Source organism: Streptomyces sp. NPDC057565, assembly GCF_042801455.1.
In the GTDB taxonomy this organism is placed as follows: domain Bacteria; phylum Actinomycetota; class Actinomycetes; order Streptomycetales; family Streptomycetaceae; genus Streptomyces; species Streptomyces yanii.
In genome coordinates, this window is the sequence record NZ_JBHVFU010000027.1 from 1 (window position 1) to 57,671 (window position 57,671).

At 68.0% G+C, this 57,671-nt stretch carries 33 protein-coding genes and 13 pseudogenes (1 of these 46 running past the window's edge); 20 read left to right on the forward strand and 26 right to left on the reverse strand.

Features of this window, described 5'->3' with window-relative positions; all coding sequences use genetic code 11:
• Positions 1 to 159: 159 nt before the first annotated feature.
• Positions 160 to 486, reverse strand: a complete 327-nt coding sequence (locus tag ACFU8W_RS32480; RefSeq protein ID WP_345511984.1) for a hypothetical protein — start codon at positions 484 to 486, stop codon at positions 160 to 162.
• 78 nt (positions 487 to 564) lie between these two features.
• Between ACFU8W_RS32480 and ACFU8W_RS32485 the strand changes: the two genes are divergently transcribed.
• Positions 565 to 1,740: an IS630 family transposase gene (locus ACFU8W_RS32485; RefSeq protein ID WP_384044789.1), complete on the forward strand. Its 1,176-nt coding sequence runs from the start codon at positions 565 to 567 to the stop codon at positions 1,738 to 1,740.
• A 388-nt stretch (positions 1,741 to 2,128) separates the two neighbouring features.
• Here the strand turns inward: ACFU8W_RS32485 and ACFU8W_RS32490 are convergent, their stop codons facing one another.
• A complete protein-coding gene (locus ACFU8W_RS32490) occupies positions 2,129 to 4,570 on the reverse strand; it encodes a DUF5703 domain-containing protein (protein ID WP_384044792.1) in 2,442 nt (813 codons plus the stop codon).
• Between the two features lie 56 nt (positions 4,571 to 4,626).
• A pseudogene (locus tag ACFU8W_RS32495) lies at positions 4,627 to 4,734 on the reverse strand (carbohydrate ABC transporter permease); the annotation flags it as partial.
• A 115-nt stretch (positions 4,735 to 4,849) separates the two neighbouring features.
• Here ACFU8W_RS32495 and ACFU8W_RS32500 point away from each other — a divergent pair.
• Entirely contained in the window at positions 4,850 to 5,008 is a 159-nt protein-coding gene (locus ACFU8W_RS32500) for a hypothetical protein (RefSeq protein ID WP_384044795.1), read from the forward strand.
• 13 nt (positions 5,009 to 5,021) lie between these two features.
• Here ACFU8W_RS32500 and ACFU8W_RS32505 read toward each other — a convergent pair whose 3' ends face one another.
• Entirely contained in the window at positions 5,022 to 9,059 is a 4,038-nt protein-coding gene (locus ACFU8W_RS32505) for an Ig-like domain-containing protein (protein WP_384044798.1), read from the reverse strand.
• A 162-nt stretch (positions 9,060 to 9,221) separates the two neighbouring features.
• On the opposite strand from ACFU8W_RS32505, the gene ACFU8W_RS32510 reads away from it, so the two are divergent.
• Positions 9,222 to 9,653, forward strand: coding sequence for a hypothetical protein (locus tag ACFU8W_RS32510; protein WP_384044801.1), 432 nt, complete (start codon positions 9,222 to 9,224; stop codon positions 9,651 to 9,653).
• A 730-nt stretch (positions 9,654 to 10,383) separates the two neighbouring features.
• A pseudogene (locus tag ACFU8W_RS32515) lies at positions 10,384 to 10,593 on the forward strand (transposase); the annotation flags it as partial.
• A gap of 642 nt (positions 10,594 to 11,235) precedes the next feature.
• Here the strand turns inward: ACFU8W_RS32515 and ACFU8W_RS32520 are convergent.
• From ACFU8W_RS32520 to ACFU8W_RS32550, 7 genes and pseudogenes are all read right to left on the reverse strand, one after another.
• A complete protein-coding gene (locus tag ACFU8W_RS32520; protein ID WP_384044804.1) occupies positions 11,236 to 11,376 on the reverse strand; it encodes a hypothetical protein in 141 nt (46 codons plus the stop codon).
• On the reverse strand, positions 11,377 to 12,222 hold the full coding sequence (locus tag ACFU8W_RS32525) for a ketose-bisphosphate aldolase (protein WP_384044807.1): 846 nt from the start codon (positions 12,220 to 12,222) through the stop codon (positions 11,377 to 11,379). It abuts the gene before it with no gap.
• Positions 12,213 to 13,154, reverse strand: a pseudogene (locus ACFU8W_RS32530) (1-phosphofructokinase family hexose kinase). The gene ACFU8W_RS32525 and the pseudogene ACFU8W_RS32530 overlap by 10 nt, the downstream one beginning before the upstream one ends.
• A 52-nt stretch (positions 13,155 to 13,206) precedes the next feature.
• On the reverse strand, positions 13,207 to 14,121 hold the full coding sequence (locus ACFU8W_RS32535) for an ROK family protein (RefSeq protein WP_384044810.1): 915 nt from the start codon (positions 14,119 to 14,121) through the stop codon (positions 13,207 to 13,209).
• A complete protein-coding gene (locus ACFU8W_RS32540) occupies positions 14,118 to 14,993 on the reverse strand; it encodes an SIS domain-containing protein (RefSeq protein ID WP_384044813.1) in 876 nt (291 codons plus the stop codon). Before ACFU8W_RS32540 ends, ACFU8W_RS32535 begins: the two co-directional genes overlap by 4 nt.
• Before the next feature lie 212 nt (positions 14,994 to 15,205).
• Positions 15,206 to 15,707 (reverse strand): annotated as a pseudogene (locus ACFU8W_RS32545) (lactate utilization protein C).
• A complete protein-coding gene (locus tag ACFU8W_RS32550) occupies positions 15,704 to 16,468 on the reverse strand; it encodes a (Fe-S)-binding protein (protein WP_384044816.1) in 765 nt (254 codons plus the stop codon). The pseudogene ACFU8W_RS32545 and the gene ACFU8W_RS32550 overlap by 4 nt, the downstream one beginning before the upstream one ends.
• A 479-nt stretch (positions 16,469 to 16,947) precedes the next feature.
• Here ACFU8W_RS32550 and ACFU8W_RS32555 point away from each other — a divergent pair, with 479 nt between their 5' ends.
• Genes ACFU8W_RS32555 through ACFU8W_RS32565 form a run of 3 tightly spaced genes read left to right on the forward strand, consistent with a single transcriptional unit; the run spans position 16,948 to position 18,676 of the window.
• Positions 16,948 to 17,799, forward strand: a complete 852-nt coding sequence (locus ACFU8W_RS32555; protein WP_384044818.1) for a fumarylacetoacetate hydrolase family protein — start codon at positions 16,948 to 16,950, stop codon at positions 17,797 to 17,799.
• An 11-nt stretch (positions 17,800 to 17,810) separates the two neighbouring features.
• Positions 17,811 to 18,506, forward strand: a complete 696-nt coding sequence (locus ACFU8W_RS32560) for an SDR family NAD(P)-dependent oxidoreductase (protein WP_384044821.1) — start codon at positions 17,811 to 17,813, stop codon at positions 18,504 to 18,506.
• On the forward strand, positions 18,506 to 18,676 hold the full coding sequence (locus ACFU8W_RS32565; protein ID WP_384044824.1) for a hypothetical protein: 171 nt from the start codon (positions 18,506 to 18,508) through the stop codon (positions 18,674 to 18,676). Before ACFU8W_RS32560 ends, ACFU8W_RS32565 begins: the two co-directional genes overlap by 1 nt.
• Positions 18,677 to 18,832: 156 nt before the next feature.
• Here ACFU8W_RS32565 and ACFU8W_RS32570 read toward each other — a convergent pair whose 3' ends face one another.
• The 9 genes and pseudogenes from ACFU8W_RS32570 to ACFU8W_RS32610 all read right to left on the reverse strand — a co-directional run bounded on the left by ACFU8W_RS32570 (position 18,833) and on the right by ACFU8W_RS32610 (position 31,179).
• Positions 18,833 to 22,795, reverse strand: a complete 3,963-nt coding sequence (locus tag ACFU8W_RS32570) for an endo-alpha-N-acetylgalactosaminidase family protein (RefSeq protein WP_384044827.1) — start codon at positions 22,793 to 22,795, stop codon at positions 18,833 to 18,835.
• A gap of 415 nt (positions 22,796 to 23,210) precedes the next feature.
• Positions 23,211 to 23,408, reverse strand: coding sequence for a hypothetical protein (locus ACFU8W_RS32575; protein ID WP_384044829.1), 198 nt, complete (start codon positions 23,406 to 23,408; stop codon positions 23,211 to 23,213).
• Between the two features lie 27 nt (positions 23,409 to 23,435).
• Positions 23,436 to 23,964: pseudogene (locus ACFU8W_RS32580) on the reverse strand (HAD domain-containing protein).
• Positions 23,961 to 24,132: pseudogene (locus ACFU8W_RS32585) on the reverse strand (IS256 family transposase); the annotation flags it as partial. The pseudogenes ACFU8W_RS32585 and ACFU8W_RS32580, both read right to left, overlap by 4 nt.
• Before the next feature lie 82 nt (positions 24,133 to 24,214).
• Positions 24,215 to 26,131, reverse strand: a complete 1,917-nt coding sequence (locus ACFU8W_RS32590) for an alpha-L-fucosidase (protein WP_384044832.1) — start codon at positions 26,129 to 26,131, stop codon at positions 24,215 to 24,217.
• 537 nt (positions 26,132 to 26,668) lie between these two features.
• The gene (locus ACFU8W_RS32595) at positions 26,669 to 29,443 is read right to left on the reverse strand and encodes a hypothetical protein (RefSeq protein ID WP_384044835.1); all 2,775 of its coding nucleotides are present in this window, start codon (positions 29,441 to 29,443) and stop codon (positions 26,669 to 26,671) included.
• A gap of 834 nt (positions 29,444 to 30,277) precedes the next feature.
• Positions 30,278 to 30,601 (reverse strand): hypothetical protein, encoded by a 324-nt coding sequence (locus tag ACFU8W_RS32600; RefSeq protein WP_384044838.1) that lies wholly within the window; start codon positions 30,599 to 30,601, stop codon positions 30,278 to 30,280.
• Between the two features lie 36 nt (positions 30,602 to 30,637).
• Positions 30,638 to 31,009 carry an IPT/TIG domain-containing protein gene (locus tag ACFU8W_RS32605; RefSeq protein WP_384044972.1) on the reverse strand — a complete coding sequence of 124 codons (372 nt, stop codon included), beginning with the start codon at positions 31,007 to 31,009 and terminating at the stop codon, positions 30,638 to 30,640.
• Entirely contained in the window at positions 30,916 to 31,179 is a 264-nt protein-coding gene (locus ACFU8W_RS32610) for an IS3 family transposase (RefSeq protein WP_384044841.1), read from the reverse strand. The genes ACFU8W_RS32605 and ACFU8W_RS32610 overlap by 94 nt, the downstream gene beginning before the upstream one ends.
• A 20-nt stretch (positions 31,180 to 31,199) precedes the next feature.
• Here ACFU8W_RS32610 and ACFU8W_RS32615 point away from each other — a divergent pair, with 20 nt between their 5' ends.
• Entirely contained in the window at positions 31,200 to 31,463 is a 264-nt protein-coding gene (locus ACFU8W_RS32615) for a hypothetical protein (protein WP_384044844.1), read from the forward strand.
• Positions 31,464 to 31,660: 197 nt separating this feature from the next.
• Positions 31,661 to 34,054 carry a family 20 glycosylhydrolase gene (locus tag ACFU8W_RS32620; protein WP_384044847.1) on the forward strand — a complete coding sequence of 798 codons (2,394 nt, stop codon included), beginning with the start codon at positions 31,661 to 31,663 and terminating at the stop codon, positions 34,052 to 34,054.
• 162 nt (positions 34,055 to 34,216) lie between these two features.
• Here ACFU8W_RS32620 and ACFU8W_RS32625 read toward each other — a convergent pair.
• A pseudogene (locus tag ACFU8W_RS32625) lies at positions 34,217 to 34,409 on the reverse strand (IS256 family transposase); the annotation flags it as partial.
• A 255-nt stretch (positions 34,410 to 34,664) separates the two neighbouring features.
• Between ACFU8W_RS32625 and ACFU8W_RS32630 the strand changes: the two are divergent.
• The 10 genes and pseudogenes from ACFU8W_RS32630 to tnpB all read left to right on the forward strand — a co-directional run.
• Positions 34,665 to 36,830 (forward strand): alpha-L-fucosidase, encoded by a 2,166-nt coding sequence (locus tag ACFU8W_RS32630; RefSeq protein ID WP_384044849.1) that lies wholly within the window; start codon positions 34,665 to 34,667, stop codon positions 36,828 to 36,830.
• Positions 36,831 to 37,614: 784 nt separating this feature from the next.
• A pseudogene (locus tag ACFU8W_RS32635) lies at positions 37,615 to 37,886 on the forward strand (sugar phosphate isomerase/epimerase family protein); the annotation flags it as partial.
• A gap of 78 nt (positions 37,887 to 37,964) precedes the next feature.
• Positions 37,965 to 39,116: an inositol-3-phosphate synthase gene (locus ACFU8W_RS32640; protein ID WP_384044852.1), complete on the forward strand. Its 1,152-nt coding sequence runs from the start codon at positions 37,965 to 37,967 to the stop codon at positions 39,114 to 39,116.
• Positions 39,113 to 40,477: pseudogene (locus ACFU8W_RS32645) on the forward strand (TIM barrel protein); the annotation flags it as partial. The gene ACFU8W_RS32640 and the pseudogene ACFU8W_RS32645, both read left to right, overlap by 4 nt.
• Positions 40,478 to 40,625: 148 nt before the next feature.
• Positions 40,626 to 40,844, forward strand: coding sequence for a TIM barrel protein (locus ACFU8W_RS32650; protein ID WP_384044975.1), 219 nt, complete (start codon positions 40,626 to 40,628; stop codon positions 40,842 to 40,844).
• A gap of 411 nt (positions 40,845 to 41,255) precedes the next feature.
• Entirely contained in the window at positions 41,256 to 47,030 is a 5,775-nt protein-coding gene (locus tag ACFU8W_RS32655; protein ID WP_384044855.1) for a ThuA domain-containing protein, read from the forward strand.
• Between the two features lie 136 nt (positions 47,031 to 47,166).
• Positions 47,167 to 47,889 (forward strand): hypothetical protein, encoded by a 723-nt coding sequence (locus ACFU8W_RS32660; protein WP_384044858.1) that lies wholly within the window; start codon positions 47,167 to 47,169, stop codon positions 47,887 to 47,889.
• Positions 47,889 to 48,476: a hypothetical protein gene (locus ACFU8W_RS32665; RefSeq protein WP_384044861.1), complete on the forward strand. Its 588-nt coding sequence runs from the start codon at positions 47,889 to 47,891 to the stop codon at positions 48,474 to 48,476. Before ACFU8W_RS32660 ends, ACFU8W_RS32665 begins: the two co-directional genes overlap by 1 nt.
• Before the next feature lie 211 nt (positions 48,477 to 48,687).
• A pseudogene (locus ACFU8W_RS32670) lies at positions 48,688 to 49,260 on the forward strand (IS607 family transposase).
• A gap of 29 nt (positions 49,261 to 49,289) precedes the next feature.
• A pseudogene (gene tnpB, locus ACFU8W_RS32675) lies at positions 49,290 to 50,549 on the forward strand (IS607 family element RNA-guided endonuclease TnpB); the annotation flags it as partial.
• 191 nt (positions 50,550 to 50,740) lie between these two features.
• On the opposite strand, the gene ACFU8W_RS32680 reads toward tnpB, so the two are convergent.
• The gene (locus ACFU8W_RS32680) at positions 50,741 to 53,803 is read right to left on the reverse strand and encodes a TIM-barrel domain-containing protein (RefSeq protein ID WP_384044865.1); all 3,063 of its coding nucleotides are present in this window, start codon (positions 53,801 to 53,803) and stop codon (positions 50,741 to 50,743) included.
• Between the two features lie 324 nt (positions 53,804 to 54,127).
• Here ACFU8W_RS32680 and ACFU8W_RS32685 point away from each other — a divergent pair.
• A pseudogene (locus ACFU8W_RS32685) lies at positions 54,128 to 54,490 on the forward strand (transposase); the annotation flags it as partial.
• A gap of 327 nt (positions 54,491 to 54,817) precedes the next feature.
• Here the strand turns inward: ACFU8W_RS32685 and ACFU8W_RS32690 are convergent.
• From ACFU8W_RS32690 to ACFU8W_RS32705, 4 genes and pseudogenes are all read right to left on the reverse strand, one after another.
• A complete protein-coding gene (locus ACFU8W_RS32690) occupies positions 54,818 to 55,729 on the reverse strand; it encodes a discoidin domain-containing protein (protein WP_384044978.1) in 912 nt (303 codons plus the stop codon).
• Positions 55,730 to 55,777: 48 nt separating this feature from the next.
• Positions 55,778 to 56,392, reverse strand: a pseudogene (locus ACFU8W_RS32695) (family 20 glycosylhydrolase); the annotation flags it as partial.
• Positions 56,308 to 57,183 (reverse strand): glycoside hydrolase family 20 zincin-like fold domain-containing protein, encoded by an 876-nt coding sequence (locus ACFU8W_RS32700; protein WP_384044869.1) that lies wholly within the window; start codon positions 57,181 to 57,183, stop codon positions 56,308 to 56,310. The gene ACFU8W_RS32700 and the pseudogene ACFU8W_RS32695, both read right to left, overlap by 85 nt.
• Positions 57,184 to 57,302: 119 nt before the next feature.
• Positions 57,303 to 57,671 carry the end of an Ig domain-containing protein gene (locus ACFU8W_RS32705; protein WP_384044872.1) on the reverse strand. It continues 2,013 nt past the right edge of the window, so only the last 369 of its 2,382 coding nucleotides appear in the window; its start codon lies beyond the right edge, outside the window; it ends in the stop codon at positions 57,303 to 57,305.

A 57,671-nucleotide genomic window follows, 5' to 3' on the forward strand; every position in this document is an offset into this window, starting at 1 on the left:
CTCTGCGTCGCCTCATCCGCCGCGCGTGGATCCTCTACCGCTGGGACGCACGCCCCGGGAGGCGCCCCTGAACACCGCCTATCCGCGCACGCTCTAAGTGGTCTGCGTCGTAAGTCCTTCGGGGGTTGACTTCGGAGCTGGTTGTTGGCGCGTTCGCGGTCAGGTGCCGAGGCCGGTGAGGTGAAGGTGGCAGGCGGTATCGAGGGCGTCCTCGGGGGTGCCACTGCCACTGCCGGTGGGCAGGAGGGTGTCCTGATAGCGGTCGCTGGCCGGGTCGTGCAGGGCGAAGCCCCAACGGCTCGCGGTGCCGTGATAGCGCAGGCGCATCAGCTTGAGGCTCCCGCCGCCGGCCAGTTCGCCTTCTACATAGGCGTACTGGCCCCGGTGGCGGATGCGGAGGCCGGCCAGCTGCGGCCAGGCCGCCTTGGCCCGCATGTTCAGGTACAGCTCGAGCTGGAGCCGGGTATGTTCCGAGGGCGTTGGCACAGCGAACATCCTGCCGGAGGGCCGGCGATCGGGGTACGGCAGGATGCGGCCTGTCGTGATCCACTTCTCGTGATCGGCGTGCCCGCCTTGCCTGTTGCCCCTGCCCGTCTGGTAGCCCTGACCGCCTCCGAGCGCAAGCGGCTCAAGACGATGGCCTACGGCCACAAGACCGAGCACCGGCTCCGTCAGCGCGCCCAGGTCGTCCTGCACGCGGCCCGTGGCCGCTCCAACGCCCGCATCGCCCGGGAGACCGGACTGCACCTGGACACCGTCCGCACCTGGCGCGGCCGATTTGCCGAGAACCGGCTGCCCGCCCTGTCCGACCGCAAGCGCTCCGGGCGTCCCGCCTCCTTCACGCCGCTGCAGACCGCCCAGGTCAAGGCCCTGGCCTGCCAACTGCCCGCCGAGAGCGGCACTCCGCTCTCGCGCTGGTCGTCCCCGGAGCCGGCCCGCGAGGTCATCGCTCGCGCCATCGCCGGCGCGATCTCCGCCTCCACCGTGCGGCGCTGGCTCAAGCAGGACGCGCTCAAGCCCTGGCAGTACCAGTCCTGGATCTTCATCACCGACCCTGCCTTCCGGCCCAGGGCCGAGCGCGTCCTCGACCTCTATGCCCGCATCTGGAACGGCGAAGCGCTCGGCGCGGACGAGTACGTGATCAGCGCGGATGAGAAGACCTCCGTCCAGGCCCGCTGCCGCTGCCACCCCACCCTGGCCCCCGGGCAGGCCAGAGCGATGCGGGTGAACCACACCTACGGCCGCGGTGGAGCGCTGGCCTACCTGGCCGCCTACGACGTCCACCACGCGAAGATCTTCGGCCGCTGCGAGCCGAGAACCGGCATCGCCCCGTTCATGGCGCTGGTCGACCAGGTCATGGCCCAAGAGCCCTACGCCAGCGCGAAACGCGTGTTCTGGGTCGTGGACAACGGCTCCTCACACCGCGGCAAGAAGGCCACCGACCGGCTGACCGCCGCCTACCCGAACGCAGTCCTCGTCCACACCCCGGTCCACGCCTCCTGGTTAAACCAGGTGGAGATCTACTTCTCCGTTGTGCAGCGCAAGGTTGTGACACCCAACGACTTCACCGACCTCAACGAGGTCGCGGACCGGCTCCGAGCCTTCGAAGACCGCTACAACGCCACGGCACAGCCGTTCCAGTGGAAGTTCACCACCTCCGACCTGGACGATCTGCTGGCCAGACTCGACCGGCACACCACCGATCACCCAGAAGAATCCTCCGCCGCCCCAGCCGCGTGATCAACCCCCGAAGAACTTACGACGCAGACCACTAAGGTGAGTTCGGGCCGGGCGCGCGCCGCCGCCACCGCCGACGGCAGCTGCTCGGGGCGCAGCACCAGGTCGTAGGCGAGCCCGGCGGCGACCGCGGCCAGGCCAACGGCCCCGGTGCAGGCGGACACGGACGGCGAGCGTTCATCTCCAGCCCCCAGCAAAGCAGTTGACTCCTCCCCACCGGCCTACGACCAATCCGACCTGGCGTCGACCCGCACCAACGCCGGATTTAACGAACTACCGCTACTGAGTTTCGCCGCGTGATGTCACTGGAACGCGTGCCCTGACCTGCAGCGAAGGGCAACCGCGACGCGACATCACGCAAAGATCATCAGTAAGGGGGATGCCTACCGACTCAGCGGAGGTCGGCGGTGGTGCTGGTACTGGCCTCTGACTCGTCGACGGCCAGGTTGCCGACGCCCTCGCGGGTCACCGTGTGGTCGGACTTGCCGTCGACGAGCCGACCTTGCACCGTGCGGCCGCGGGTGGTGTGGAGCTTGAACTGCACGTTCCACTCACTCGGCCAGGCGTTGTAGAGGATCGCGTCGTCGTCGGCGCCGGGGTGCAGCAGCATCGATTGGAGAGCCATCTTGGCGATGGCGTGCGGCTCCATGCCGGGTTCGCCGTCGACGCTCCCGGGACCGAAGCCGGTGTAGCGCCATGCCCCGGTACGGAACGCGGCGAGGGTCTGGAACTTCGCCTCCGCGGTCAGTCCGAGGTAGGCCGCGTGGATGGCGTCGTGCCGCCAGTCCTGGGTCCCGTCGGCGGGATACTTGCCGCGCCGCTCCTGGTAGGAGGCGACGGCGAGGTCGAGGTGGGGCCGGCCGGCGCCGAACAACCGCAAGGGGAAGATCGGGTAGAGGTTCTGGTTGTTGGTATCGGTGCCGAGGAAGACGTCGGAGGCGGTCTTGAGCCGGTCACGCGGTCCCCACGAGGTATCGTTGTCCTGCGCGTTCTCGCCCACCGGCAGGTTGGGGAGGCGGTCCGTCACCTCCACCCAGTAAGCCCGGTCACGCCGAGTGGTGAGCGAGGTCGGCAACGTCTGCAGCCCGCCGAGGATCCGGTGCAGACCCGCAGTGTCGGCGGCGGGATTGTGCAGGTTCCGGTCGCCCTCGCCCGAGTACATCGGGTACATGTCGATCTTGCCGTCCTTGTGGTGCCAGTGGGTGTCGTAGAACCTCACGACCTCCCGGGCCACCGGCAGCAGCTTCTCACGAGCGAACCTCATGTCGTGGGTGTAGGAGAAGTAGTCGAGCATCATCGTGACTATCTCGACGTTGCCCGCGTAGAGCCAGCGGGTCCAACTGCCGGAGAACCAGTTGGCGGCATGGCCCGCCCGGTTCCAGCCGTACTCGCCCCCGACCGCATGGCCCCACAGGCCCATCACCTCGGGCCACATGGCCCCCTGCGTGGCGGGCAGCTCGACACGGGAAGGCTCCTCGACGGTCGATTCGCCCCAGAACGCCTGGACCCTCGCCTTGGCCAGTGGCAACGAATCGGCGTACTGGTCGAAGTAGGACTGCATCAGGTCGAAGTCGCCGGACGCGAGCATGTTCCAGTAGGCGAACCTCTGGTTGAACCCGTGATAGCTGTTCCACTTGCGGAAGTCGGCGTCGTCGGGGCGCCCGGGGGTGAAGAGCGAGCCGTTGAAACGGATCGGCATCGCGGGAGTCCTGCCCGCGGTGGCCTGGAGGTACCGCGTGTGCAGCCAGCCTTTGGTGACCTTGTCCGCGTCGGCATCGCCGGTGGCGAAGATGTACGACCGGTTCCAGAACCGGTCCCACCACCTTTGGTGGTCGGCGCGGAGCCGGTCGACGGGCATTCGCGCGCTCTCGCCGGCCAGGTCACCGATCTCCTCCTCCCACCTCTCCTGCCACCTCGCGGACAGGTCGATGCTCGAGTGCAAGGTGATGTCGAGCCGGTGCGAGGTGTCGCGGTCGGAGCGCAGCCCGGAGGCGGAGATGCTGGCGAAACCCTCACCGCGAACCTGCCCCCCGAACGTGCGACCGGTAAGCGGGTCGTCGTGGATGCCCGGGTCGAGCCTTTGCAGGCGCATGATCTCGTCGTACGCCGACTCGGAGTTGTGGTGTGCCCACGTGATGGTCCCGGGTCGGTCCAGGACCCGGTCGGCGTAGACCTTCGGCTGGACGCCCACGTAGCCGTCCTCGCTGTTGACCAGGTCGTAGAAGGTGAAGTTGCTGCGCGACGGGGACGGGTTGTCCTTGGGCCTGAGGTTGGTGAAGCGCACGTCCATCGAGAACGCGCTGGGCGCGTCGCTCTCGACATGGATCGTCTGTTCGTCGGCGCCGACCCAGACCCGGGTGGTGATCACCGGGTCGCTGCCCGCGGTGATCACGACCTCGCTCTCGTGGAGCTTGAGCTCCTGGCGGAACCCGCTGGAGTCGAACGGGTTGGGGCAGAAGGTGATGTCGAGCTGTCCGAGCTTGGCCAGCCGAACGTTCTCCTCCCAGGCGTCGCCTGCGGCGAGCAGCAGCCGCAGTTGGTCGCCCTCGACCCACACATTGGCGGCCTGCACACCGTTCCCGATCGGCATCGAGCCCGTGACGCCGGTACTCTTCGAGGTCCAGACCTCGTTGTAGGCGGGGAGCAGCCGGTCTACGACGGTGGCAGTCGGCTCCGCGACGGAAGCGCCGGTGGCTCCCGCTGCCGGCTGCGCGCCGACCGCAGACAGGGCCCCGACGGGCAGCGCCGTGGCTGCCAACGCACCGGCTGTTCGGCCAAGTACGGTTCTGCGCGAGATGTGCTGGGAACCAGGTGTGGGCTTCGAGAACCGCATGATGCTTCTCCCTTGGTCTCTCGGTGGACATTGCACGGCACGGCCGCTTGTGCCGGTCAGCCCTTCGTGGCGCCACCGGTCAGGCCACGGACGAAGTGCTTCTGGAACGCGAGGTAGAAGGCCAGGACGGGCAGTGTGGCCAGCAGCATGAAGGAGAACACCGCGAGACCCGGCGGGCACCGCTCAAGTTCAAAGATCCGTTATTCCAATGCGGCGCGCAGTGCCGCCTGGAGTAGTGCCCGCGCGTCCGGTTCGCTACCCGCTCGGCGTGTTCGGACGGTGGCACTGTGGATCCTGACCTTCGTCTTCCCGACGGCGTTCATCGCCTATCTCTCGAGCGCTGCCCTGCTGGAGCGGCTCGACGGAGTCCCGCTGCCGCCCAGGCCGGCCTGGGCGGCAGCGGGAGCCGGTGTGGTCGTCTTCGCGCCCAACAACTGAGTTGTCAGGCCGGCTACTTGTCGGTCACGGTGACGACCGCTCGCGCCTTGACCGATGTGTCGGCGACCGTTCCGGCCACGGTGAACCATCCCTCCTTGGCCACCTTGTCGTCCGAGACGGGATCCCAGGTCACATCGACCGACTTGGTCGTGCCGTCGCTGTAGACGGCCTCGGTCTGCGCAGGCAGCGGGGGCACGGTGCCAATCTTCGTATCGACGGCAACGGGCTTGAAGTCGACGATGGACGTCCCCGCCTTCTGCGCCTTGTAGACCTCAAACTCGGCCAGACCGGACTCGGCACCGGTTGGGTTCTGGTACTTGCCATCGGGATCGATGGTGAACTTCACCCAGCTGGTCTTGGCGGGCGCATCAAGCGTCACGACATTGTCCGGCTGGCCATCCCACTGGATGTCGGTGACCCGCTTGCTGCCGCCTTCCCATTCCAGGACTCCTTCCACGATCCGGTTTTCGGAATGCCCGCGGTCGACCAGGTTGATGTGATCGATCTCGACCGCAGTGGGGAAGTCGAGCTTGATCCACGGAGTCTTGTCAGCCTGCTTCGCCGCCCAGGACGTGGCTTTGGAACCGTCGATCGCCTTCGCACCGAGATAGCGGTCGTCTTGATCGTTGCCGTCCGGGTTGCCGTTTCGATCTCGGACCGAAGAGACCGTCACCTTTGCCTGAGTGGCAATGTTGGTGCTGCTCGCGACAATCGCTTCCTGGTTCGAGCGCACCTTCACCCCATCCAAGGTCACGACCGCTTCCGCAGTCGCCTTGAATGTGCCGGTGATCGGCTCCTTCAGCACGATGGTGTTACTGCCCGGCACGTTCGCCAGGCGGTCATCACTGAATTCGTAGGCGACCGTCGCCTTCGACAGGTTTACCTTCTCGCCGGTGCTGAGGGTTCCCTCAACCGCTGCGACAATCGGCTCCTTTGTCTTGATGTCGCTCTTGTTGAGCGACAGCTTCGCTTCTTTGAGGAATGCCGGAAGCGACAGCTTGCCGGATGCGTCCACGTCGACGTAGAAGTAGTCGCTTGCGCGGTACCCGTCCAACTCCGCGGTCACGTTGATTCTGGTGCGCCCCTTCCCGGCGGCCGATACCACACCGTCGGCCCCCACTTCGGCCACGGACGGATCGTCGCTGGTGAAAGCAAGCTTTGCAGCCCCCAGGTCGATCGGCTGACCGAGGAAGGAGGATCCTGCCACGTCGATCGCGGCGGTGCGGCCATCCGCATCGACCTTCGGATCCAGTTTGATGCTGCCGAGTGCGGTGAGATCCCTCGACGAGAAGGCCTGGACCTCGAGCACGTCGACCGGGCTGCCGTTCTGGCCACCGCCGGGGAACGAGACCCTCACGTAACGCGCCTGCACGCTGGAGTGGTCAGGATCGACCGGATAGTTGTAGTAGAGGCCCTCCTGCTCCCAGCCGTACAGTGTCGTGTCACTCGTCGGAACGGCCTGCGTGTCCTTCGACTTCGGCAAACCCGCCCCGGACAGGACCGACGTTTCGTTGCCCTTGGTCCACTTCACGCCGTCTTCGCTGTACTCGATCTTCACCTTCTTCGGCACGTTGTAGTAGGTCACATTGTCGCGATTCGGCATGTGATGGTTGAAGAAGACGTTGACGCGAGTGAGTTCCTGCATCTTCCGCAGGTCGTAGGTGATGCTCGGCGATTCATCGCCGGCCGGCGCGACCCACTTTGCGGAATTGCCTCCCGTCGCGTCATTGATGGTGCCGTCGGACAACGTGCTCGCGTGCTCGCTGTCGGTGGACACCTGCGGCGCGATCCCCTCCGCGGCATTGAAGTCGGGCAGGAGCGTGACGTAGTTACGGGTCGAGGTGTAGGTCTTGCCGTCCACCGTGATGTCGGCCCAGTAGCTGTACATCGTCGGCTTGGCGACCTTGTCGGTGAACTTCATGGTGTTACCTTCGACGACGAACGGCAATTCGTCGGCCGGTACCTCGGTGACCGTGATCTTGCCGGCGGCATTGTCGCGCTTGCCGTCGACGGTTGCGTAGTGGTACTTGATCTTGGAAGTGTCCAGGATGTCGACCGTGCCGCCCTTACGGGTGAAGGCCTTGAAGGTCACCGGGACGTCCTTGTTCGTGGAGAACTGGCCCCAGAACGTCGCCCCCTTCGTGAACATGTTCACGCCGACAAGCGGGAGTGCCGCCGAGATCGCGCCGTTGTGAACCTTGACCGGATACGTGTCGGTCTTGACCTGGGGATCGTTCACACCGTCGTCGTAGGTGGCGGTCACCGTGATGGTCGCGGTCCCGTCGCCGAAAGCCTTGACCCGGCCGGAGCCGCCTACCCTTGCGACCTGCTCGTTGTCGCTGGTGAACTTGAGCTTCGCCGGCGCGAAGACGTTGGTCAGGTCGTTCATGTAGCACTCGGCCCTCAGCTGCAGGGCCTTGGTCGAGGTCTGGCTGCTGAACAGCTTGACACTCGTCATCTTGTAGTCCCTGACCGGTCTCTTCGTCCTGATCTTGATGATCGTGTCGACGGGATCCGCGGTCACCTGGGACGTGTCGATGTTGATGTAGTACTTCTTGCCGTCCTGCTCCATGGTGAACGGCAGCTCGGTCCCCTTGTTCAGCCACTGCACGGCGTCGACCTTGTAGTCGAACGGACCGATCCGGCTCATCTGGTCCTGGCCGCTGAAGCCCGACTTTGCCGTGCCGGAGATCTGGTTCTTGACCATGTGCATGTAGGTGTACTGGTCGCGAGCCATGGCGTAGCCCCACTCGGGACCCTGACCGTGAGCGATGGCCTTCTGCGGATCGGTGTACCAGCCTGGCTTGCGCGTGTAGTCCAGGGTGTACGGCGTGGTGCCGTACATGGACTCGCGCAGATCAGGTCCGGCACTGTTGTCCATCCACTTCACGATCGACGCGCGCATGTCCGACAGTTGCTGTGACGAGACCGGAACCATCGAGAAGATGTTGGTGTTGTCCAGGTTGCTGCTCAGGTTGTCCATGCCGCGGGTCACGGCGATCGAGGAGTCATAGTTCATGACGTAGCCGTGGCCGTACTGGTTGATCAGCTCTTTTGCTGCTTCGGCCCAGTTGTCCCGCTCATTGCCCTTGGCGTATTGGGTCCAGACGTCCAGGGCCGTGGTGTAGGGGTCGTTCCATTCCTCATGGGCGACCTTCCTGCCCTGCGGCAGGACTCCGTTATGCCAGCCGCCGTCGTTGTACGGTTCGCTGTTCCAGAACGGCCGCTCGTACAGAGTGATGTCCTGATCGCCGGTTTGCGCATTCGGGTTCGCGTCGATGAGTACGCGGTCGTTGTAGTTGCGGGCCGAGCTCCAGGCGACGTCGACGTTGGAATAGGACTCGGGGCCACCATCGGCGAACACGTACGACGGGTTGTATCGCGCCACCAAGTTCTGGATGTCGCTTTCGAGAATCTCGGATCCCTCGTACAGCGATGAGACGTAGACACCGAACTTCAGACCGTAACGCTCGGCAGCCTCCTTGGCCTGCTGTACGCGGTCCTTCACGTGCCAGGTGCCGTCATCGGCCTTGTACAGCGCGTTGTACTTGTACAGCTTGTTGCTGTTGCTCGGGGTCAGGTTTGCATTCGGCGACGGCCAGTAGTAGATGGTGTTCTGGAGGCTTTCTGTCGAAAGCATCGTCATGCCCATCTCTTTGGCCCTCTGGGCCCACTCGTCGTAGTTGTAGTTCGGGTCGTACAGGTTGGGCGTCGTCCCGGTGGTGTGTGACAGGGCCGACATCTTCCCGTCGATGAACCAGTCGACCGGGTTCCTCTTGACCGTGATGGTGTACTGCTTGGTCGCGGAGGCGCCCTGAGCGTCGGTCACCTTCACGGTGAAGGTGTAATCCTTCTGCGTCTTGCCTTGCGCACCGTCCGAGACCGTGCCGTCGATGTGACCGTCGGCCGCCAGTGTGAGCCCGGGCGGCAGTTGGCCATCGGCGACGGTCCACTTGTATCCAGGAGCTCCGCCGGCGGCCTGGAAGGAGAACGGAGCAGCCTGCGGGGCGATACTCGACGTGTTCCGCTTGCCGTCGATCGTCGCGACCATTCCGACGTACGGGTTCTCGTCGTAGGCGTACGGAAGGCTGTTGGAGGGATAGTCGTTCGCCGGGGTGTTCGCGTTGCGCTTCTTGAACGCCTCCTGATCAACACTGAGGCCCGTCGTGACAACGGACAGTTGATTGTTGGACGCGTTCGGTCCCGCCACGGAGTGCGTGAGGCCGGGGACGAGGTCTCCGTTGCCGTCGCACAGTCTCGCGTAGAAGCCGAGGAAGTTCTTGTTCTTGCCGGTGTTCTTGTGCTGAATCTCGATCAGGAGCTTGTTCCAGCCCTGCTTCAGCTGAACGGGATACTTCGTACCGTTCTTGTTGACCCTGTTCACGACGCTGCCTTGCTGACCGACCTGAGCATCGTTGGCGAACAGCCGGTACACACCCGAGCCGCCGACCTGCCACCGAACGTCCTGCGCGGTCGGGCTGTAGACGTAGCTTGCGGCCACAACCCACTTGCCGGTTGTGGCCTGGCCCTGCTTGACGTCGAAGTAGCCCATCAGGTCGTTGTAGTCGTCGTAGTTCCGGTTGAAGATGCGATCGTCGAAGTACTGCCAGGTCGACGTCTCGTTGCTTCCCGGGTCAGCAAGTGACTTGTCGATCGCGGGGACAACGGGTACGGAAGACCGCTCGACCACCGGATCGGTGTAGGGACCTGAGACCACCCACTGGTTCAGGTACGGCGCCGTGCCTCCGGTTTGAGCCGCCTGGGCTTGCGGCCCCGTGACTACATTGCCCACCGCAAAGGCGAGCGCCATCGCGGTCGCGATGACGCCGCACTGGATCTTGCGCAAGCTTTTCATTCTACCTCCTTGTACTTGTCGAGATGGCCGATGACCCGCCGTTGTGGATCTTCAGCAGCCCATCCGCCCCCGCAGCCGTCCTCAAGTCGCGGGATCGAAGCCTCCCTCCTGCCCACACCGCTGCGTTCAGGGTTGCCAGGATGTTTCACATCCTGCCCAAGGGCGTGGGAAGTAGATCAGATCTATTCTTGCCCGGCAAGAGTTCTAACGGACGTACTTGTAACGGACGTACTTGTGACGCGCAGGCATGCAGCGAAGCGAACCCATGACGATGGCCAGGCGCGCGCAACGGGTCCCGCGTCGCGCTCTCGTCGACCCGTGACGGGCTTCCGTGCCCCTCAGCTTTGGCCATTGAGCAGATCTATGCTGGGTCTTCGAGCGTGAGCGGTGCCCGTCGGGTCTGCACTGACTTCCCGTCACTGAGTTTGAGAGATCGGGCTGTTAGGCAAGGTCGTCTGCTGGGTTTCGAACTCGATCGACTTCGGAGGTGGCCTTGCCCGAACTGTAGGCCGGTACGGACGCGGGTAAGGCCGAGCATCACTGCGTGGTGATCGACGCCGACGGCAAACGCAGACTGTCGCGGCGGGTAACCAACGACGAGACCGAAATGCTTCAACTCATCGACTACGTACTGGAGTTGAGCGACGGTAAGCCAGGCGACTTGGGTGATCGATCTCAATACTGGCGGGGCGCGCTGAAGATCGCGCTGCTGGCCGACAACGGACAGTAGGTCCTCTACATCCCCGGCCGCACCGTGCACGCGTGGTCCGGGCCTTCGACCGGGCGACCGCCGCACGGACCAGCGGACTGCGCCGCCACACGCTGTTCGCCACCGGCCGACAAAGAGGTCGAGGAGCAACGCCGCCGTACCCAGCGGCGCGTCTTCCTCGAAGCGCAGGATGAAGAGCGCGAACACATAGCGCGGATCGCTGCCTTCCGGCGATGGCGACTCAGTCCCCCGCGCACACGACCTTCATCGGGTCACGGGGACCGACGAACTCGGTGTCGGCCCGCACGGTACCGCCAGGGGTTCACAACTGCTGGGCCGGCAAATCGTTTTGGCGAACATGAACACGATGGGGTGAACGGCGCGACGGACTTCGGGCATGCCTGGCGGGGTGTGGGTAACGTTCTCGGTGCGATCTGGGACGCCGGGTGTGGTCTCAGCGGTCGGGGCCCCCGTATCACCAGCGAGATGGTTCGGGGCCTCCCCGTCGCCTCCGGCCACACCCACATGGCCAGGTCGTAGGGATTCCGCCCGCCTGGAACGGACCGCATACGGGATATGCGCCGCCGCCCAGGACGCGAAAGCGGAGGACCAGTACGCCCAAGACCGTTCGGGGCGTGCCGGTGAGCCAGGACTCACTCCCGCTCACTGCCCAGGAACGGTGACGATGTCGCACTGGCCGCGGTTGACACGTACGACACCGGGCAGGAGACCGTGCTCGGCATACGGAGCGAACTCCGCTTCCCATTCCTCGTCCCAGCCGTAGGGGGCCAGAGGGTGCTGCACTCAGCGCGGCGCGGTGGCCCGTAGCACGCCGAGCAGACGGGTGACTTCGGCGGTCATCGCGCTGCGGCCGGGGCCGAGGTAGCGGCGGGTGTCGACCAACCTCGGCTGGTCGGCGAGGGCTTGGCGTACGGCGGTGGTGAAGACCTGGTTGAGGTGGGTGGCGATGTTGACTTTCGTCATACCGTGCTCGACGGCCCGGGTCAGATGGGCGTCGGCGACGCCTGAGGAGCCATGCAGCACCAGTGGCACCGGAACGGCGGCGCGAAGTGCGGCGATGAGCTCGAAGTCGAGCTCGGCGTCGCGGGTGAGCATGGCATGCGAGGTGCCGACAGCCACGGCGAGCGCATCCACGCCGGTGGCGGCAACGAAGGCGGCGGCCTCGGCAGGGTCGGTACGCGCACCGGGGGTGTGCACGCCGTCCTTTCCGCCGACCTCGCCGAGTTCGGCCTCCACCCAGACGCCAGCCGCGTGGCAGTGTTCCACCACCTCCGCGGTGGCCCGCACGTTGTTGTCGTAGTCGAGCGCGGAGGCGTCGAACATGACGGAGGAGAAGCCGAGTTCGACGGCCTCGGCGACCAGGTCGGCCGAGGTGGCGTGGTCGAGATGGACGGCGACCGGGACATCGGCGGCGCGGCCGACGGCGAGCGTCGCCGAGGCTATTGGTGCCAGGGCGCCGTGGTAGCGGACGGCGTTCTCGCTCAGCTGCAGCACCACCGGGGTGCCCGCAGCCTCGGCGCCGGCAACGATGGCCTGGACGTGTTCAAGCTGGATAACGTTGAACGCGCCGACGCCGCACGCGGCGTCGACGGCGGGGGTGACGATGGTGCCGGTATCGGTCAGGGGCATCGCGGGCTCCTCAGGTGGTTCAGGGTTCGGACGTCCACGCGCTCTCGCAGGTCGGCGTGGACAGCGGGGGCGAAGTCACCGGCCAGCGGCGCCGCGACCGCGGCGGCGGACAGGGCCGCCGCCTCGGCGAGCCGCTCGGGCCAGGGGGTGTCGGCGACCAGGCCGAGGGTGAGCGCGGCCACCGCGGCATCGCCCGCGCCAGTGGGGTTGCCGGCCAGTCGCTCCGGCGGCCTGGCCTGCCAACTGCCCTGCGGGGTGATGGCGATGAGACCGTCGGCGCCGAGGGAGGCGACGACGGACGCGGCTCCGGCCTCCCGCCGGGCGGCCGCGGCGGCGACAGGGTCGGTCGTGCCGGTTGGCCGCGGCGAGTTCGGCCGCGTTCGGTTTGACCAGGGCCGGCCCGGCCGCCAGCGCCGAGCGAAGGGCGGCGCCGTCAGCGTCCAGGACCGCAGGCACCCGATGACTGGCCGCGAGGTGGACGAGCCGGGCGTAGGCGTCCTCGGGCAGCCCGGGCGGCAGGCTGCCCGAGAGCACGACGGCGGCGGCGGACGCCAGCAGCCGATCGAGGTGGTCGAGCAGACGGATCCACTCCTCCGGGGGGACCATCGGGCCCGGTTCGAGCAGGTTCGTGGTGTCGCCGGCGCTCCCGTCGACCACGGCGACCGTGCGGCGGGTCTCTCCGTGATCGGCAGCAGGCGTTCGGTCAGCCGGGCGGCGGCGAGGTCGCGCCGTAGCGCGCTGCCGGCCTCGCCACCGGCGAAGCCGGTCATGACGGTCTGCTGTCCGAGGGCGTGCAGCACCCGGGGGACGTTGACGCCCTTCCCTCCGGCCCGTTCGACCACTGTGCGGACCCGGTTGCTGCCCTGCGGGTGCAGCTGGTCCACCCGGTAGGTGAGGTCGAGCGTGGCGTTCAGCGTGACGGTGAGGATCATCCAGGTCTCCGGCGGGCCGGAATGGTCTGGGCGGGCGCGGTAGTGCTCAGGGTCATCGGGCGCTCCGCGCGGTCAGCAGGTCTCCGGCGAGCAGTGCGGCGCCCTGGCAGCCGGCCTGGTGGCCGAGTTCGGCCGGGACGATCTCGGGGGCGGTCTGGAAGGCGAGCCGTTCGGCGACCGCCGTGCGTAGAGGCCCGAAGTACGGTTCGCCGGCCCGGGCGAGGCCGCCGTCGATCACGATGCGTTCGGGGTCGAGCAGGGTGATGGCGGTGGCGAGGCCGTCGGCGAGCGCCTCGATGGCCGCCTGCCAGACCGCCACCGTGGTTTGGTCACCGGCGGCGGCGCGTTCACCGACGTCCTTCGCCGTGACGCCGGGCTCGCCGGTGGCGGCGGTGTAGCGGCGGGCGACGGCCGCAGCGGAGGCGACCGTCTCCAGGCAGCCCTGGCTGCCACACGGGCACGCCTCGTCGCCGGATCGCGTCGGCAGATGGCCGAGTTCGCCGGCCATCGCGTGGCTGCCGGCCAGCGCCCGCTCGTCGACCATCAGCGCGGCAGCGATCCCGGTGCCGACCGGGCCGAACAGGAAGTTTCGGCTGCCGCGTCCGGCGCCGAGCCGGGCCTCGGCCAGGCCGCCGGCCCGTACGTCGTGCCCGATGGCGACCGGGATGCCCAGCGCCTCGGCGAACCGGTCGCGGCACGGCAGCCGCCGCCAGTCGAGACTGGCGGCCAGCACCGAGACTCCCGACGCCTCGTCGACGATTCCCGGCACGGCGATGCCCGCAGCCGCCGGCCGGTACCGCGCGGCGAGTTCGGCGGCGGCCGCGACCACGGTGTCCAGCGCCGCGTCCGGCCCGCGCTCGGCGCCGGTGGACCAGCGCTCGCTGTCCCGCAGGATGCCGTCCGGGCCGGCGACTTCGCCCTTGATGTAGGTGCCGCCGATGTCCAGTGCGATCGTCGTCGTGGTCATGGCTGGTTCAGCACGATCGAGCGGGTCAGGTTGCGCGGCTGGTCCGGGTTCAGACCACGGGCCTTGGCAATCTCCACCGCGAGGCGCTGGGCGCGGACCAGGTCCGCCAGCGGGTCCAGTGTGGTCACCGAGGTCATGGCGCCGATCGCCCGGACCTCGTCCAGCAGCCCGGCGGGCGGCTCGCCGAAGAACCAGACGACGGTGTCCGGCGCGGTGATGCTGACCGGGCCGTGCCGGTACTCCATCGCCGGGTAGGACTCCGTCCAACTCCCCGACGCCTCACGGAGCTTGAGCGCCGCCTCGTTGGCCAGGCCGGTGGTCCAGCCGGCGCCTGCAAAGGTGAACTGCCGGGCCGTCACCGCCCCTTCGGGCAGCGGCAGGCTCAGCGCCCGCTCCGCCTGCTCGACCAGGTCGGCCGGCGCCAGGCCGATCCGGCCGCGCAGCAGAGCCAGCGCGGTGGTGGCGAACCTGGTCTGCACCACCGACTTCTCGTCCGCGAACTCCAGGTCCACGACGGTGTCGGCGGCCGCGCTGATCGGGGTGGCGAGGTCGCCGGTGAGCGCCACCCGGGCCATCCGCCGCTCCGCCCGGGCCAGGGCGTCGAGCACCTCGGTCGTGGTGCCGGACCGGCTGATTGCCACCAGCCGGTCGTAGTCGCGGCCGGCCGGGAACTCGGAGGCCGCGAAGGCGTCCGTCTCCCCGAGCCCAGCCGCCTCACGCAGCGCTGCGTACGCCTGCGCGATGTACAGCGAGGTGCCGCAGCCGATCACCGCCACCCGCTCTCCGTGCTCCGGCAGCCCGGCGGGCGCCAGTTCCAGCGCCCGGCGCCAGCACTCCGGCTGGCTGGCGATCTCGCGCTCCACGTGGCTCACAACGGCCTCCCAATGCAAAGAACCTGCAACACGACGATTGAATCTGATCTATTCATGGCAATAGAACGTAACTTTGAGCAAACCTGCTCGAATATGCGCAACACCGCGCAGTCGAGGCGGGCACCGGGTGGCCGCACCGAGCCGGGGGCCTACGTGAACGCAATTGGTCGGCGCCGCGCCCCGGGCCCAGCCGGCCCGGATGCCCGTCCGGCTCAGCCGGGCCGGTCGCTCACCAAAACGACCTCCAGCCGTCGCGGCCCGTGCACGCCCTCGACCCGGTCCAGCTCGATGTCGCTGGTCGCGGACGGACCGAAGATCCAGGTCTGCGGCCGTACGGGTCCAGCCGGGGCAGGGCGCGCGGCACGGAGGCGACGATCTGGTCCGCAAGGACCACGCAGATGTGGTGGTCAGGAACGAGGGTGAGGGCCCGTCGGCCCTGTGTCGCCCCCGCGTCCAGCACGATTCGTGCCGGTCTCCGCGATGGCCAGTGCGCAGCCCCCGTCTGGGCGCCCTCGACCGAGTCCAGCCGACCGGCCGTCAGCGCGGGCCCGTCGGTCAGCACGCGCACGCCGCGGACGGCCGCCAGCCACTCGGGGGCAGGTCTGCCGGGACGGCCAGCGACCGGGCGCCTCGCTCTGCCAGCAGGCGGTCGATCAGGTCCGGCAGTTTCTTCGGGGCGGCGTGATGGACGATCGCGCGGTAGGTGCCGCTCATGCCGCCGCTCCGCTCGCGGTTGGCCCGGTGGAGGCCAGGATCTCGGCGAGGTGGACGGTCCGCAGTGGAGCGTCCTGGCGCCGGAGTGTCCCGGCGAGGTGCATCAGGCAGGAGTTGTCCGCCCCGCACAGCACCTCGGCTCCGGTCGCGAGCGCGTTGTGCGTCTTGCCCTCGCCCATCGCGGCGGAGACGGCGGCGTTCTTGACCGAGAACGTGCCGCCGAATCCGCAGCACTCCTCGGCGCCCGGCAGCTCGACGAGCGTCAGACCCCTGACCGCCTCCAGCAGCAGCCGGGGACGGTCGCCGAGGCCGAGTATCTGAAGCCCGTGGCAGGACGGGTGGTACATGACGGTGTGCGGGTAGTACGCGCCTACGTCGGTGACGCCGAGGACGTCGACCAGGAACTCGGTCAGCTCGTACACCCGGTCGGCCAGCGACGCCGCGGCCTCGGCCAGCTCCGCCCCGCGCCCCTCGGCCTTCGCCCGGGCACCGATGCGCGGGTAGTTGTCCCGCACCATCGCCGCGCACGATCCGGACAGGGTCACCACGTGGTCGTACCCGGCGAAGGCGGTGGCCGTACGACGTACCAGCGGCTCCGCCGCGCCCCGGTAGCCGGTGTTGTACTGCGGCTGCCCACAACAGATCTGGCCCGCTGGGAAGTCGACCTCCACACCAAGCCGCTCCAGCAGTGTCACCACCGCGCGCCCGGTGCCCGGGTACAGCGCGTCGTTGACGCAGGTGACAAAGAGTGCAACACGCAATGCGACTCCTGAAGAGTGGTTGGTGGTGGAGGTCCTGCCCGGCTGCCACCGGCCACGGCCGGTGCAGGCTCATCGCGTACTTCCTCGTGGTCGGCCCAGCAGGCACGCGAACGAGTCGGCGGGCCCCACCGTGGCGAGGGGCCCGCGTCGCCGCACGGTGGAGGTCGGGTGGAGATCAGTCGCGAATGTCGGTCCGCGTCATGGCGCGGTCCCCAGCCTCCCCGCCAAGGATCTGACCAATCAAGTCCCGAACACGCTCAGATCTTAGTCAGCGACGCCCGCAGGGAACAAGGTTTCGGTAGATGTTTCTGATTCACTTGCCACCGCGTCAATGAACAGAGGGTCAATTACCTGCATAGATAACAGCAAACTGGCCATCCTGCGCAGGCAAATACATCTGATGTAGTCCTTGCATCAGCCGGTCATCACTCCTAGAGTCCTCGCACGGCTGTGGCCAGGGGTCTGAAAAGAAACTCTCGATGAAACGGCTGCGCGTCGGACCCGCCGGCCAAGAGATACCTGCGTTGATGGCGGGGAACGGACGGCTTCTGGATCTGTCACCTGTCACGGGCGAGATCGATGGCCGCTTCCTGGCCGACGGCGGTGTGGCCCGGGTGCGGAGCGCGCTGGAGCAGGGTCGACTCCCAGAGCTGGCCAGCACCGGCCAACGGATCGGGGCACCCTTGGCGCGCCCGGGCAAAGTGGTGTGCATCGGCCTGAACTACCGCGATCACGCGAGGGAGACCAACGCGGCCGTCCCGACCCGGCCAGTGGTGTTCATGAAGGACCCGAGCACCGTGGTCGGCCCGTACGACCAGGTGCTGATCCCCCGGGGATCGGTGAAGACCGACTGGGAGGTGGAGCTCGCGGTGGTCATTGGCCGCCGTGCCCGCTACCTGGACTCCCCAGAGGAGGCGCTGACTTGCGTGGCTGGATACACGATCAGCAACGACGTGTCCGAGCGGGAGTTCCAGCTCGAGTACTCCGGCCAGTGGGACCTCGGCAAGTCCTGCGAGACCTTCCACCCACTGGGCCCCTGGCTGGTCACCCCGGACGAGGTCGGCGACCCGCAGAAGCTCTTGCTGACCACCAGGGTCAACGGCACCCCCCGACAGCACGGCACCACCGGCGACATGATCTTCGGCGTGGCCCACCTGCTGTGGTACCTGAGCCAGTACCTGGTCCTCGAACCCGGCAACGTGGTCAACACCGGGACGCCGGCCGGCGTCGCACTGGGCCTGCCCGACCAGCCTTACCTGCGACCCGGCGACACGGTCGTGCTCGGCGTCGACGGGCTCGGCAGCCAGCAGCAGACCTTCGCAGCAGCCTGAGGGAGGCGACCATGACAGAACTGGTGGGCCTGCGGGCCATCGTGACCGGCGGCGCCTCGGGCATCGGCCTGGCCACCGCCGAACTGCTGGCCGAACGCGGCGCGAAGGTGGCCGTGCTCGATCTCGCACCCGGCGAACTGCCGGCACCGCTGGTCGGTTTCACGGCCGACGTGAGCGACGACGCCGGTGTGCGTACCGCCGTCGAAGCGACCGCGGCGGCGCTGGGCGGCCTGGACATCCTGGTCAACAACGCCGGAGTCGGCGCGGCGGGCACCGTCGAGGACAACCCCGACGAACAGTGGCAGCAGGTGCTCGACGTCAACGTGCTCGGGGTCGTCCGCACCACCCGCGCGGCACTTCCGCATCTGCGGCGGTCGGCACACCCCGCGATCGTGAACACCTGCTCGATCGCCGCGACCGCCGGGCTGCCCGCACGAGCCCTGCACTCGGCCAGCAAGGGCGCGGTCCACGCGCTGACCCTGTCGATGGCGGCCGACCACATCGGTGAAGGCATCCGGGTCACCTGTGTCAACCCAGGCACCGTGGACACGCCGTGGGTGACGCGGCTGCTGGAGCGCTCCCCCGACGCCGCGGCCGAACTCGCCGCCCTCAACGCCCGTCAACCGCATGGCAGGACTCCTACCTCGGCGTCGTCTTCCGACGGCTGGCAGCCAGACGAGGAGGCAAACGGGCCCTGGTCGCCGTGATGCACAAACTCGCCATCGCCAGCTGGCACGTCCTGCACGACAAAGCCCCCTACCGAGTACTCGGCGCCGACCACTTCACACGCCGCGATCCCGAACGCGCCATGCGCCGCATGATCAAGGAAGCCAACAGCCTTAGGCTGAGCATCCGCTTCGAACCGATCACAGCCTGACCCGCCACCAAGGGGTCATTTTCGTGTCAGTCCCCTGCCGCTGCTGCACGGACTCGGAGGGCAAGGTCCGTAAGGCGTAGGTGCTGGTGCAGGCGCGGTCAGTGAGCAGGTGGAGGCCGGTCCCGGGTGGGGGCCGGCCTCCGGCCGTTCGTCGGGTCAGCGGCGTGGGGTCAGGGCGAGGATGTGGAGTGTGGACTGGGATGGGAGGGTCAGCGAGTGGAGCTCCTTGTCGGGGTTCACGGGCACGGTGTTGACGTAGAGCCGGTAGTTGAGGCCGTAGTTGGCGGGGCCGGACGGGGCGACCCGGTGGTCGGTGGTGACGGCGATGCGGGCTCCGTTGGCCGTGGGGGCGTCCGTAAGCCAGTTGGGCAGATAGAGGTTTGCCGTGTCGGTGGTGCCGTCCGTGTAGTGGACGGTGACCTGGCCGGTGATGCCGCCCGCCGAGGCGCCGAGGAAGCCGATCTCGCGGGCGCGGCCGCTCAGCGCGATCTCTCTGCCGCCGCCCGCGACGTTGTCCCAGCGGCCCGGACCGTAGTCGGGGAGCGTGAAGGACAGGCCGTCGACGGTCAGTTGGGCGCCCGGCGCGGCGCCGGCCGCCATCAGCGCCTCGGCGGAGTAGCTGTTGCCGCTGTCGAACGAGCCCTCTGCCGGATGGGCGTCGCGGGCGATCATGGTGTTGTTGTACGCATCGGAGAGGCGCGCCAGCGGCAGGGACGCTGGGACGGCCGTGGTGGTGACGGCGGTGCCCGAGGCGAGCGGGTATTCGGCTCGGGCCCGTACGGAGCCCGCGGACTCCCCGAGGTCGGCGGCGGGCGGGGTGACCGTGAACTCGGCGGTGGCGGTGGCCCCGTCGGCCACTGTGTCCAGGGACTGCCGGTCCGGGGTGACCTGCCAGCCCCCGGGGGCGTCCAGGGTGAGAACCACGTCGGAGAGTGGGGTGCCGGTGCTGTTGGCGAAGCTCACCTTCACTGTGCCCGAAGCGCCGCGCGTGTAGAGGGTCGGGGCGACGGCGACCCGGGCGGGCGGTGCGGTGGGGCAGAGGGCGCCCGTGTCGGCCGGGCCCAGGTCGTCGACGACCAGGTCGTCCAGGACGAAGGCGTTGCCCCGGTTGTGCTTGATGCCGAACCACATGTCGCCGCAGCCGGCCCCGCCGGTGGTCACGGTCTGTTCGTACACCCGGTGTGTGGCCGAGTGCTGCGGCGGCAGGCTGTCGTCCCAACCAGCGGGAACGGGAAGTGTGTTGGGCGGTGCGGCATCGAGGGCGCGGGTGGTGGTGGGCGGCAGCAGGTCCTCGGTGATGGCGGAGCCGCGGTCCCGGGCGACGACGGCGCGGTAGTCCGATCCGGGGTCCGCCTGGTACGAGAAGCGGATGCGGTAGGCGCGGCCCGGGGCGAAGCGCAGGGTCTGCGGCATGGTGCGGTAGACGACCCCCGTGCTGTCGGAGAGGGTCTTGAGGGAGAAGCGGCCGCTGACGGTGTCACGGGTGTAGTTCTCGTGGGTCTCGGAGAGGTGTGTGCGGTTGCCTTCGCCCCCGCCCGTGTAGACGAACGGACCCCAGCCCTCGTCCACGTGCTCGAAGTCTTCGGCGAACCAGTGGCCGCCGTACGCCGGATCGGCGCCCTCGTTCGCGACCACCCGTACGTCGGCGAAATCCACCCGGGTGCCCTCGGCGCCCGCCTCGGCGGACAGGGTGAGCAGAGCCGTGCCCCTGGCGTCCCCGGGAACGGTGAACAGCACCTTCATCCGCTGGAACGAAGTGCGGTACCAGCGGGCGTTGTTGACCTTGTGGGTCAGCGGTGAGGAGGTGGCCCAGACGGTGGTCTCCGGGCTGCCGTGGCCGCTGACGGTCAGGGCGGCTTTGCGGGTTCCCGTGATGCGTACCCACACCGAGGCGGAGTAGGTGCCGGGAGTCAGGCGGGCCAGCCGCTGGGCGGCGGTGCGCGCGCCGGTCGCCGCGATCCGCAGATACGGGAGACCGTTGCCGTCGTCGGTGACGGTGACCTGGCCGGAGTCGGGCACCGTCCAGCCGTCGGTGGTGCGGCTGGTGAAGGAGGGGTTGGCGAGGAGGCCGCCCCTGCCGTAGTCGGGGTCGCGCAGTGAGGACGGCGCGGTGCGATAGAGGACGTACGCGGTGGCCGCGTCGGCGGTCACGGTGACGGTGCCGCGGGTGACGGGAAGGTCGCCGATATGGGTGCGGCCGTCCTCGCCGAGCCGGTAGAGGCCGACGGTCTCGCACTGCGCCCACTTCGCCGGAACCTGCCAACTGGTCGCGCCGCCCGAGGGGTTCCAGTGGTAGATCTTCCGCGGATCGGCCTCGTCGGTGGGCTCCCAGGGGAGGAAGACGGTCGTGCCGTCCGCTATCAGCCGCCCGTTCCAGGTAATCCTGGCCGTGCCGGTCGCGTCGCTGACGGAGACGCCGCTCGTCAGGTCGACCTGATGGGCGGTCATCCGCTGGATCTCGAAGTGCTGGAGAAACTTCGTCGGCAGATTGACGGTGAAGGTGGCCTTCAGCCAGTTCTTCAGGTTCTGCTGGCTCTGCCAGCCCATGTAGTGGGTGTTGTCCGCCCCGCGCAGCAGTGAGGTGCGATTCCAGGCGTCCCGCTGGTGGTTGCGGATGAACCGGATAATCTTCGACTTGAGGCCACTGCCGGTCTGTCCCGCGTACGTGAAGACGCTGTCCCGCTCGAACTGGGCGTCCGCCTCGCCGCCGAGCGGCAGTCCCGAGCCGGTGATCACCTGCCCCTGGCGGGCCGGGGCCCAGCCGCCGGTCCAGTAGGTGTCGGAGTAGACGAAGCCGAGGTGCGGCAGATCGTCGGTGAGTCCGGCGAACCGCTTCGCGAACGCCCCGGTCGCCTGGTCCTTGACCGTGTCGGTGTGCCACGACTGGTCCATCCACCGCCAGCCGAGGTCGGCCACGCCGTTGCTGCGGTCCCAGCGGAAGCTGCGCGACTCCGGATACTCCTCCCAGGCATTGATGTGCACTCCCACCGCCGCGTTGTAGCGACGGGACTCCTTGGTGAGCGTGCGCAGCGCCTCAAGGCCGCCGGCCCGGGTGTTGTAGTGACCCCCGTAGTCCATGTGACCGCTGTCGTGCCCCTCGGACTGATAGCCCTTCAGAAGGATCGCCTGCGGCAGCCCGTCCGTGTGCAGGTAGGTGCGGCGGATCTCGTCGAGCGTGGTGAGGAAGGGCTGGTCCGCGTTGCTGGCGATGTTGATCGCGATGCCCTGCACCACGCGGGTGCGGCTCCAGTCGTCCGCGTACGGGTTGCGCATGATCGTACGGAAGGCGATGGCGGCGTCCTGCCAGTCGGCGACGCCGTCGCCGTTGCGGTCGGCAGTGACGACGACCGCGGCCTCGGGCAGGCCGAACACCTTGCCGTCCGCGCCCCGGTAGACCCATTCACCACTTGCGATCTCCGTGTGGTGGACCCCGGCGACATCGCAGGTGCGGTACATCAGCCGGTCCCGGGCGCAGGTGAACGACTCGACGGCGGCGGCCAGCCGGCCGGTGTCGAGCATCGCGTAGGAGGTGCGCCGCCAGGTGGCGTCGGCGGTTGCGTCGGCTGACGCGACGAACACGTCGGCGGGCTCGGGCCCGCCGAGTCCGTACGTCAGGGGGCAGTGCGAGAGGGCGGCCTGCTGGGCGGCGGAGGCGGAGACCAGGCCCAGGCCGGGGATTCCGAAGGTGGAGATGCGGGTGGCGCCGCGCTCCGTGATGCGTACGGCCCTGAAGCGCAGGACGTCGCCCTTGAGGGTCAGTTCGGCGTCCACGGATACGTCCAGGTCGGGGACGGAGATCCGGTAGGCGGCCCGGTCCGCGGAGAGCTGCGAGGTGACGGCCGGGGTGTAGTCGCTGCCGTTGATGCGTACGGTACGGACCGATTCGACTGCGCCGCCCAGGGTGTCCCCGGTGGCTGTCCAGCGGTAGCCGACAACTCGGGGGAAGTCGGGATCTACGGTCACCGTCAGGGTTTCGGAGACCAGCTCGCCGCGGCGGTCGGACGCCCATGCGGGCAGTGCCCCCGATGCCCAGATTCCGGTGACGGCGCCTGCGGCCGCGGTGGTTCTCAGGACGGTGCGGCGGCTGGGGCCCGGGTCGGTGGATTCCTGCTGGTCCATGGGGTGGTTCCCTCCTGCGGGTGGGATGCGGTCCAAGCGTGAGGGTCAGTCTGAGATGTGACGATTCATCGGACCATGGACAGCGCTGTGGAGCCCCTTGGACTTTTTTCCTGTCGGGCCGACGATCCGCCAATTACGCGGTGAATCCCAAGGAGTGGTGCGGTGAGGCGGCTTCACCAGTCGAATCCCAGGGTGTCAGTATCTGCACCCAGAGCAGAGCGTATGCGCATCTATTCGAAGGAGTTCGAAGATAGGTCGGATGTGTGCGTGGTTCATGCTGAGGCGCGCTGCTGCTGGGATGCGGCTGCGGCCGTGTTGCCGTCGACCACGGCCCGTGATCAGCCGCGCGAGCTGTCGGTCAGTGCGGTGCTACCTGCATTCAGACCTGTCGGGCTCGCAAAGTCATCGCTGCTAGTCAAGCGGCGTAGCGGTACTCGTTGAGGGTGCCGCCGAGGACGCGGGTGCGTAGGAGCCTGCGGCTGCCCAGATCGTACGCAGTGGCGGGTTGATCCTGAGCGTCGGGCGGCAGTTGACTCCGGGACGGATGGGGCCGACGCGTGTTGTGGTGCCGATGGAAGTCAGCGAGAACGTGTCGGGCGTGAGCCTCGTTCATGACCAGAACGTGATCCAGGAGCAATCGTCAATTCCTGTGGATCACCGCGGGGAGCCACAAGTGGGCCCGGAGCCATTGATCGAGGACTGCGAAGTCTTCATTGGTGAGGCCGCGGGACGACGCGATGCGGTGGAGGAGGGCCGGGGGTCGGGTGGTGGGTGGACACCCAGTCTCGATCGGCGTCGGTGCTCTCGTCGTCGACCCCGACGAACGGACGTCCGTCCGCCCATGCCGCCAGGGTTCAGGTCTTCCAATGGAGTCCGTACCACTGGTCCTCGCGTTCATGCGCGTCGGAGTGTTCCGGCCAGTGCACGACCGGCAGGGGCGGCAGGCCGAGTCGGGGCGCTATGTCGGTGTTCGCCTCCTCCTCCCAGGTGGTGGCCCAGACCAGCTCGCACGGCGATGCCGCGAGGCGAGGCCCGAGGCGCGGGTCGAGCCGCGTCAGGTGCGAATCTGTCGCAGTGCTTGACGGCTCGCGCTGCGAGACGTCGCCGAACGGCAGGAGAGCTCCGTCGACGTCCAGGAACAGCAGCGGGCCTTCCTTTCGCTGACTCATGCCGCAGCCTTGTGCTCACGCTCGATCAGGACTCCGCGTTCGAATCGGGGCGCCGGTGCGGACGAGGGCGACGAAGTGGGGTGCGGTGATCGCGCGCCAGCGAGCCTGGGCGGACTCGGCGAGCTTGAACACCATCGCCAGGGCCGCGGCCGGGCTGCCCGCGCCGCGCAGGTGGCGGTCGGTGACGAGGAGCCACCGATGCGCACCGCGGCCGGTCGGCCGACCGGCCGGCCGGCCGCGGTGCGTCGGCTCAGCGGGCGTAGACCTCGACTTCGGCCAGCGACAACGGTGTGTTGTCCGCCTCCAGTTGGATCCGTACGTAGCGGCCGCGGCCGTTGAGCTTCACGGTACGCAGGTCGCCGGCCGGTCCGGCGATCCGTACCGCCGTTACCCCGGGCGCGGTGCGCGATGCGGTCAGGTCTGCGGAGGTGAACTCGCTGTCGGAAGTCATGACCCAGAAGTCACTCAACCGCTGGTTGTACGGGGTGTCGGTGCGGTTGTAGAGCCATACCTCACCGATGTCGGTCGATGCTCCGAGGTCGACCTGCCACCATGCCTGGTTCGCCGTTTCGGCGGTGTGGGTGACGCTGCCGGCCCCCCAGGAACCGTTGGTGTTGCCGTCGACCGCGCGCTCGGGCACACCACCGTACGCGGTCGAGTGCTGCTTGACCGGCTTGCTCTTGGCGAGGTTCGCAGTGCTGGGCTTCGCGATGTCCCACGAGATGGCGCGGCGGGTCACGTACTCGGAGGTCATCGGCGTGTCGACGGTGAGCTTGACGATGAGGTCCGGGCCCGGCTTGGTGATCCCGTTGAGGTTCAGCAGCACGTCGCCTCGTGCGTCCTCGGTGAACGGCACGTTCTGGCCTTCGAGGGTGACCGCCGAGCGCACCTTGGCATTGAGGCAGGGAAGCCGGAGCTTGAATCCCGACGGCTCATCGAGGACGTGCACGTATATCTTCTTGCCGCGGTACGTCGCCCCAGCCACCTTGCTCGGGCGGTACGGCCCGCCGCGCGTTCCGACGATTGCGGTCCCGTACGTGCCCATCCACTGGCCGACCTGCTTCAGAGTCGCGGTGACGTCGTCCTCCAGGTAGCCGGTCTTCGTCGGCGGTACGTTGAGCAGCAGGTTGCCGTCACCAGTGGCGGTCTGGGCGATGGTTCTGACCACTGTCGAGTAGTCGGACTTCGTGTGGTTCGGATGCCACGACCAGTCCGGTGGGGTGATGGTGATGCATGACTCCCACGGGCGGGTCGCGTTGAACTTGCCCACTTCCTGCTCGGGCGTGTCGTAGTCCCCGGCCAACGTGTCCGGCATCGGCTCGAAGCCCATGGTGTTGTAACCGCGGTTGTTGACGAGGATGCCGGGCTGCAGCTTCCGCGGAATCGTGTTGAGCAGGGGCGGGCGGAACGACGACATGTCTGCGTAGGGAATGTGGTCGTACCAGAGGAAGTCGACCTTCCCGTACTGCGTGAGCAACTGGTGGAGGTGTTCCATCATGTACTCGTAGTAGGCGTTGTAGTCACCCTTGACGTAGTCGGGCTGAGTCCAGTCGCGTGGGGAGTAGTAGAGGCCCAGCTTGAGACCGGCGTTCCGGGTCGCCTTCGCGATCTCCCGTGTCAGGTCGCGTCCGGACTTCCCCAGAGGCGTCTCGAGGAAGTCGGGGTAGAAGGACTTGCCGACGTTGTTCGCGCGGAAGTTCGGATATCCGTCGTGGTGCTTGGTCGTGAAGACGAGGTAGGTCATGCCGGCGGCCTTGGCCGTGGACACGAGCTTGGTCGCCCAGTCCGGCTCGGGCAGGAAGTCGCGGTAAGCGGCGTCGTAGACCGGGTCGGACTTCACCGACGGGTCGCGGTACTGGTTAAACCCCGGCTCACCCGGGCGGTAGGCGTTGCGGCCCCAGCCGATTTCCCGGCCGACGACGGATGACGGGTTGAAGTGCACGAACATGCCGAAGCGCAGCGAAGCGAGGACGTTTCCGGTGTTCTGCGGGTCCAGCCCGGCCACGCGGGCGGCCTCGGTCTGCTGGTCGTCGGCCTGCGCCCACGCCGGGGAGCCGACCCCGATGGCGACAGGCACGGCAGCCATGGTCGCCAGCAGCCCGCGGCGGCTGAACCCTGTGGATTCGTTCCCGTCCGCTCTGCCGGCGGGAAGGGGTGTATGTGACATGCGACTCTCCTTCTATGGGCTGTGCTGGGTGGAACGACACGCGGCCCGCTCGAGGCCGCATGGGATCAGCGGGCAGGGACCATTGGCAGTTCGTGCCCACCGAGTTCAGGTACACGTTCTGCAGAGCGGCCAGCGACACCGGCTTGGCTCCCGGGTCCCGGAACCAGGAAGGAGCCTGGATGCGGCCGCCGCACTCGGTCGGCTGCCGGCACACCATGCCCGACGTACTGGCCCCCTCCGCTGGGAGCCATCTGGGAAGGCCCGCGTATTGAGCACCCGTGTGGGCCATCCTCGCCTCCCGCCGGCCTTCTCGCCGATCTCGCGGAGGAATTCGCGCACAGCACCGGAACCCGCCATACATACTCCTCAGGCTCGGCGCGTGAAGCAGATCGCCGGCAGCCTGCCCGCATCGCCGCCCCGATGAACGGCGGTCCGCAGGAGGCCGGACGGTTCGGAAGTGGTGCTGGAACCTGCCGACCGGGCACCGGGTCGTGAAGGCCCGGTGCCGGTCGTTCCACTGCCTGTGGGGTGCGGAGTTCAGCTGCCGAAACCGTCGAAGGTGGCGTACTTGCCCGACAGCTTTTCGATGACGATCGTGTGCGTGCCGGGGCTGAGCCCGTCGGCGGAGAACACGACGACGTTCGTTTGACGCTGCCCGTCGTCCGGGGTGGTGTTCACGGTCTGCTGGGGCTGGTTGTCGAGGGTGATCCCGATGTTGCCCTGGTCGGTGGAGCGCTCCCCGTAGACCTTGATCGAGGTCCCGGTGAAGGTGTAGGTGACCTTGGAACCGTTTGCGGTGGCGTAGTGGATGTCGTCCTGGAAGTCGCCGTAGCCGCGGTTCGAGGAAGTGCTGAAACCGCTGTAGGTGATGGCGGATTCGGTGTCGTTGACGCGAGTGGGGTCGTCGACCGGGCGGCCCACTGAGACCTGGTAGGTGGGGGTACCCGCCGGCACGGTGGCGATCAGGAAGCCGCTCGACAGCCGCCGGACATCGCGGTTCTTGAGCGTGCTGGTGCCCGCGTACACCTTCGGGTTGGCGCCGAAGCCTTCACCGGCCACCAGGACCTGGTTGTCGGAGTCGGCCTTGGAGACGTACGAGACCTTCGGACCGACGGATTTCACCAGTGCCGCGTAGTCGTCGCTCACTCCGGCCGAGGTGAACAGGGACTCGGGGATCTTCCCCGCGGTGGGCGTGGCGGAGAGGTCGCCGGGGCCCGGAGTGGAGGTCACCGTCGTGTTGTTGGATGCGTGTGTGTCGATCGGCTGTGCGCAGGCGTAGGCCTCCGTGCGGCCCGAGAAGTAGTTGTCGCTGATCCAGAAATGACCGGTGGACGAACAGCCTCCCTGCCCTCTGGGACCGGCGTTGAACGCCAGGTTCCCTTGCCAGTTGATCCACTCCGAGCCGGCGTCGTCGTAGTAGGTGAAGTTGGTAGCGGGGCTCTGGTAGGCGACGTTGCCCTTCACCTGGAGGCCGTGCGCCAGGGTCTGGGCGGAGTCGACGGCACCGGTGGCGGGGACGGCATTGCCGTTCGCGTCCCGGTACTGGGCCTGGTGGCCCTCCACATAGATGGCCCCGCCGTCGTGGCGCTTCTTCATCCAGTCGTGGATGAGGTTGTTGCTGATGGTGTTGTTCTCGTTGATGTTGACCGCGTTCTGCGCGTCCCCGGCGTGGTCGACATGGCCCTGGATCACACCGGCGGTGATGCCGGTGTAGGGCAGGTCGTAGAGGTTGTTGTGGGTGATCGTGGTGCCCCGGGAGAACAGCAGGGTGATACCGCAGGCGGAGGTGTAGTCCGTACCGACGCGGTGGATGATGTTGTCCGAGACGGTGGTGTCGGTCAGGATCTCGTTGGCGCCGATGATGTCATCGCTGACCGCGGCCGGGTCCGGCGTGCAGTTCTGCTTGATCCCCTCGGGCGGCGACAGCTGCGCGCTGGTCGCGCCCACCGGGAGCACCGGCGTCGGGTCATAGGTGCAGCCGAGCAGGAGGCCCGTCGAGGCGATGTCGGTGAACTCATTGCCCTGGATACGGGTGTTGACCGAGCCGTACATCACGCTCAGGCCCGCGCCGCCGAGTTCGGCGAAGCGGTTGCCGGTGAGGGTGACATTGCGCGCGGCGCTGAAGGCCACGTTGGCCTGCGGCTGGGTCAGTCCGCCCCAGGGGCAGCTGCCCGCGGGCGTCGAGAACTGGCACATGGCCTGGTTGCCCCGGGTGGACCCGCCGGCCGGGGCGGTGGTCATCCGCAGGTTGCTCTGCACATCGGAGAAGCCGGCCGCGCCGGACGGGCCGTTCCAGGTGGCGTGCGAGAACTGAAGCCCCTTGAAGGTGAGGTCGTGCACCGGCTTTGCCAGCGTGCCCGCGCCCTGGAGCAGCGACTCGAGACGGGGCAGCTCGGCCGCGAAGCTCTGCAGCGACTCGTCGGGCAGCGGCTTGTAGTACAGCTTGCTCGCGGCCGGGTCGAGGTACCACTGGCCCGGCCGGATGAGCGCCTTGGCGTTGGCCACGACGCTGGGCTTGGTCCCCGGGTTCATCGACGGCAGGCCGCCGCTGGCATGGCTGAACGAGGCGCGCCGGGTGGTGTTGGTCCAGCACGGCTGGGTCATGGTGAGCACGGCCGTGGCGCTGTCGTAACCGGCGACACGGCAGCGCGACTCGGTCCAGGGACCGTTGCCCCCCGGGTAGTCGAACTCCACCCGCTTCAGCTCGTCGGCGCTCAGCGCGCCGAACCAGGACTTGGCGGCACTGTCCCCGCTGATGTTGTAGCCGTCGGTGGTCCCGGTCCAGCTGCCGTTGAAACCGAGTTGAGCGGCGGTGGACTGGGCGACCGGCGCCTGGCGGCCGTCGACGTACAGCTGACGGGACTCACTGCCCTCGGGTACCGAGGCCGACCACAGGCCCGCGGTGTCAGATTCGGTCCACTTGTGGATGCGGGTCGCGCCGGAGATTACCGGACGCGCGCCGTCCGCGGCTTCCCAGACCACGGGGTGCCCGGCGGTACCCGAGTCCTGGGCGCCGAACTTCCAGGTCGAGCCGAGGCGGTACGTGCCGTCCAGGAGCTTGACGTCGACGTCCACGTCACTGCCGCCGGCCACCGCTTCACGGACCTTGGTCTGGGCGCCGGACAACGAACAGGGCGCCGTCTGCGTACAGCTGGTGCCTTCGCCGTCGGGCGCGGCGTAAAGGGTCATCGGGGTGGTGGCGGCCTCGGCGGCGGAGCCGAAGGCGGGAACGAGGAGGGCGGCGGCCAGGCCGGTGGCGACGGCGAACGCCCAGGGGGCGGCCGGACGCCGCACAGCAGCTCTCTTATTCATGACGGGCCGTCCCGTCTCCCGCACACGTCATTCTGTTCATGTCACGCTCCAAGTCGGGGGTGGGGGTGATGCGGTTCCCGGTGCCCGGGAGGCAGTGCACGGGCCCAGGGAGCGGACCTGCGTACGGAGGCGGATTGCGCCGCGACCGTCCCGCGGGCGACAGCCAGCAACTCATCGGATGTATTAAGGCACTTCGATGCCTTGACGTCCAGGCATAGAACAGAAAATTCAGGCTAGAAGCCGCTCGGGAGGGCGCTTGCCGGATACAGGGAAGTCGATAGATAGGACCAATGAAGGGCATCCGTATGGGCTCGTGCCGGACGACGGGCCATGGAGTCGATTCGCGAAGGAGCTATGGACGGCCGGACTTCTTGCTCGCGCTCGCTGCGCCCACCAGCCGACCGCTCAACGCCCTGCGGAGCAGCGCGGCCTGGGCCGCTACGACACGCGCCATGCCGCTCGCGGCGGCGGCCTCCTCTTCACTGCCGGCGCTGGAGCGAGTGGATCGTGCAGGAGACGATCAGCACAGAGGGAAGGTTCGCATCACGCCGCGCATGCGGCACATGGCACGGACGATACTCCGGCGCCTGCTCATGCGGACGCCGCGGATCTCGCCGCTGCTGCACAATCACCTCCTCCTGTCGCTCAAAGGCCTGCGTCCGGAGGGTGTCTGGGGGGCACTCCACGGCACTGCTGGAGGCGGCCGTCGCTGCGCCCGCCCTCTACAACGAGGTCGTGATGGGACGGGCGGGCGGGGAAGGGTGGCACGGCTGGGCGTCGTGCGTTGACTTCCCCCGTGCTGCCGCGCGGAGGTTCGAGAGGTTGGTGCCTGTGTCAGCCGAGGACCTGGACTTCGCTGAGGGCGAGGTGGTTGGTGCCGGAGTGCTGGTCCATGACGTAGCGACCGGTGGCGTTGGCGGGGATCACCGTCGGGTTGCCGGCCTGGCCGGTCTGGTGGCTGGACCACACCCCGGACTTCGCCGCCTGCTGCACGGGTGTCAGCGTGGTGTTGAAGGGGCTGTCGGACACGAACACCCAGTAGTCGGAGTCCCGGCTCGCGCAGCACTCCGTGCGGTTGAACACGTTGATGCTGTCGAGAAGGTGGGAGCTGCCGAGGTCGAAACGGCCCGACTGAACGCGGCTCCGCGGGCGAGGCATTCCGAAGCGAAACCGCGGCACTCCCCGCCGCAGGGTTCAGGACCGGACTCCCTCCCCGCCCGAAGGCGGGGATTCCCTCCGAAGAAGAGGGATGGGAGAAGTTACCGTCGGTGTTGCCGTCGACTGCGAGGGACGCCGTTGCGCCGCCTGCCGGGGCTCCGGAGTCGGTGTAGGTGGAGGACTGGCCGCTGTCTTGCCGCGTGCGATGTTCTTGCTCGGGTCGTAGGTGAACGATGCGGAAGTGATCGCGCTGGTGCTGGGAGCGGTGGTGACGGTCACGTTCCCGGTGACGGTGCCGGCCGGCTGGGTGGCGGTCAGGTAGTTCGACGAGATGTAGGTCGTCGTGGTCGCAGGAGTTCCGGAGATCTTGACCTTCGAGGCCGGGGTGAAGCCGGAGCCGGAGAGCAGGCTCGTGCTTCGCTGATGGTGCGTTCGAACTTGATTGGCGGTAGGGCGGCGACCTCGCTGTGGCGGCGGCGCGGGTTGTAGAAGTCCGTGATCCAGGTGGCGATCTTCAGCCGGGTCTCGGCGCGGGTGGCGAACTGGTTGCGGTGGATGTACTCGACCTTGATCAGCACTCTCCGCTGAGAAGACCCGTGTGGTCCACTTCGATGACGGCTTCGACTTTCTCGGCCATCACATCCGCCGCCAGCGGAAACGTGGCACGAACAAGCGATACGTCTACACCCGGCCCTTCAAGAAGGCCGTGCAGGCCGTGAAGGACCGGATCCCGGAGCGGACCTACAGAAACACCCAGAACCAGGGTCTGACCCAGCTCCCGACCGGGCTGCCGCCGCGCGAGCGCATCTCGCGGCGGCGGTCTCCCCGCGACAGGCGTGAACCCGCCACGGCTACTCCTTGACCTGGACCTGACGGGAACGCTAAAAACAAAGAGGTCTAGACCTCTAATCAGCGCCACAGCGGACCACCGAAACGGACCCTGATCCTCCACGAAAGGAGCCCCCTCTACGGAGGGCACCCGGCTCGCCCGACCGACTGCCCCGGACTGCCTGTCCACCTGACGGGCAGTCTGCCCGACTGACAGGAGACACAGACACCATGCACTTCCCCCTCCCGACCGCTCCGGCGGCTCCGGACAGACAGCGGCCGGCCGCCCGCCTGCGCCGGGCGGCAGCGGCGTGCTTGTCCGCCGTGGGTGCGGCGGCCCTGCTTTCCGCCGCACCCGGTGCCGAAGCCGCCGCGCCCACCGCACCCGTGCCTCGCACCATCCCCGCTCTGCAGCAGTGGAGCGGCGAGCCCGGCGCGTACAGCTTCGGGCCTGGCACCCGACTGCTCGTCCACCCCGGCTTGGCGAAGGATCTCACCGACGAGGCCCAGCTCTTCGCGCAGGAGCTCGCCCAGCGCACAAACGTCGAGGTACCGGTGGTCAAGGAGCCGCCGGCCAGGGCACGGCCGGGCGACATCACCCTGGCCCTCAATCCTGCGGACAGCAAGCTCGGCAGCGAGGGCTACACGCTGACGGCGGGCCGCACCCTGACCATCAAGTCGCCTACGCAGCACGGGGTGTTCAACGCCACGAGTACCGTGCTGCAACTGCTCGGCCAGCGCCTGACCATCCCCGCCGGGACCGCGCGCGACTGGCCGGCCAAGCCCGAGCGCGGGCTGATGCTCGATGTGGGCCGCAAGTACTTCACCGTCGACTGGCTGAAGCAGCAGATCGACGAGATGGCCTACCTGAAGCTCAACTACCTGCACCTGCACCTCTCCGACAACCAAGGCTTCCGCGTGGAGAGCGAGAAGCACCCCGAGGTCGTCTCGGCGCAGCACTACACCAAGGCACAGATCACCGAGCTGATCGCCTACGCCGGCCGACGTCACATCACGGTGGTGCCGGAGATCGACATGCCCGGCCACATGGCGCCTGTCCTCGCCGCCCACCCCGAACTCCAGCTCGTGTCCAAGGACGGCGTCGCCCAGAGCAGCTTCATCGACCTCACCAAAGAGGCCACGTACACGCTTCTGAAGGACTTGGTCGAAGAGTACGCGGCGCTGTTCCCGGATTCGCCGTGGTTCCACATCGGCGCCGACGAGTACGTCCACGACTATGCGGCCTTCCCTCAGCTCGAGACGTACGCGAAGGCCCACTACGGCACGTCCGCCACCGGCGCCGACACCTACTACGGCTTCATCAACTGGGCCAACGGCGTCGTCCGCGCCACCGGCAAGCAGACCCGGATGTGGAACGACGGCATCAAGAGCGGCAACGGCACCATCACGCCCGCCTCAGACATCCTGGTCGAGAACTGGTCGGGTGCCGGAATCACCCCGCAGGCCCTGACCGACCGCGGTCACACCGTTACCAACGAGCCCCGCTCGTGGACGTACTACGTGCTCGGCCGCTACAAGCCCCCGACCGCGAAGCTGTACGAGAAGTGGCAGCCGGACCTGTTCGACAACGGCGGCACCGTCAGCGACCCCTCCCGCAACCGCGGCTCGAAACTGCACGTCTGGTGCGACAACCCGGGGGCGGAGACCGAGCAGCAGGTGGCGGGCGGCATCGTGAAGCCGCTGCGGGTGATGGCCCAGCAGCTGTGGGGCTCGCCGAAGCCGGTCGCCTCGTACGCGGACTTCCAGCAGGTCATCGGCGCGGTGGGACATGCACCGGGCTGGCCCGGGACCCCGCTCCACGGCGACCTCGCGCTGCACCGGCCCGTCGCGGTCTCCAGCGTGGAGCCGGTGCTCACCCCCAACTTCACGGTCACAGGCACGGATTACCTCAGCGGCTTCAACGCCGTGGACGGCGAGCCCAGTACCCGCTGGTCCAGCACCCGGTCGGACGCGCAGTGGCTGCGGATCGACCTGGGCGAAAGCCAGCCGGTGGGCAGGGTGCGGATCACGTGGGAGGGCGCCTACGCCAAGGCGTACCAGGTGCAGGTCTCGGACGACGCCAGCACCTGGACCACTGTCCGCACGGTGACGGACGGCAAGGGCGGCATCGAGGACCTGTCCGGGCTCCAGGGATCCGGACGCTATGTGCGGCTCAACCTCACTCAGCGAGCCACGACTTACGGCTACTCGCTGTACGAGGTCGAGGTGTACTCCGACGATCTGGCGCGCGGCCGCCCGGCCACCGCCTCCTCGCTGGAGACCCCCGCTTTCCCGGCCGCCGACGCGGTGGACGGCGACGCCGCGACCCGCTGGTCCAGTACTCGGACGGACACCCCGCAGTGGATCAGCGTCGACCTGGGCGCCGACCTGCCCGTCGGCCGCGTACGGCTCGTCTGGGAGGCCGCCTATGCCAAGGCGTACCAGGTGCAGACGTCGGCCGACGGGAGCAAGTGGACGACGGTGCTTACCGTGGGCGACGGGGACGGGGGCACGGACGAGCTGACCTCGCTCGGCGCCCACGGGCGGTACCTGCGGATCCTCGGTACGCAGCGGGGCACCGCGTGGGGGTACTCGCTCTGGAGCGTGAGCGCGTACACGTCGTGACGCCGTGACCTTTCCCAACCGCGACCCTCTATCCGCCAGCTCACGTGAGGAACACGATGAGGCCCTTGCGATTGCTCTTCCACGGCGAGCGCGCAGACCGCCCCCAGTCCCAAGCCCTAGTGCGGGTGTGTCAATTTAGCGGCTGATTCTGGTTGTTGAGGTTCAGTTGTTGGCCGGGGTGAGTCGGCCTTCGAAGGCGATCTGGAAGGCGTCCAGGGACGCCTTCCGGCGCATCGTCCAGCGACGCCGGCCCTTGCCGGTCGGGTCGAGGCTCATCAGCGCCATGTAGACGCATTTGAGGGCAGCGGTCTCTGACGGGAAGTAGCCGCGCGCGAACGGCCTTGCGTATCCGCGCGACGCCCGTCCGGGAGAGACAACGCGCGCGGCGTCGTAGCCACCCGTGTCAATGCCGCCGTCGGCGCCGATTGGTCCAACGATGGTCACCGCAGGGGCAATTGGTCCGACTAATTTGATTGCTTCATCGAAGCTTTCGGGAGACATACGACTTTGGAGCAGTTACGTCAGAAGTATTGATCGGATGTATCTTCGGCCCTACCGTGTTCGCGCACCGAAGCAACGCACTCCACCCCGATCCGGAGGAGCAGGACGCATGTCCAAGAGACCCATCGGCCAACCAGTCACACGCCGGCGCGTGTGGCGGCCCCTGATCGCTTCGCTCTGCATGTTCGCGGCGCTCGGCGGCAACGCCGTCGCGGCCACACCCCCCAAGGCGCCGCCCGTGGCGGCGGCGGCGCCGAATCCGGTCGTCGAGATCAACAGCTCCGACACGCCGGCGCAGATCCTTGAGAAGGCGGCGTCCGTCACGCCGTCGGCGAGGCAGTTGGCGTGGCAGCGGGAGGAGCTGACCGGGTTCATCCACTTCGGCCCGAACACCTTCACCGGTGTGGAGTGGGGGTCGGGAGTTGAGGACCCGGACGTTTTCAACCCGTCCCACCTGGACACCGACCAGTGGGCGAGGACGTTCAAGGAGGCGGGCTTCAAGAAGGTCATCCTCACCGCCAAGCACCACGACGGCATGCTGCTGTTCCCCTCGGAATACTCCGATCACGGGGTGGCCTCCAGCAGTTGGCGGAACGGCCGGGGCGACGTCTTCAAGGAGTTCACCGACTCGGCCCGCAAGTACGGTCTCAAGGTCGGCTTCTACCTCTCCCCCGCGGACGGCCACGAGTACCGGACCAGGGGCGAGGACGGCCGGTACGGCAACGGCAGCACCCCGCAGCCCACCCGGATCCCGAGCAAGGGTAACGGCAACGGCACGACCTTCAACTTCACCGCCGACGACTACAACCGCTACTACATGAACACCCTGTACGAGCTGCTCACCAAGTACGGCGAGATCAGCCAGGTATGGCTCGACGGCGCCAATCCCTGGCCCAACACCAACCAGAAGTACAACTTCACGGACTGGGTCACCATGATCCGCACCCTCCAGCCGGGCGCGGCCGTCTTCCAGGACGGCGGTCCCGACGTCCGCTGGTCCGGCAACGAGTCCGGTCTCACCAACCGGACGAGCGAGTGGTCGCCGCTCCCGTACAACACCGACTTCTACGGCAACCCGGCCGATCCGGCGACCGCCGCCGACAGGGTGCTGCGCGTGCCCGGCTACAACACGGCCGCCGACCTGGGCAGCGACGCGGTACTCGGACGACAGACCAACGGCAGCAGCAGCTGGAAGCTGCTGCGCTGGCAACCGGGCGAGTGCGACGGCCGGCTCCAGGCCCCGTCCTGGTTCTGGGACAAGGACGCCCGGCCCGTCTCGCTGGACACGCTGAAGAACATGTACCTCAACTCGGTGGGCAAGAACTGCCAGCTGCTGCTGAACGTGGCACCCGACAACACCGGGCGGTTCCCCGACGAGGCGGTCTCCCGGATGAAGGAGTTCGGCGACTGGATCCGCTCGGTCCAGGTCAAGACCTCCGCAGGGGCGTCGGCGCATGACGATGAGGGCACCTTTCACACCAGGGGCAACCTCGCTCGCAACGTGCTGGACACCGACGACGCCACCGCCTGGCAGCCCACCGGCACCACCGGGAACCTCGTGCTGAACCTCCACGGGGCCAAGACGTTCAACGTGGTGAACCTGCAGGAGAACATCCAGGTCGGACAGCGCGTCTCGCGCTTCGCCGTGGACGCCTGGGTCGGCGACTCCTGGAAGGAAGTCGGCAACGGCACCACGATCGGCTACCGCCGCCTCCTCAAGCTGCCGAACCCGGTCACCACCACCAAGCTCCGGCTGCGGATCACCGCGTCCAGGGCACTCCCTCCGGCGATCTCCACCCTCTCCGTCCACCAGGACGGCGACATGAGAATCAACCTGGCCTACGACAAGCCCGCTACCCAGTCGAGCACCCTTCAGGCCGGCACCGAGGCCAGTAAGGCCGTCGACGCAAACACCAACGGTAGTTTCAACTCCGGCTCGGTCACCCACACCTCCGACAAACCACTGGACACCAACCCGTGGTGGCAGGTCGACATGGGCAAGCCCCAGTCCGTCGGCACGATCGAACTGTCGAACCGGACGGACTGCTGCTCCAACCGGCTCCACGACTTCTACGTGTTCGCCTCCGACACTCCCTTCACCTCCACGGATCCGGAGGTCACCAAGAACCAGCCCGGCGTGTGGAGCTCGTACCAGACCGACGCCGTCGGCCAGAAGCTGACCCTGCCCGTCGGCCGCGACGCACGCTACATCCGCGTCCAACTGGTCGGCTCGGACCGGCCCCTGTCACTCGCCGAAGTACAGGTCTTCAGCTGACCCACCCCCGGTCCGCGGCGGACGCGTGAGCCACTGCCGCGGACCGACCGTTCAGCACCCATCGATCATTCCCAGGTCGCTGGTCGCTACTGTCCGAAAGAGCTTCCACTGACATCTGCTGGTGCTCGGCCGACGTGGACGATCTTGTGGTGAGAATCGTCTTACCAGGGACTTCACGGCTGTCCACACCCGGGGGTGCCACCACCTGGCAGCGCCTCGGCATGGACGCAGCCACAGAGCGCTGCAGGTTCGTTCCCTCCGATCTCGGCTTCGGCGCTGCCTCGCGGGGGGCGGCAGGTGTTGCCGTCGAACGAGTGCTTGCCGACCCCACCACCATCGCCGTCATTCCGCCGTGAGCCCTGGACAGAACAATGATGAGACCCCGTCTTCCCGACCTCGCACCCGCCTGTCCCCCCTCTCCCTGAATGTCCCGCCTGCCTGACCACCTGTCCGGAGCCACGCCTCGTGCTGCTTCCCGCCCAACGCGGGCACCGTGGCCACGGCGCCTCCCAAGGCAGACGGGATCCCACATCCTCTCCCCGCCCCGCTGAACCTCCGTCCCCTGTCTGGCTGTTGGGAGACGGCAACCTCGGTGCGTTGCTGCAGTGCCGCCGGCGCCATTTCAGGCGGACGGGATCCCTCCCCCGGCCTGACCCACATCCCCAGGAGGCCCCTGTGCCGCGGTTATCTTCCGAATCGGCGCCCCTCCTCGTCATGCGAGGAATCGTCAAGCAGTTCCCCGGCGTGCGCGCCCTGGACGGTGTCGACCTCGATGTGCGTGGGCGACGGCCGCCGCGGCCGGCTCTCGTCGCACCTGCCCTGGGCAGATCTGCGCCGGGGCTGGGACTTCGTGTCCACCGGGCGGGGGACGTGCCGTGGGAGGACTGTTTCCGCGCGCTCAACGCGATCGGCTACGACGGCCCGATCTCCATCGAATGGGAAGACGCGGGGATGGACCGGCTGCACGGCCCGCCGGACGCGCTGGCGCTCATCCGCGCCTACAACGCGATCACCCCGCCCTCCTCGGCGTTCGACGCCGCCTTCTCCACTGAATGAACCGCCGCCGGACGGCTGCCGGGCGCGCATCGCGGTCGGCAACCGTCACTCGGGCACGCCCACGTGAAGGAGAGTCAGATGAGCACCGGAGTATGGCTGATAGGCGCGCGGGGCTCGGTCGCCGTCACGAGCATGATCGGAGCACTCGCGGTACGGGCCGGCCTGGCTGCGCCGACCGGGTGCGTCCTGGAGTCCACCGAACTGCGCGGCCGTGTCCGGCCCGGCATCGGCGACCTGGTCTTCGGCGGCCACGACATCTCCTCGGTCAGCCTGGAAAAGAAGGCCGAAGCACTGGCGGAGGCGGGAGTCGTCCCGGCGGCGCTGGCCGATGCCGTACGCGGCGAGCTGCTCGGAATCGAACAGGATGTACGGCCACTCCCGGCCGCCGCCACGCAGGCCGAGGCGGCCCGCGCCATCGGCGCCGACCTCGACCGCTTCGGGCTCAGGTACGGCCTGGACCGCATTGTCGTGATCAACATGTCGTCCACGGAGCCCGCTCCACCGGAGCACCCCGCCCATGCCGATCTCGACGCACTGGGCGTTGCGCTCGCGGGCCCGGATCCCGTCCTTCCGCCGAGCGCGCTGGCCGCCTACGCCGCTCTGCTCGTCGGCTGTCCCTACGTCGACTTCACCCCCTCGACCGGCGCTCGCCTGCCCGCGCTCGACCGGCTGGCCCGGGAACATGGCCTCCCGTATGCCGGGCACGACGGCAAGACGGGGGAGACGCTGGTCAAGTCGGTGCTCGCCCCGATGTTCGCCCAGCGCAACCTGACAGTGCGGACCTGGTCGGGGGTCAACCTGCTGGGCGGCGGCGACGGCGCCAACCTCTCCCGACCGGCCGCCAACGCGGCCAAGGCCGCGAGCAAGCAGCGCGTGCTCGCGGAGACGCTGGGCTACGCCCCGCAGGGTGACACCCGCATCGACTACCTGGAAGACCTCGGTGACTTCAAGACCGCCTGGGACCTGGTCACTTTCGAGGGCTTTCTCGGCACCCGCATGCGCATGGAGTTCACCTGGCACGGATGCGACTCCGCCCTGGCCGCCCCGCTGATCCTCGACCTGGCACGGCTGGCCGCCGCCGCCCACCGCGCCGGGCGGTCCGGTCCGCTCACCGAACTGGGCTTCTTCTTCAAGGACCCCCTCGGCCGGGTCCCGCACGGCCTGGCCGACCAATGGCGGGCGCTTCACGACCTCGTCGCCGCCCTCGACGCGCCGGAGGCCGCGCGATGACGTTCCGGCACGGTGCGCCGAGGGGTGTGGCGGTGACGGCGCTGCGGGACCTGCTCGAACTCGTCCGGGCGCCGGCCGCGCTGTCCGTGCCCGGCGACGTTGTCGCCGGGGCCGCCGCCGGGCAGGCGCTCGGCGGCCGGACCCTGGGCCTGGCCTGCTCCTCGGTCTGCCTGCACTGGGCGGGCATGGCCGCCAACGACTGGGCAGACCGCCGCCTCGACGCGGTCGAACGCCCCGAGCGGCCCATCCCCTCGGGCCGGGTGTCTCCAGGCACCGCCCTGACCGTCGCCGTGCCCCTGGCCGGCGCCGTCTGGGCGTACGACCTCCTCGCCAAGAACACCCCCGCGGGACCGACGTCGATGGCCCTGTGCCGCGGCCTCAACGTGCTGCTCGGGGCCGTCCCCGGTCGCTCGGGGCTCGCCGCGCTCCCGTCCGCCCTCACGATCGTCACCCACACCTACCTCCTCACGGCATTGTCCCGCGCGGAAGTCTCCGGCACGGACCGCCGCCTCCCCACCGCCACCCTGGCGGGCACCGTCGCGCTCGCAGCCGCTACCGCCGGCAGCCGATCCGGCGTTCCCGCCGTTCCTCAGGCCCGCCGCGGCGATGAGCCGGCGCGCGCGGCCCAGGCGCTGCTCGGTGCCTGGTATGCCGCCGAGTTCGGCATCTCCCAGGCCCGAGCTGTCGCGGAGCCATCCGCCGAACGCATACGAGTCGCGGTCACCTCCGGCATCGTCGGCCTACCCGCACTCCAGGGCGCCCTCGCCGCACGGGCCCGGGCCACCTCCACCGGTCTCGCCCTCGCCACGGCGGTCCCGCTGGCCCGCCACCTGATCAGAACTGTCACCGACATGATCAGATTCGTTTACGGCACCAACGGTTTCACCAACCACCGCCTCCCCGGCGCCCTCGAGGTCATCGCCGATCTCGGCTACGCCGGAGTGGCGCTCACCCTCGATCATCATCACCTCGCCCCCTACGCCGACGGGCTGGCCCCGTGCGTGGCGAAGGTCGCGGATCGCCTGCGCACCGTCGGTCTGGCCGTGGTCGTCGAGACCGGCGCCCGCTACCTGCTCGACCCCCGGCGCAAGCACACCCCGACCCTGCTCCACGACGACCGGGACACGCGGCTGGACTTCCTGCGCCGCGCCGTCGCCATCGCCGCCGACCTGGGCGCCGAGGCGGTGTCGTTCTGGTCCGGAGGGCGCCCCGCCCACACGGAGCCGTCCCTCGCCTGGAACCGGCTCGTGGACGGATGTGCGCAGGTCCTGGAGACGGCCCGGCGTATCGGCGTGCCGCTGGGATTCGAGCCCGAACCCGGGATGCTCGTCGAGACCATCGCCGACTGGCGCGCGCTGCACCAGGCGCTCGGCCAACCGGAAGGCTTCGGCATCACCCTCGACATCGGCCGCTGCCGCTGCCGCTGCAACGAGCCCGACCCGGTACCCGCCTGTGTCACGTCCATCGCGGACCTTTGCGGAGTATCTGGTGAACGTCCAGATCGACGACATGCGCCGCGGTACGCACGAGCACTTGGAGTTCGGCGAGGGCGAGATCGACTTCCCACCAGTGCTGTGCGCGCTCGACGACGCCGGCTACCGGGGCCTGGTCACGGTCGAGCTGCCCCGCCACGCGCACGCGGCCCTCGACGTGGCCGCCCGCTCGATCGGATTCCTCCACAGGGCCGAGCAGGTGTCCCTGCTCACGGCCGGAGGCGAGGCATCGTGACGACACCCGACCGGCTGCGGGCCGCATTGCGCGAGACGCCGGGAGCGGCCTCGCTGGATACCGCGCTCGCCGCCGCGGCAGAACGTCCCGAGAGCGTCAGCCAGTCCTTCCCCGCAGCGGGACGGCCGATGAGGCCGCACGGGCGCTGCTGCTGGCAGGGCTTCCCCTGGACTGCGCCGCCGCGACCTGCGAGCCCGCTCCGGGCCGGGCGCGCTGATGGTCGGCTGACCCTGATCGACAGGTCGGCCGACGCCGCGAACGCGACGGACCGACCGCACGGTTCCCCTTCCTCCCATCACGGCGACGCCACCTGTGCGCCCGCTCGGTCGTCAGGGTGACGCGTCGCCATCACTCGGTCCCATCCACCCCGATCCGATGAGTTCGAAACTCATCTCAACCAGAGGAGTTGTCTTGACAGTTCAGAGATATCGCGCCTTAAGACGGGTGGCCGCGACGATGGTCCTGGGCCTCATCCTGCCCTTGCTGTCACTGCTCGCGGCGCCGGCACAGGCGGCAACGGCGGGAACCGCCGCTGTGGCCGACACCTTCAAGGTGCTCGTTTTCTCCAAGACCACCGGATTTCGGCACGACTCGATCCCCGACGGCATCGCCGCGATCCAGAAGCTGGGCCAGGACAACGGCTTCGGGGTGGACGCCACCGAGGACTCCGCGAAGTTCACAGACGAAAACCTCGCGCAGTACGAGGCCGTCATCTTCCTGTCCACCACCGGAGACCCGCTGGGTACGCAGGAGGAGAAGGATGCCTTCCAGCGATACATCGAAAAAGGCGGCGGTTTCGTGGGCATCCACGCGGCCGCCGACAGTGGATACAACTGGCCGTGGTACGGCAAGCTCGTAGGGGCGTACTTCAAGTCGCACCCGGCGATCCAGCAGGCCACCGTCACGGTCGAGGACCCGGCACACCCGTCCACCGCGAATCTGCCCACGTCATGGAGCCGTACCGACGAGTGGTACGACTACCAGGCCGACCCCCGCAACACCGTGCACGTGCTGACGTCACTCAATGAGAAGTCCTACTCCGGCGGCACCATGGGAATCGACCACCCGAACACGTGGTGCCAGGACTACGACGGCGGCCGTTCGTGGTACACGGGGCTCGGTCACACCAAGGAGAGCTTCACCGAGCCGCAGTTCCTGAGCCTGCTCCTCGGCGGTATCAAGACCGCCGCGGGCGCGGTGAAGGCAGACTGCTCGGCTTCGCAGACCGGCAGCTTCGAGAAGGTCACCCTCGACGACAACACATCGAACCCGATGATGCTGGACATCGCTGAGGACGGCCGGGTCTTCTTCATCGACCGGATGGGCGAAATAAAGATCATCAAGCGAGCCGGCGGCACGGTGTCGGCCGGCAAGCTGAACGTGTTCACCGCCAACGAGAGCGGGTTGCTCGGGCTGGCGCTGGACGGCAACTTCGCCACCACCAACTGGGTGTACCTGTTCTACTCGCCTTCGGGCGAGAACGTCGACCGGCTGAGCCGGTTCACCGTCAAGGGCGACACCCTCGACATGTCGAGCGAGAAGAAGGTCCTCGACGTTCCGGTGCAGCGGGCCGAGTGCTGCCACCACGGCGGTGGCATGCTGATAGATCACAAGACCGGTGACCTGTGGATGGCCACGGGTGACAACACCAACCCGTTTGCCTCCGACGGCTACACGCCGATCGACGAGCGGTCCGGCCGCGAGGCATGGGACGCTCAGCGCACCTCGGGCAACACCAATGACCTGAGCGGCAAACTGCTGCGGATCCACCCCGAGGCGGACGGCACCTACACGGTGCCGCAGGGCAACCTATTCGCGCCGGGAACGGCGAAGACCAAGCCAGAGATCTACGGCATGGGATTCCGCAACCCCTTCCGCATCGGCCTCGACCCCAAGACCGGAACTCCCATGGTGGCCGATTACGGCCCCGACGCCGGGTCTGCGAGCGCGACGCGGGGCCCGCAGAACACGGTCGAGTGGAATCTGATCACCAAGCCGGGCAACTACGGCTGGCCGTACTGCACCGGCAAGAACACCGCATACATCGACTACGACTTCGCCGCCAAGACGTCCGGATCGGCGTTCAACTGCGCCGCGCCGGTCAACAACTCGCCCAACAACACGGGCCTGACCAATCTGCCGGCGGCGACCGCGGCCACCGTCTGGTACCACTACAACGCCGACGCGCAGAACTTCCCCGAACTCAGCGGCGGCGCTCCGATGGCCGGTCCGGTCTACCGCTACGACCCTGACCTTCAGTCGGACGTCAAGTGGCCAGGCTACTGGGACGGCAAGGCGATCTTCGCCGAGTGGAACAGCAGCAAGATGTTCTCCTTCCAGCTCGACGGGGACGCCGGTAAGCCGGTCAAGATCAATCAACTCCTCAAGACCATGGCCTTCAAGAAGCCCATGAACTTCAAGTTCGGTCCGGACGGCGCGTTGTACCTGATCGAGTGGGGATCCGGGTTCGGCGGCGACAACGCCGACTCCGGCATTTATCGCATCGAGTACGTCAAGGGCAACCGGCCGCCCATCGCCCGTGCCTCGGCGGACAAGACCGACGGACCGGTGCCACTGGAGGTGAAATTCTCCAGCGAGGGAACGCGGGACCCGGACGGCAAGGCACTCACTTACGCCTGGGACTTCGACAGCGACGGAACCGTCGACTCGACCGACCCCAACCCCACGTACACCTACACCAAGGCGGGCCAGTACAGCGCGGTCCTGACGGTGACCAATGCCGAGAAGAAGACCGCGACGGCGAATGTGGCGGTCGTGGCGGGCAACACCCGGCCGAAGATCACCTTCGACCTGCCGCCGAACGGCGGCTTCTTCGAGTTCGGCGACCAGGTGAAGTACAAGGTCACGGTCACCGACCCCGAGGACGGCACGATCGACTGCGACAAGGTCCAGATCCAGGCGATCCTCGGCCATGACAGCCATGGCCACCCCCTCGACCAGCACAAGGGCTGCGAGGGTGTCCTGCAGACGCTCGCGGACAGCGGTCACGGCACCGACGACAACCTGTTCTACGTCATCGAGGCCACCTATACCGACAACGGCGGCCCCGACGGTGCGAAGGCGCTGACCGGACGCGGTCAGGTCACCTTGCAGACCAAGCGCAAGCAGGCCGAGCACTTCACCGAGAACGGCCGGGTGGCGGACGGCAAGGGTACCGACGCCGCGGGCGTACAGACGCAGCCCACGGGGGACTCGGCTGGAGGCAATCTGAACATCGGGTGGACCCAGGACGGCGACTGGTGGTCGTTCGCCCCGGTCAACCTGACCGGCATCACCGGCATCCGGCTGCGGGCCGCATCCGGCGCCTCCGGCGGGACCGTGCAGGTCCGGCAGGGCAACCCCGAGAACGGGACGCTGGTCGGCTCGGTCAACGTGCCAGGCACCGGCGGCTGGCAGACCTACCAGGATGTCACGCTGAACCTCACGAACCCGCCAACGGACACTGGACCGTTGTACTTCGTCGTACGCAAGCCGGCGAACGTGGCCGACAACTCCTACCTGGTCAACGTCAACTGGGTCGACTTCATCGGTACCGGAGCCACGGCGAACCAGCGCCCGAAGGTGACCGTCTCGGCGAACCCGACATCGGGCACCGTTCCGTTGAAGGTCGACTTCACGGCGTCTGCCACCGACCCCGACGGTGACACGCCACTCACCTACAAGTGGAACTTCGGGGTGAACGGAGCCCCGGAGCCGACGACCGCGAACGCGAGCTACACCTACGCCGCGCCGGGAACCTACACCGCCACGGTGACCGTGACCGACGCCAAGGGCGCGGCAACCAAGGGGCAGGTCTCCATCAAGGTGGATGCGCCGAACACGGTGTGTCTGTCCGGTCGTTCCGACGACTTCCTCGGGACGGAGCTCGACCGCGGCCGCTGGTCGGTCATCAGGGAGAACCAGAACCTCAAGGTCGCGGACGGCAAGCTCGTGATCCCGACGTCGAACACCGACCTTTACGGAGCGGGCGGCAACACGTCGAACATTGTCGTGCAGCCGGCGCCGTCGGGAGCCTGGACGGCCACGGCCAAGGTCACCCTCGACGCCCGTGACACGTATCAGCAGGCGGGCCTGGTCCTCTACGGCGACGACGACAACTACGCCAAGATGGTGCTGCAGGCGCGCGGCACCAACGATCACGCCAACCGCATCTTCCAGTTCATCCGAGAGGAGAACGGCAAGCCGAACGAGGTGGCGCAGAGCAACACGGCCGCGCTCGGGGACGCCTACCCCGACACCGTGTACGTCCGGCTTGTCAGCGACGGCACCAACCTGACCGCCTCCTACTCGGCCGACGGCATCACGTTCACCGCGATGCCGCAGACAAAGCCGCTCGCCGGGATCCAGACCCCGAAGATCGGACTGCTCTCCCTGTCCGGCACCGGCAGCCACCCGGTGATCGACGCATCCTTCGACTGGTTCCAGATCACCCCCGACGACACGGCGACCACGCCGAAGCCGGACGACGAGTTCGACGGCACGGCGCTCGACGGCTGCCGCTGGAACGCGATCGTGCGGTCCGACCCCTCGGCCGTACGGGTGACCGGCGGCAACCTGGAGATCGACACCTCGAAGGGCGACATCTTCGGGACGGGCAACACCGCGCCGAAGAACTTCATCCTGCAGAAGGCACCGGACGGTGACTGGACGCTGGAGACCAAGATCGACGCGTCGGCGTTCAACCAGGCCTACCAGCAGGGCGGGCTCATGGTGCATGCCGGGGACGACGACTACGTGAAGTTCGACTTCATCACCGACAACGCCCCGGGTTCGGGGGTGCAGCGCAGGCTCGAACTGCGCAGCGAGGCCGGCGGGGTCGTGCAGCAGCCGCAACCGCAGGTCACCTCGCTCCCCGGCGGCGTGTGGTGGCTGCGGCTGAAGAAGGAGGCCGACACCTTCCACGGGTACTACTCCTCCGACGGCGCCAAGTGGACCGAGATGGCTACGAACGGAACGCCGGCGCCTGTGAAGAACGGCAAGGTGGCGAGTGGCGCGAAGGCCGGTGTGTTCGCCTTCGGCGCCGACCAGACGGAGTCGAAGACGGCCAGGTTCGCCTACTTCCACCTCTCCCAGGACGGCACCGGAACCGACGACAAGACCGCGCCGTCGACGAGCGCTGCGACCGCCCCGGCGCAGCCGGGGAGCGGCTGGTTCACCGGTCCGGTCACGGTCACGCTGACGGCCGCCGACGAGGCGAACGGCAGCGGGGTCGACCGTACCGAGTACCAGCTCGACGGCGGCGCCTGGACCGGCTACACCACCCCGGTCACCGTCTCCGGCGACGGCTCGCACACGCTGGCCTACCGCTCGGCGGACAAGGCGGGCAACGTCGAGAAAGCCAAGACCCTCGCGGTCAAGGTGGACGCGACGGCGCCGATGACCACCGCGGAGTACGCCGCGGGGAGCGACGACGGATGGCACAACCAGGCGGTGCCGGTGAGCCTCACCGCGAAGGATGAGACGTCCGGCGTGGCGGGTATCCAGTATTCCCTAGACGACGGCCCCTGGACGCCGTACACGGACGTGGTCACCGTTTCGGGCGAGGGGCAGCACGAGCTGCGCTACCGCTCGACCGACAAGGCGGGCAACGTCGAGAACGTCAAGGCCGTGACCGCCAAGATCGACACCAAGGCCCCGACCGTCCTCATCTCCGGTGTGGCGGCCGGCGAGAAGTACGGCGACAGCCAGGACCTCGGCATCGGCTGGAAGGCACTCGACTCGGGGTCCGGCGTCAAGTCGGTGAACGGAACGCTGGACGGCAAGCCGTTCGAGTCGGGAACGGACCTGGCGCTGTACGAACTCCCGCTGGGCGAGCACACGCTCACTGTCACCGCCACCAACAAGGCCGGCAACCAGACCGTGCAGGAGGTGACGTTCTCCGTCGTCACGTCAACGGGTGACATCGGCAAGCTGATCGACCGCTTCGAGGAGGCCGGGAAGCTCGCCGACAAGAGCGCGCACACGCTCCGCAGCAGGCTCGCGAGCGTCCGCGACGCGGAAGCCAAAGAGAAGGACAACGCCAAGATTGTCAAGGAGCTGGAGAAATTTAGGGAACTCGCGGGCGACACGTCGGTCGTCACGGACGACCGGGTCCGAGCCGCGCTCGTCCGCGACGCCGACGCGCTGATCGCTCAGTACGGCGTCGGCTCGAAGGCCGCACGATGAGCGAGGTCAACCTCCTGGAGGGCACCACCGGACGCGATCCGGCACCTCGCTGAATCCCTTGCGGGTGCCCCCGCGACACGCGTCGCGGGGGCACCCGCCCTACCCCACTGTGATCAGTACGCACGCCCATCGGGAGGTGGCGGCCATCAGCCGACACAAGACAGTGATGGTGCCCCGGCCCTCGGCGGGAGGCCGGGCGGCGGCGGAGGCCCGGCATGCGACCCGACGACGGCTGTTCGCGCTCGCGACCGCGTTCACGCTCGGCGCCCTCCTCACGGGCGCCCTGATGTTAGCGGTGACCCGGCCGAGCTCCACCGAGCGGTCGGTCGAGCGGCTCCAGGCCGAGGCCGCCCTGCGGGACAAGGAACAGATCAAGGCGCTCACCGAACTGGCCCGCACCACCCGCGACCGGGTCACTTTCGTGCTCGACGGACTGGAGAAGGCCATGCCCACCGAACCGCCCGCCGGAGGCGGCACCGGGCCCGTCGCGGCGCCCCCGACCGACGTCGCACAGTGGCGGCAGGCGGCCGCCGCGGCCGTCAAGGGCTTCGCCGACCCGCCTTCCGGCGAGACCGCCACCAACGTGGCACGCTCCAGTCTTGCCTCCGCCGTACGCCAGATCGCCACCACCGTCGACACATACGCAAGCTCGCAGGCACTCACCGGGCCGAATCGCGAGACCATGACGGCTCTCGCCATCCGGCAACGCGCTGATGCGATCTTCACCTGGTCCATCGGCGCCACCGCTCTTGACGCGGTGAACGTCGACGCGGGTTACGGGCACCAGCACGTGTTTCTTCCGGCCTCACCCGGCAGCGGGGCACTCACCACCGATCCCGAACACGAAGGAAGCAATTGATGAACCTTGCACCGAGGAACAGCGCAGTGGCCGTCCTGCTCGCCGTGATCGCTCTGCTGCTCGGCGCGCCTGCGGCTTCCGCCCACGGCGGACCGATCTCACTGGAGGTGACCGGAGACGGTGGCCACGGCGTCAACGTGCTGGCCACCTGGAAGAAGGACCGAGACCCCGTCGAGGAAACCGTCATCGGGACGGTGACCGCGACCTCCACCGACGGCCGTTCCTTCGGACCGGTCAAGCTCGTCTCGGCGTCCGAGGGACGGAATCTCTACCGCGCCGCTCAGCCGCTGCCGACCGGCAGGTGGCGTGTCACGGTGACTGCGGCCGAACCAGTGAAGGCGAAGAAGACGGTGGACGTGACCGCACGAGACATCCCCGCACCTGATCCGTCGCAGGCCGCCGCAACGGATCCGGGAGGTCCGGCCGGCTCGTCGCTTGCCACGATCGTCGTCATCGGGGTGGGGATCGCGGCATTGGCGGTGGCCGGTGCCGTGGCCGGGAGGCGCATGCTCCGTCGCAAGCCGCCGGTCGTCCGGAACCAGTCCGGGCCTCGTACGGGGAAGCGGGCGCACGCGAAGGACTCGTAGTGGGTTGACATCGGTCCTGCCGACAGGGCATCGCGCGCCATTGGCACGAATCACCGCGCTGGTGGCGCGGACAAGGCCGGTTCGGCCGAAGGCGCCGCCCACATTAGCGGAAGACTCCCGACGGCTTTGTCATGTTGTTGGGTGTGGGGCGAACAACAGTTCCCACTTTTTTCAGTAGATATCCGCCATCCTCTGTAAATAGCCTGATGTCGTGAAGTGGTCAGCGCGTAACAGTGTGCACTACCAGACTGTGTGGACCTGGGCGTAAGGGGGCCGTATGCGGGTCCCGGTCGTCCAGACGCCGTCGGGTACGTGGCTCGTGCCCGAGCCCGCCCCGCCGGCTGCGGGACGGGTCGTGACGTACTGCCGTGTCTCGTCCGGTGACCGGAAAGCGGACCTGGAGTGTCAGGTCGCCTGGACCGTGCAGGGCGCAACGGCTCGGGGGCTCATGGTCGCTGACGTGGTGACGGAGGTCGGCTCCGGCTTGAACGGGTGCCGCCGCAGGCTGCACCGGCTGCTCGCCGACCCGGGTGTCGGCACGATCGTGGTCGAGCGCCGCGACCGTCTCGCCCGGTTCGGCGTCGAGCACATCGAAGGAGCCCTCTCGGCCTCGGGGCGGCGCCTGGTCGTCCTTGACCCGGCAAAGACCGCCGACGACCTCGTACGGGACATCACCGAGGTCCTGACCTCGATGTGCGCACGCCTGTACGGCCGCCGCTCCGCGAAGAATCGCGCCGCCTGGGCCGTCGCCGTCGTCGCCACCGGCGAAGAGGTGGCCGGGTGAAAAAGTTCAAGCCGCAACCGGGCTTCGTCGTGAAGGCGCACAAGCTGGCGCTGGATCCGAATGCCACGGCCAACCGCCACCTGCACTCGCACGCAGGTGCCGCGCGGGCCGCGTACAACTGGGCGGTCGCGTACGTCACTGCCGTGTGGTGGCAGCGCAAGGCCGAGCAGTCGTACGGCATCCCCGAGGACGAGCTGACCGAGTGGCGGTCGTGGACGCTGCCCTCGCTGCGGAAGGCGTTCAACGAGGACAAGCACACCAACCCGCGCTTCGCCGGCTGGTGGGAGGAGAACTCCAAGGAGGCATACAACACCGGCCTGGCAGGCGCGTCGGCCGCGTTCGACAACTACGCGAAGTCGAAGAGCGGCAAGCGCAAGGGGCGCAAGATGGGCATCCCGCGCTTCAAGCCGAAGCGGAAAGCGCGCCTGACCTGCCGGTTCACCACCGGAACGATCCGTATCGAGCCTGACGGTCGACACGTCACCCTGCCCAGGATCGGCACCGTCCGCCTCCACGAGGACGCCCCCCACCTGCGGGCCCTCGCCGACGCCGGGAACATGCGGATCCTGTCCGCGACCGCACGTCTTAACCGGGGCCGCTGGTTCGTGTCGCTCCAGGTCGAGGAGAAGCACGCGCTGGTCAAGGTTGCCCGCCCTGATGCAGCGGTCGGCATCGACCTCGACATCAAGACCCTCGCGGTCCTCGCGGACAGCGACGGTGTCCTTGGCGCAGAACCCAACCCACGCCACCTCGACCGCGCACAGAAACAGCTGCGCCGCGCCAGCCGTGCCGTCTCCCGCCGCTGGGAGAAGGCCAACCAGGCGCGGAACAAGATCCATCACCGGGTCGCGAACCTTCGCGAGGACACCCTCCACCAGATGACGACCCGCCTCGCCTGCGAGTACGGCACGATCGTCATCGAAGACCTGGGCGTCGCCGCAATGGGCCGCAACCGGCGTCCGTCCCGCCGCGTCGCGGACGCCGCGTCCGGCGAGATCCGACGCCAGCTCACCTACAGGACCCGCCGGCGCGGCACGCGACTCATTGTCGCCGACCGCTGGTACCCCTCCTCGAAGACCTGCTCCCGCTGCGGTGCGGTGAAAACCAAACTGCCCCTCAGCATGCGCATCTTCGAGTGCGACAACTGCGGCCTCGTCCTCGACCGGGACGCCAACGCCGGACACAACCTGGTCGCCCTCGCGACCCGCACCACAGATACCGGAGCGGCCGGAGACCTGGACAACGCAGTCGAGGCGAAGTCGAAGCCCCGTGGAGCCGACCGGAAGACCCGCGTCACCCGCCCACGCCGCAAGGCCGGGACGGGGCGGGCAAGTGGCGCGATTCCCAGCCCCCGGGCCGGGAAGGAAACGGGAGACCGTCAACAGGACACCGGCGCGAACCCGCGCTCCGGTGACCCGTTACGGACCATTCCGCTGGAAACATCGGGATTGCCGAGATCGCTTGATGATCAAAGCAACGGTCAGTGGATCGTCAGGCTGTCCAAGTGCGCACCATTGGATCCGGCCGTGGTCGCGCGGATCGTGACCTTGCCCGCGGGCAGCGAGGTGGCGAGGGAGGTCGTCTTCCAGGTGGCCCACCCCCCGGTCGGGTGGAACGGCAAGGCGCTCTCGACAGGGGAGCCGTTGACCGACACGGTCAGCGGGCGATCACTCGCGCCGCCGTTGGCATAACGGAATGTCAGCGTCCTGGTTCCGGCGTCGGGAACGTCGACGGTCCACTCGATGAAGGCGCCGTCCGCCGAGGAGTCGGCGAAGCCGACGTAACCCGTCCCGGTGTACTCGGGGTGCCGTGTGTCGATGAACGCACCGGCCAGGGTGGCGCTCTCGACCTGGTGCACGATCCCGCCCGTGGCCGGTGGGAGCTGCTCGCCGCTCGGCTCGATCCGCGCGGCCACGCCGTTGCGCTTGGCCGCGGGGATCGAGGGTGTCACGACCGACAGAACCTTTTTGGCGGAATCCCACACCGTTCCGCTGCCGTTGACGACCGCCGCGGCCTCGCTGGTGAAGGTGGGCAGGGTGGCGCCGCCGTTGACGCGCATGCCGACGGGCGCGGCGAGACCGTGGAGCCGGACCACATAGCGGCGCGCGGTGGGTGCGCCGGAATAGGTTCCCCGAGGGTGGCGGATGACGACCTTGCGCGCCTTGTTGACGTAGGTCAGTTCGGTGACGCTCCGCTCGCCCAGCTGGTGGTCCTCGGTGACACCGTCGTCCTCGACAAGGGAGAACGCACCGTCGGCGCCGCAGTAGACGTCCAGCTCCAACTGCCGCTTGTTCATGTACTTCGTGCTCTGCGCGTAGGGGTACCGGGGCAGAATCGCACCGGCCCTGACGAACAGGGGTATCTCTCCGGTGTGGGTGGCGTAGGAGAGTTCGCCGCTGTCGGAACCGGTGTACGGGGTGTCGTTCCAGAAGTCGTACCAGGTGCTGCCCGCGGGCAGCCAGACCTGGGTGCTGCCGCCGCCGTCCGAGGTCAGTGGCGCGACCAGCAGCGAGGGGCCCCACAGGTACTGCAGGTCGTGCGCGTAGGCGGTGGCCCTGTCCTGGTAGTCGATGAACATGGCCCTGGCCATCGGCATACCGGTGGAGTTCGCCTGGTGGGCGATTGTGTAGATGTAGGGCATGAGGGTGTAGCGCAGCCGGCTGTACTTCGTGAAGTCCGCCTGCGCGTCCGTGCCCTGATCCAGCGGCCAGCGAGAGGCGCGCCGACCCGCGCTCGTCGTGTTGGCCGAGCCGTGCGGCCGCCAGATCGGCGAGAGGCTCGACCAGGCCGCCGGCCAGTTGCGGTAGAGGGGATCGGAGATCAGGCCGTTCGCGGCGGGGTGGTAGCCCCCGCCGTCGATGTTGGCGTAGGGGAAGCCGCCGAGGCCTGCGGCCTGCATTCCCCTGATCTGCATCCGCATCTCGTCGTAGGTGGAGTTGATGTCGCCGGTCCAGTAGTGGCCGTAGCGCTGCTGGCCCGCGGAGGCGCCCCGGCTCCAGTTCCACGGACGCTTGGCGCGCCCGACGTGCCCACCGGCGTCGGGATCCCAGCCTTCCTCGCCGACTCCCTTGTGCAGATAGAAGAAGTACGCGTTGCGCAGCTCCGACCACTTCCAGCCGTTGGCCGCCTCGGCGTTGTACGGGATGGGTCCCAGCTCGTCGGGCTCGTCCAGCCAGAGGCCGTCGCCGGGATACTTCAGAGTGGGGTCGAAGGCCTTCTTCCAGAAGACGCTCCACACCCAGGCGCGGGCGGCGGGGTTGGTCCAGTCGGGCACCGCGTCCTTCTGGTTCACCGCCGTGACGTCGGCGGCGTTGAAGCTGTAGCCGGGCGGCGGCCCCGCAACCCAGCCTTCCATCTCATTGGAGTTGTTGCGGTTGTAGTCCAGGGTGACCGTGACTCCGTTGGCAGCGGCCCACTCCTCGTATCCCGCGGGGTCGGGCCAGCGCACGTCGCTGAACTCGAACCACGATCCCGACCAGGCGCCCGAGCCCTGTCGCCAGCGGTTGTCGTTGACCTGGTGGTCGAACGGGAAACCGGCGGCACGGTGCTCGGTGATCTTCTGGCGCCACCAGTTCTGGTCGCTCACACTCGCGAAGTTCTTGTCCGACATCTGCAGGCCGAAGATGGATGCCTGGGGCAGCCGCGGACGTCCGGTGAGCTGCGTGTACTGGTCGAGCAGGCCGGCGAAGTCCGGGCCGTTGATGAGGAAGTAGTCCAGCTGGGGGCGGACACCCTCGGTGTTGTGATCGTCGGCGGAGAACGCATAGGGTCTGCTCCCGCCGAAGCTAAAGGTGGTGTCGAAGGTCGTGTTGAAGAAGACGCCGTACCCGTTGCTGGACAGATAGAGGGGGACAAGCGCAGGCGCCTGCGCGCCGCTCGCGGTGGAGTAGTTGTGCGCTACGAGATCGCCGGTCCGGTCGAGCTTGGGCGACCGCCCGAACGTTCCGTGTCCGGCCTTGATGAAGCGCTCGTCCGCGTCCGCCGTCGGCGGCACGAATTCCTGTGTGACCACACTGCTGTTGGGGCCGCCCCAGCCGAGACTGCGCGTGTCGTCCTCCTTGGCCAGCAGATTGCCGGCCTTCGTGGGGCGCGTGGAGTGCTTGCGATGGAACTCGAGGCGCAGGGGCTTCTTGTGCAGCAGGATCCGGATGCCGTCGAGGCCGGCGGTGGTGATCACGAGGGAGTCGTCGTGGTCGTCGACGCTCAGGCTGCCTCGCATCCGCGCATGGTTGCCGGGCACCACCATCTCGTAGCGCGAGTCCGGAAAGAACGTCTCACCTGCACGGACCGCCTGGACCCGCACCATTTGATCGCCATAGGCGGTGATCTTCAGCTGCTGGCCCGTGGCGCTGGTAGCGGTGAGGCTGCGGGTGTCCGACGTGTGGCTGGCGTAGTCGCCGAGTCTCTCTTGGCTCTCGGCATGAGCAGGGTCGGCGAGGAAGACCGAGGCGGCGGAGGCCGGCAGGGCTGCCGCGGTCAGACGCAGACCTAAGGCACCGACGGTGGCCCGGTTGAACTGACGGCGATTCATCGAGCTGGGCATGGTGACTCCTTGCGGCTCTTCGAAGGAGGGGCGAAAGAGCCATGGAAGGCTCCCCCGCATGAGAGATGACTCAGCTTTAAGTTCACGTATATATACGAAACTTGGACTCGTGAACGGAATATAGTCAAGCCGTGCTGGCGGTACAAGAGTGCGTGCATGGACTTGAAGGGACAGGTCTGGCACGACGGGCAGACCGACATCCGAGACCCCTGGCGGCAGACGGTTGCCGGACACTATGGACCGCTCCGGGTTCGGCAAAGATCGGGGGCCGAGTAGGAACCGCGCAGAGAGAGTGCGGTTTGGCGTCGCCCCGCCGGGCTCGCCATGCCGCACCGTCAAGGGCAAGGTGGCCGTCCAGAACCTCACCGCCGGCTTCCGGCTCCTACCCCAACTCGCCAAGGTACTGGACGTGCCGACCCCCTCCGTACGCAAGCCCGGCTCGGTCTCGAGCGCACCGGCGGCGCCTCACCCCGGACCGGGAACTTCCTGCCCTGTCGCCTCCACGACCTCCGGAACCAGAACCGTGCCGACCAACAGGATCCGAGATGGCAGAGGCTCTACGCTTCGCGCTCCGGTGGCGAGGGCACCATGAACGAGCTCGTCAACTGCCACCGGATGCGCCGCTGCCGTTACCACGGCGTCGCCAGAGCCCGTGTCCAGCACGTCCGGACCACGACCGCCGTCAGCATCGAACGCCTCAGCACCCAGGAGCCCGAGGACTCGACCTACCGCCCCGCCCACCCGGCCCGTCGAGACCCAGCGACAGGAATCCCCCCGATCCACAACGGGCGGCCGGCTTGCTCCGTGATCGCCGGCCCTGCCGCTGCCGCCGACTGGGCCAGGGCCGGCGTCGCGATCAGCGCCAGAGAACTGAGACCGCCGGCGATCAGGAAGCTTCTTCTGTCCACGATTCCCCCAAAGCAACATCTGTCCATATACCTCGCGTTTTACGTGGATGGTGGAATCGGTTGTGTAGTGGTGCCGACCAGCGCCATCACCGGTCGGCACCACGACTCAGCCGCGCAGGAGGTTCATCGCCGGGCTCGCGGCCCGGACCTCGAAGCGCCGGAGCGAATAGCCGAAGGACGACGTGCGCTTGATGCCCTGCATGCGGATGTACCGGCCCGACACGGGAGCGAAGGTGAGTTCGTCGATGCGGGCGCCCGCGGGCTTGTCCCTGACGGCGGTGGCCGTCTTCCAGTTCGTCCCGTCCTCGGAGACCTGGATGTCGTAGTCCTGTCCGGAAGCGGTCTCCCAGTCGAGCAGGACGCGGCGGACCGTCTGTACCTGGCCCAGGTCCACCTGGATCCATTCGCCGTCACGGTAGGCACTGGCCCAGCGGCTCGCCGGGTCACCGTCGGTGGCGTTCTCCGGTCCCAGGCTGGGCACTTCGGACGACGACGCGGTGGTCGGCCGGTGCAACGCCAGATCCGCTGCGTCGAACACGCGCATGCTCCACAGCACGGAGCCGTCCTGTTTGCGGGCCGCTTCGGTGCCGACGAGACGCACGTACCGGGCGGTGACCGGTTCGAAGGTGAGCGTGTCGGATCCCGCGGACGTGCGGTCCGTGCGGTGGGCCACCGTGGTCCAGGTCGTGCCGTCGCCGGACACCTGGATCGCGTAGTCGCGGCCGTGTGCGGGGGCCCAGTCCAGGTCGACCTTGGTGACGGTCTGCGGGCGGCCGAGGTCCACGCGGAGCCAGGCGTGATCTCCCGGGCCGCTCTGCCACTTGGTGGTGCTCACCCCGTCGAACGCCGCGTCGGCCGTGCCCGCAGACGCGGTCGCCGGCTTGCCCGTGCTGAGCTCTCCGTTGGCCGGGGTGGCCAGGGTCGTGGCGACCTCGGTCAGGCCCGTGCCCACTCCGAGCTTGCGCACGGTCGACATGAAATCGCTGTACGGGACAGCTGAGTTGGCACCGCTCCACATCTTCTGCGCCAGGACTCCGAAGGTGGGCTCCACCAGCTTGTGCACATCCAGTTCGGTGTAGCTGGACTTGGTCAGGTCGTTCCACACCGAGGACATGGCGCCGAGGAGTTGGGGGTCCTTCGGTGCGACGCTCTGGCCGTTGGGAAAGACGTTGGGTTCCCAGTTGTCGTAGAGGTACTTACCGTCCAGGCCGTGGCCGTGGTAGTAGCTCGCGAACGGGACGATGTAGAGCAGGGCGTCGTTGGTGTTGATGAACGAGTAGGCGTCCTTTTTGGCGGCCTGCGGGCCGTACCACGAGTTGTTCCAGCTGTTGAGGGTGACGTCGCGGTCGAAGCCCTCGGTGTTGGACGCCATCAGGGACAGGCTGCCCCAGGCGCGCGGGTGCTTGCCGAGCGTGCGGATGTGGGCGGCGATCTCGTTGAAGTAGGTCTTGTAGCGGGGTTTGTCGGACCGGTACTCGTCGGCGCCGAAGTGCACGTCCGGACCGCGGAACCACGGCGTGAACTCGTCGAACACCGACTTCATGAACGCGGTGGTCTCCGGCTTGGACAGATCCAGGTGGTCGGAGTCGCCGTTGTTCAGACCGAGGGACGGCTTGAAGCGGATGAACGCGAGGGAGTGTGCGGGGGCGTCGAACTCGGGGACGAGCGTGACGCCGTTGGCGGCGGCGGTGTCCTCGAAGGAGTCCCAGTCGCGCCGGTCGTACGCTCCGTCCTTCGAGGCCAGGCCGGACAGCGCGGGTTGTCGGTCTTGAGCCGGAAGCCGGCCTGGGCCTCGCTCCAGGGCCGGTCGCCCTTGAACCCGTTGTCGTTGAGGTGGATCTGGAACTCGTTGAGCTTGAACCAGCCCATGAGGCGGATGTAGTCCCGGATGAAGTCCGCGGTGAAGAAGCGCCGCCCGACATCCAGCGTGAAGCCCCGCACTTTGTAGTTCGGCCAGTCCACGGCGGTGCCCACGGGGACGGAGTCACGACCGTCGTCGAGCAGCAGGATCTGCAGGAGCGTACGGGTGCCGTAGTAGACGCCCTTCGCCGTCGGCGCGGCGATCCGCACGTTCTCGCCGGTGACGGTGAAGGTGTAGCCCTCTTCCATGAACCGGGCCCTGTCCACCGCTTCGGGCAGGGTGGGATCGATCGACAGCACGATGTCGCCGCTCTGCGGATGGCGCGGCGACAGGGCCGGCTTGCGTCCCGTGACCTGCTCGATCTCGTCCGGGAGCGTGGCAAGTTGGTCGCGCAGTCGGCCGCGCTGTGCGCCGGCGAACACGATGCGACTGTGCCGGCGCAGCTCGAAGAATCCGGTGCTGCCCTGCCACTTCTGGAGGGCGGGCACCACTGCGGGTTTACCGTTGACCGGGACGGGGTCGGCGCTCGCCGGCGTGGCGGGAACGGCGAGGGCGAGCAGGGAGACCATTAACGCGAGAAGGCACAGCAACTGTCCTGGACGCACTCTCATGTGAAACTCCAAGCGTTCTCAATGGATTCGTTCCTGGAGGTCCGTGCGGGTGACGCGAAGAAAAGCAAGTGCCGAATGCGCCGTGCCCCGGCCGAGGCCGGGGCACGGCACGGCCGCGGTCACGGCCGGGTCGTCACCTTGTAGGTGATCTTCGCGTCGGCGACGCTCCCGCCGTTCCTGGCGGTGATGGTGAACTTGCTCGTGCCGGTGGCGGTCGGGATTCCGGTGATGCCACCGGTGTCCTGGTTGAGGGTCAGGCCGCTCGGGAGGCGGCCGTCGGTGACCTCGTAGCGAATGGTCCGCGGAATCGTCGAGGTCACCTTGAAGGCGTACAGCTTTCCGACCCGGGCGTCCGTCGGCTCCGGCGTGGCGAAGCCCGGCTTCGGGGCCTTGATCGACTGCGGGTCGCCGATCGGCTGACCGGACGTGTCCATCTCCTGCAGCGTCCACTCGGCGTCCGGCGTGACCTCGGTCAGGTGCCAGTGCCT

Coding starts and splice junctions, on each gene's coding strand:
- ACFU8W_RS32640 (WP_384044852.1), top strand. CDS start 37,965: ATGAGCACCGGAGTATGGCTGATAGGCGCGCGGGGCTCGGTCGCCGTC.
- ACFU8W_RS32630 (WP_384044849.1), top strand. CDS start 34,665: ATGTCCAAGAGACCCATCGGCCAACCAGTCACACGCCGGCGCGTGTGG.
- ACFU8W_RS32570 (WP_384044827.1), bottom strand. CDS start 22,795: ATGGACCAGCAGGAATCCACCGACCCGGGCCCCAGCCGCCGCACCGTC.
- ACFU8W_RS32575 (WP_384044829.1), bottom strand. CDS start 23,408: ATGAACGAGGCTCACGCCCGACACGTTCTCGCTGACTTCCATCGGCAC.
- ACFU8W_RS32555 (WP_384044818.1), top strand. CDS start 16,948: ATGAAACGGCTGCGCGTCGGACCCGCCGGCCAAGAGATACCTGCGTTG.
- ACFU8W_RS32535 (WP_384044810.1), bottom strand. CDS start 14,121: ATGACCACGACGACGATCGCACTGGACATCGGCGGCACCTACATCAAG.
- ACFU8W_RS32505 (WP_384044798.1), bottom strand. CDS start 9,059: ATGGTCGCGACGATCGACGGCAAGCGGAACACGTCGAGTATCGCCCCG.
- ACFU8W_RS32565 (WP_384044824.1), top strand. CDS start 18,506: ATGCACAAACTCGCCATCGCCAGCTGGCACGTCCTGCACGACAAAGCC.
- ACFU8W_RS32700 (WP_384044869.1), bottom strand. CDS start 57,183: ATGAGAGTGCGTCCAGGACAGTTGCTGTGCCTTCTCGCGTTAATGGTC.
- ACFU8W_RS32590 (WP_384044832.1), bottom strand. CDS start 26,131: ATGTCACATACACCCCTTCCCGCCGGCAGAGCGGACGGGAACGAATCC.
- ACFU8W_RS32665 (WP_384044861.1), top strand. CDS start 47,889: ATGAACCTTGCACCGAGGAACAGCGCAGTGGCCGTCCTGCTCGCCGTG.
- ACFU8W_RS32525 (WP_384044807.1), bottom strand. CDS start 12,222: ATGCCCCTGACCGATACCGGCACCATCGTCACCCCCGCCGTCGACGCC.
- ACFU8W_RS32620 (WP_384044847.1), top strand. CDS start 31,661: ATGCACTTCCCCCTCCCGACCGCTCCGGCGGCTCCGGACAGACAGCGG.
- ACFU8W_RS32650 (WP_384044975.1), top strand. CDS start 40,626: ATGCGCCGCGGTACGCACGAGCACTTGGAGTTCGGCGAGGGCGAGATC.
- ACFU8W_RS32560 (WP_384044821.1), top strand. CDS start 17,811: ATGACAGAACTGGTGGGCCTGCGGGCCATCGTGACCGGCGGCGCCTCG.
- ACFU8W_RS32680 (WP_384044865.1), bottom strand. CDS start 53,803: ATGCCCAGCTCGATGAATCGCCGTCAGTTCAACCGGGCCACCGTCGGT.
- ACFU8W_RS32595 (WP_384044835.1), bottom strand. CDS start 29,443: ATGAATAAGAGAGCTGCTGTGCGGCGTCCGGCCGCCCCCTGGGCGTTC.
- ACFU8W_RS32490 (WP_384044792.1), bottom strand. CDS start 4,570: ATGCGGTTCTCGAAGCCCACACCTGGTTCCCAGCACATCTCGCGCAGA.
- ACFU8W_RS32690 (WP_384044978.1), bottom strand. CDS start 55,729: ATGTGGAGCGGTGCCAACTCAGCTGTCCCGTACAGCGATTTCATGTCG.
- ACFU8W_RS32600 (WP_384044838.1), bottom strand. CDS start 30,601: ATGCCTCGCCCGCGGAGCCGCGTTCAGTCGGGCCGTTTCGACCTCGGC.